Below are 50,569 nucleotides of genomic sequence, written 5' to 3'. Positions count from 1 at the left end.
GACCGCATACGGTAAGAACATCGCGCCGCGTATCGCTGCGCATCTCGATGTCGCGCAGATCAGCGACATCACCGCCGTCGATAGCGCCGATACGTTCGAACGCCCGATTTACGCAGGCAACGCGATCGCGACGGTTCAATCGACCGATCCGATCAAGGTCATCACCGTGCGCGCGACGGGCTTCGATCCGGTGGCGGCGGAAGGCGGCAGCGCATCGGTCGAAAAGATCGAAGCCGCAGCCGATGCAGGCATCTCGCAGTTCGTGAGCCGCGAAGTGACGAAGCTCGATCGTCCGGAGTTGACGAGCGCGCACATCATCGTGTCGGGCGGCCGTGGTCTCGGTAGCGGCGAGAACTACACGAAGACGCTCGAACCGCTGGCCGACAAGCTCGGCGCGGCGCTGGGTGCATCGCGTGCAGCGGTCGATGCGGGCTATGTCCCGAACGATTTTCAGGTCGGTCAAACAGGGAAGATCGTCGCGCCGCAGTTGTATGTCGCGGTCGGTATCTCGGGCGCGATTCAGCATCTGGCCGGCATGAAGGACAGCAAGGTCATCGTCGCGATCAACAAAGACCCCGAAGCGCCGATCTTCAGCGTGGCCGATTACGGTCTCGTCGGCGATCTGTTCACGCTCGTGCCCGAAGCGACTCGGGCACTCTGATTCCCGGCCCGATGGCACTGTTCGAGTTCGACGGCAAGGCGCCGCGCATCGATGCATCCGCATACGTCCATCCGAGCGCCGTCGTGATCGGCGACGTGACGATCGGCGCGCGCTGCTATATCGGCCCGCATGCGAGCCTGCGCGGCGATTTCGGCGCGATCGTCGTCGGCGAGGGCAGCAATGTGCAGGACGGCTGCGTGCTGCATGTCGGCATCGGCGAGACGTGCGTGCTCGGCGCGAACAGCCACGTCGGCCACGGTGCGATCGTGCACGGCGCGACGCTCGAACCCGACACGATGATCGGCATGAACGCAGTCGTGATGGATCGCGCGATCATCGGCGCGAGAACGATCGTCGCGGCCTGCGCATTCGTGAAGACTGGCTTCGGCGTGCCGCCCGGCGTGCTGCTGGCCGGCGTGCCGGGCCGTATCGTGCGCCGTCTGAGCGATGCGGAAATCGACGCAAAAGCCAACGGCACGCGCATTTATCAAAAGCTCGCGGAAGACTGCCTGCGCACGATGAAACCGCTCTCTGGCTGAGCGCAGAGAAGCATTCGAGTCATGCGGGCGACAACGCCCAACCTCGTGAGACGACATAACGAATGATTCAGATCCTCGACGAAATCACGCTTTCGCCCGAGCGCATCGAGCACGTGCTGACGATGCTGCGCGAGCGCTACCTTCCGACCCATGAGGCGCGCGGGCTGACGCTGGCCGGCCGCTGGGTGTCGCCGCCGGTCGCGATTCCCGGGCATATGAACACGCTCTGGCTCGCGTGGCACATCGACGACGCACCCGCCTACTACCGGATGCGCGCGAGCGCGAATGCCGACGTCGCGGGCTTCTGGGCCGCCGTCGACGCGATCTGCGAAGGGCGGCGGCGTCACGTGATGACCGATGCGGATGCGCCGCTGGCGTCGCCGGCATCGTCATCGTCATCGGAGGACAGCCATGCGGCATGAAACGGCTCAGGTGTTCGTCGCGCCGAACGCGGACGCGAGCGCGATCGAACCGGCGCTGCATGCACGGATGGCCGCGCTGCCCGGACTGCGGCGCGTGAGCGTCGGCCGCAATCTGGAAGGAAGCTGGGGCGCGGGCGCTTACACGCTCGACCTGCTCGCCGCCGATCACGCGCCCGATTTTGGCGCCGCTGTCGCCGGTCTCGCACATGTGCCGGGAGTGGCGCGGGTCGATCGCGTCGTCAGCGTCGGCATCGGCGGCGGCCTGCGAACGCCCGGGTTGCGCGAAGGCATCTGGCGCACGCTGATGCTGCGCGTCCGGGAGCACGCGAGCGACGCGAATGTCGCGGCGCTCGAGCAGGCGTTGCTTCGGATGCCTGATTATATGCCGGGCATCCGCAACTGGCGGCTTGCGCGCGTCACGTCGTCGTCCACATGGACGCACGTTTGGCAACAGGAATTCGCCCGCGTCGACGATCTGCTCGGCGAGTATCTGATGCACCCGTTCCACTGGGGCCGGGTCGACCGATGGTTCGACGTCGAATGCCCCGAATGGACGGTGGCGGCGATCTCGCACGCGTTCTGTCCGCTCGGCGCAAGTCTGCTCGCCGATACGACGAATTAACTCAAACAACGGAGACACCGCGATGAAAGCCATCGTCATCGACCGCGTCGGCGGTTCGGACGCAATGAAACTGGCCGACCTGCCGATGCCCGTGCCGGGGCCGGGCGAAGTATTGATCCGCGTCGCGTATGCCGGCGTGAACCCGGCCGACTGGAAATGCCGCGAAGGCTATCTGGGCGCGTTCATCGAGTACACGTTCCCGTTCGTGATCGGCTTCGATGCCGCGGGCGCCGTTCAGGCATCGGGCGACGGCGTCGACGGTCTGCCGCCCGGCACGCGCGTGTTCGCGCAGACCGATGTCGGCGCGGGAAAGTGGGGCGCGTATGCGGAATACGTCGTGGTGCGGCACGACTCCGTGGTCCCGATTCCCGATGGCCTGAGCTTCGCGGAAGCCGCCGCAGTGCCGACCCCGGCGCTTGCCGCATGGGCCGGCGTGTTCGACGACGGCGGGTTACGAGGCGGCCAGAAGCTGCTCGTCCACGGCGGCGCGGGCGCGGTCGGCATGTTCGCGATCCAGCTTGCGAAGCACGCGGGCGCCGATGTCGCCGCGACTTGCAGTGCGGCGAATCGTCAGTATGTCGAATCGATCGGATGCGATCGCAGCATCGATTACCGTTCGGACGATATCGGGCATGCGCTGCGTGCGTGGGCGCCACGCGGCGTCGATCTGGTGATCGACGCGGTCGGCGGCGGCACGCTGCCCGACCCGCTCGGCATGCTCGCGCCCGGCGGGATGCTCGTCAGCATCATGACGCTCGCCGCCGCCGACGCCGGGCGACTGGCCGCAACGGCCGACGAAGCGGCGCGACGCGGTCTGCGCGCGACGACGACGTTCAGTCGCATGCCGTCCGGCGAACGGCTCGGTCAGATCGCGGCGCGACTCGCGCGGCGGCAACTGCGGGTCCCGCGAATCGAAAGCGTGCCGTTCGGGCAGGCCGCCCGCGCGCTGGACCTCGTTCAGTCGGGGCAGGCGAAGGGGAAACTGGTGCTGCACATCGCGGACATCGGCGGGTGACTGACGGCGTTCCGACCGGGCGACGCATCGAGCCCCGCCAAGGGGCTCGCCGATGCCTCAACCGCCGACCGCCTTCACGACAAACTGGCTCGTCGGCAGCACGTCGATCCTGTCGAAATCGATGAAGCGCGCGCAGCTCTCCATCATCCGCTCCACGTTGCGCTGGAACTTCGCCTCGTCGCCGACGGCGTCGAAGAATGCATGCGGATCGGTCATCGCCGCGGCCGGGAAGCATTCCTCGACGATCGCGTCGTACCCGGGCGCCGCATGCGTGAGCGCGCGCACGACGACGTTCTGCACATAGGCGAAGTTATCCTGCGTTTCGATCGCGACCTTCGTGTGATGGTTCTGCCAGACGTCGAGCCACGTTTCGTGCGTGAGGCGTGGCGGCCTTTGCAGGAACGCGAGCTGCGCGAACCCGGCGGTGCGCTCGCCCGCCTTCGCCGGAAAGCGCGTATTGCAGACCGGCTGCGACTCGCTGACGAGGTACGCGGCCATGTGCGGCACGACGGCGCGCACGGCATCGTCGAAGGACTGGCGGAACATCGCGTTCGCGCTGTCGATCCAGACCGACGCCGTGCCCTCGATGCCCGGCCGCGTATTGACCTGCCGCAGCGCCGCGGCGGGCTCGACATCGGCATCGGCGACGTTGATCTGCACGCCGTGCGCGCCGAGCGACAGCAGCTTGTCGGCGAGCTGCGCGCGCACCGTGCGGCTCCATCGATCGGGCGGCGTCTGCGCATCGCGCCACAACACGTAAATCACTTTCTCCATTGCACCGGCTCCAGTTGGGTAAGACGGGACAGGCGGCATCGCCGCCGGGTTCAGGATGCGGCGGCCTCTGGCGCGACGGGCGCGAAGCGGTTCGCGGTCAGCGAGAACGACGGCGGAATCGGCGAGGTCACGCTTTCGAACAGACGCTCGTGGCGCGTCGCGTGAATGCGCCATACGCCGCCTTGCTTCACGTACTGATCGTCGTAGAACGCGGTGCCGTGCAGCAGAAAGTTCTCTTCCAGATTGATCGCGTGATCCTGCAGGAACCACACGCCGCACGCATGGTTCGCCGACACGAGCGTGAGCTCGGGGTGATGGCCGTGATGCATGGTCAGGAAGGTCGGCTTGCCGATCAGCTCGCGCAGGCTCGACACGAACGCGTCACGGCCGTCGTACGCGTAGCGGCCGCCATACAGGCGCGCTTCGCAATCCTCGGTCAGGCATTGCGCGAGCAAGGTCCAGTCGTGCGTGTCGATCGCGCGGAAGTAGCGATATTTCAGCTGGCGGATCTGCTCGAATTCGTGGAGCGTCCGGAGGGTCTCGTCCATTGCCGTGTCTCTCGATGGTATCGGCCGATGGTAGGAACGAACCCGCCCGTGCGGCATCGTCCGAACGGGTGATGGCCCGGCTTCGCCGCGCCGCTACCTTGACGTCGACGCATCGCATTCGCCTGCGTCCGGACCCTGGGAGACGGCATGACGTCGATGGAAGAACTGGAGGCGCGGCTGCGCAGGCTGGAGGACGCCGACGCGATCCGCCGCCTGAAAGCGCGCTATTTCACCTGCTGCGACCGCAAGGACCCGCAAGGCATGCGCGCATGTTTCGCGCCCGGCGCGGTGCATATCGACTACGGCCGCATCGGTGTGTTCGGAAACGCGGATCAGCTCGTCGACGTGTTCGAGCGGCTCGGCTGCCATGCACATGTCGTCGAGATGCATCACGGCGTGAACCCCGACATCGTGGTGCTCGACGCCATGCATGCGCGCGGCACCTGGGGCCTGCATTACCAGATGATCGACACGAACGCGCGCACGCTCACGCAGCTCGGCGCGTATTACGAGGACGAATACCGAAAGCTCGATGGCGCGTGGAAGATCGCCGCGACGCGCTGCGTCGTCACGTCCACGCTTTGCGCGCGCTACGACGGCGACGCGCCCGCCGTGCTGTTCGCGGGCGCGCAGCCGCCGGCGGCATGACAACGGAGACAACGAACATGACACAGCACAAGGAGCGCATCGTGGCGGTCGTCACGGGCGCGTCGCGCGGCGCGGGCAAGGGCATCGCGAGGGCGCTCGGCGCGGCGGGCGCGACGGTCTACGTGACCGGCCGCTCGCAGAAGGAAGGCGACGCGCCGCTGCCCGGCACGATCCACGAAACGGCGCGCGAGATCGACGCGCTCGGCGGGCGCGGCATCGCGGCGCCGTGCGATCACGCCGACGACGCGCAGGTGAAGGCGCTGTTCGAGCGTGTCGAGCGCGAGAGCGGCCGGCTCGACATCCTCGTCAACAATGCGACCAGTCTGCACGACCAGTTGATCCTGCCCGGCCCGTTTTGGGAGAAGCCGCTCGATCTCGTCGATATCCTCGACGTCGGCCTGCGCTCGGCATACGTCGCGAGCTGGTGCGCCGCGCCGCTGATGACGAAGCGCCGCGGCGGTCTGATCGCGTTCACCTCGTCGTTCGGGGCGAGCTGCTACATGCACGGCGCCGCGTACGGCGCGCAGAAGTCCGGCGTCGACAAGTTCGCGAAGGACATGGCCGTCGATCTGAAACCGTTCGATGTCGCGGCCGTGTCGATCTGGATGGGGCCGCTGCGCACCGAGCGCACGACGCGCGTCTGGGAAGAACACCCGGATCTGTACAAGGATTTCGCGCTCGTCGCGGAGAGCCCGGAGTTCACGGGGCGCGTGATCGAGGCGATTTATCGCGATCCGCGGCGCATGACGTTGTCGGGGCAGGTGCTCGTCGGTGCGGAAGCGGCGCTTGGCTACGGCATCGCCGATCTCGACGGCCGGCAGCCGCCGTCGTATCGGGAGCTGCTCGGCGGGCCGGTGCAGGCGCATCCGGCGATCGTCGCGTAGCACGCGCGTACGGACCGGGGCCCGGCTGCCAGGAAAGGCGGCGATCGTCACCGGCTGATCGCCGCGCAAGGCGTGTGCGTCGTGATCGCGGACGTGCGCGACGACGCGGCGGCCCGCCCGGGAAACTCGCCCGCGCTGCCCGCCGACCGATTCGCGTTTGTCCCTAGTCGAAACGGACGATGGCCTGCGCCCCGGCGGCCGCTACCGTGGAGTCATCCGCCGCGACGCCATCCGCGCCGGGCGCCGAAGCGCAAATGCGGCAGATCAGGAGGAGACGATCATGGGACAGAGGCTTCTCAAGCTGGGCGCGCTCGTGGCGGGCACGCTCGCCGCCATCGCGATGACGCGTTACATGGCGACTCCGGTGGCGCCGTCCTATGCGCCCGACACCGTGCAGTGCCACGCGATCGATGCGCAGGACGCGCCGTCCGGCTGCGTGGCGATCGACCCGGCGCGCTTCGGCTTCGCCGCGTTGCGCGGCATGTAGCCGGGCTCGCGCGCGAACTTTTTCATATCGAATCCCTATTCCATGTCATTCGAATACGCGTCGACCCGCCCCCTGCACAGCCGCGACGTCCGCGATTGGGACGCCGAGCATGACGTCGTGATCGTCGGCTTCGGCGCGGCCGGCGCGTGCGCGGCGATCGAAGCCGCGACCGCGGGCGCCGACACGCTGATCGTCGAGCGCGCGTCGGGGCCCGGCGGCACGAGCGCGCTGTCGGGCGGCGAAATCTATCTGGGCGGCAGCGGCGGCACGCCCGCACAGCGGCAGGCGGGCTTTCAGGACGGCACGGAGGACCTGTTCCGCTATCTGATGCTGGCGGGCGGCCGCGACGCCGACGAAGCGAAGGCGCGCCTCTACGCGGAGCAGAGCCTCGCGCATCACGACTGGCTGGTCGCGCAGGGTCTTCCGTACAAGAACACGTTTCTGCCGCAGCGGATGGTCGAGCCGGAAACCGACGACTGCCTGATCTGGTCCGGCAGCGAGGAAGCGTGGCCGTTCAGCGATGCGGCGAAGCCCTGCCCGCGCGGCCATACACCGCAATGGCCGGGCTGGGGCGGCGGGCAGTTGCTGATGAACGTGCTGGCCGCGCGCGTGCGGGCGCTGGGCGTCGCGGCGCGCTACGACGCGCGCGCGCTCGCCCTGATCGTCGACGACGCGGGCGCGGTATGCGGCGCGGTGCTGCGTACGTCGGGCCATACCGTCTGCGTGCGCGCCCGGCGTGCGGTGATCCTGTGTGCGGGCGGCTTCGCGATGAACCGCGACATGGTGCGCCGCCACGCGCCGATGCTGCTGCGCTCGGACGATCCGATCGGCAGCCCCGGCGACGACGGCTCGGGCATCCGGATGGGAACAAGCGTGGGCGGGACTGCGATCCACATGGACGAGGGCTTCGTCAGCCTGCCGTTCTACGCGCCCGAATCGTTGATCAAGGGGATTTTCGTCAACGCGCGCGGGCAGCGCTTCATCAACGAGGACTGCTACCACGGGCGCATCGGCCATCACGCGTTGCAGCAGGCGGGCGAGCGCATCTATCTGCTCGCCGATCAGGCGACCTATCAGGCGCCGCCCGCGTTCACGCGGATCGGCATCGCGGCGGCGGGCGAAAGCTGGGAAGAGGTGGAGCGCGACCTGCGGATGCCGCCGGGCACGCTGAGCGCGACGGTGGACGTCTACAATCGCCATGCGGCGGCGGGCGCCGATCCGCTGTTCCACAAGTCGGCGAAGTGGCTCAAGCCGCTCGACGAGCCGCCTTTCGTCGCGCTCGACTGCCGGATCGACTACGCGTTCTATCCGCATTTCACGCTCGGCGGGCTCGATACGCTTCCGACCGGACAGGTCGTCGACGCAACGCGCACGCCGGTGCGAGGGCTTTACGCGGCGGGGCGCACGGCCTGCGGGTTGCCGAGGTCGGGCGCGGGCTACAGCTCCGGGCTGTCGCTTGCCGACGCCACGTTCTTCGGCCGGCAAGCCGGGCGTCACGCGGCGGGCGGGACATGAGCCCGAACCCGAACCCGGCGAGCTGAAGCGCGCTCGCGCGGCCCGCCCGTTCCATTCGTTGGTATCGTAGGCATTTTTACGATGCCGGGACGGGCTGACAGCGATGCCCAGACACAATCCGACGCTCCAGCGCAGCCAGAAGGCGCCCATGACCCGCACGAGGCGGCGTCTTCTGATCATCGGCGTGATCGTTCTGCTGGCTCTCTTCGGCTGGGTGATGACGATCGTGGTCGAACCGGCGTTCCAGCGCACCATCGTCATGACGAGCGGTGCGGATCACGGCATCTATCGCGGCTTCGCGGATCGCTATGCGCCCATCCTGAAGCACGCGGGCATCAAGCTCGATATCCGCAGTTCGTCCGGCTCGGTGGAAAATTACGAGCGGCTGAGAGACCCTAAGAGCGTCTACGACGTCGGCTTCATCCAGTCTGGCACCACGCGCCCTAAAGACACCGACGATCTGCAGACGATTGCCGCCGTGTCGTACGAACCGATCTGGGTGTTCTATCGCGGCGACGCCACGATCGACCGGCTCTCGCAACTGCGCGGCAAGAAGATTTCGATGGGCGTGCCCGGCAGCGGCCTGCTCGACGTCGCGCAGTCGTTGCTCGGCTATGGCGGCGTCACGAGCCAGAATTCCACCCTGCTGCAAATGGATGCGCCCGCGGCTTATCAGGCGCTCGAAAGCGGGCAGATCGATGCGGCTTTCTTCATCGGCAGGCCCGACGCCGAGATGCAGAAGACGCTGCTGAACAGCGATCTCAAGTTGATGAGCTTCGCTCAGGCCGACGCGCTGGCTCAGAAGATCCCGTCGCTGTCGAAAATCGTCTTGCCGCGCGCCTCGGCGAACGTCGCTGAAGATCGGCCGCGCACCGACGTCACGTTACTCGCGGCAACGGCGCTGCTCGTATCGAAAGACACGATGCATCCGGCGCTGATCTATCTGCTGCTCGACGCGGCCCGCAGCGTCCACGGCCACGAAGATTACTTCACGCCGCTCGGCACGTTCCCGAACACGAACACGGAAGAATTCCCGATCTCCGACGAAAGCGTTCGCTACTTCAAATCCGGCCAGCCGTTCCTGTACCGCAATCTGCCGTTCTGGCTCGCGAGCCTGATCGAACGGCGGCTGTTGATCCTCGTGCCGTTCGCGGCGCTCCTGATCGGTCTGATTCAGGCGTTGCCGCGCATGCTCGAAGCGCGGATGAAAAAGCGGCTCGTGGTGTGGTACCGCGAGATCAAGTCACTGGAAGACGAAGTGTGGAGCAGCAGCGAGCCGACCCGCTCCCAGATCGCGCAATGGAGCGAAGAGATCGAAAACATCGACGCGAACGCGAGCCGGATACGGATTCCGTATCGCTATTTTCAGGACGTGTATGCGCTCAAGCAGGCGATCGGCGTCGTGCGGGACCGGATCGCGCATGTCGCGCAGAGAGCGACGGAATAGCGGCAGGTCCGCGCACACGCACCGAACGCCGCGCGTTCACCGACGCGCTCAGGGCGCATCCGCCACGACGTTCTGCCGCCGGGCGACCTTCTGCCTCTGTAGCGATGGAGGACGTTCGGTCAGGCTGGACGCCGCGTCCTCGTTCGCGATACCCGCGGCCCGGAACCGACGCCGATACTCGGCCGGCGTCGCGTGCTTCGAGGCTTTGAACTGCCGGTTGAAGTTGGCGACATTCGCGAAACCCGACCGGGCCGCGATGACGGAAACGGGCAGGGACGTGTCGCCGAGCATCCGGCACGCATGCCCGATGCGCACGCGGGCGATATACCGTCCGACGCTCTCGCCGATATGCTGCACGAAGTATCGCGTCAGCGTGCGTTCCGACAGGCTGGCCGCTGCACAAAGCTCCGCAAGCCGCAGCGGTTCGGCGAAGCGGGCATCGATCATCGACAGTACGCGGTTGATCCGCTCGGGCTCGTGGCCGGACGGGCCCGTGTTCGTCTGATTGAAGGCGCTCGGCGAAGCGAGCGGATGGCCGGGCGCGTCGCCCAGCGCGCACAGGATGTCGAGCGCCGCGCTCAGGCGTTCGCGCGGCGCGTTCGAGAGCAGGGGCGCGAGGCGGCCGCGCATCCATTCGCCGGCTGGCGGCTCGAAGGCCAGTCCGCACGCGGCGCGGCGCAGAAGCTTGCGCAGCGGCTCGTATTCGCGGCAGCAATCGGCCATGCGCCGCGCCCACGCGCCGTCGAACCAGATGACGATGGCGACCTGCGGCAGGGCGGGATCGATCGACCGGTTCGATGACCACGTATGCGGCAAATCCGGCGGCACGAGGACTAGATCCTCGGCCTGATAGTCGTTGACCGAGTCGCCGATGTAGCGCTTGCCGTGGCTGTTCATCGTCAGCGTCAACTCGTACTCCGGATGGTGGTGCCATTCGAACGGAATACGCGCGAGCCGCCGATGGTAAACCCGGACCGAACAATCCTCGCCGAATTCCACATGCTCGTAGGCTGGTTTCATGGCCGAAAGCGCAAATGAATTGCCTGAATAGTATCACTCGCGTTCGTGTGCGCGTCTTATGCTTTTCGCACGGAAATTTACACGGAGACGATCATGGCGCTGAACATCGATGACTTGCCCGGCGCGATCCGCCAGGCGAAAAAGGAGTTGCGCGCAGCGCTGCCGAACTATCGCGAGGTCTTCGCGGAAGTCGAAGCGGCGATCGGCGAAGAGGCGAAGCGAATCGCCGCGCAGCGCGATCGCGGGGAAGACGTCATTCCCGAGATTCAGTTCGCCGATATCCGGGAGCAACGCGTGACCGCCGAGCAGATCGCGCTCGTCAAATCGCGCGGCGCCTGCGTGATTCGCAATGTCTTCCCTCGCGAGCAGGTGCGGAACTGGGACGACGACATCGCTCAATATGTCGAGCGGAACCGTCTCGACAAGCGCCTCGAAAACCGCGCCGAAGATAAATACTTCGGGCAATTGGCATCGAGCAAGCCGCAGATCTACGGCGTGTACTGGTCGAAGCCGCAAGTGCTGGCCCGTCAGTCGGAGTCGCTGACCGCCGCGCGCGTCTTTCTCAACAAGCTCTGGCGCAACGAAAGCGAAGGACGCGTCCACTTCGATCCGGAGCGCGTGCCCGTCTATGCCGACCGGCTGCGTCGGCGGCCGCCCGGCTCGGCGTCGCTGGGCCTGTCGGCGCATTGCGACGGCGGCTCGGTCGAACGCTGGATCGAAAGCAATTTCCGCAAGGTGTATCGCCATGTGTTCTCCGGCCACTGGCGCGACTACGATGCGTTCGACGCCGCCTTCCGGCCGGATGTGGAAGAGATCGCATCGCCTGCCGTCTGCTCGATGTTCCGCACGTTCCAGGGCTGGACCGCATTGACGCCGCAAGGCCCGGGCGACGGCACGCTGCAACTCGTGCCCATTGCCGACTCGATGGTGTACATCCTGCTGCGCGCCCTTCAGGACGATGTCGCCGACGATGATCTGTGCGGCGCGATGCCGGGACGCGCGCTCTCGATCAAGCCGGAATTTCACGCGCCGCTGTTCGAGGCGCTTTCGTCGATCCCGAAGATGGAGGCGGGCGATACCGTGTTCTGGCACAGCGACGTCATCCACGCGGTCGAAGACGAGCACAAGGGCGCGGGTTACAGCAACGTGATGTACATCGCGTCCGCGCCCGCATGCGCGAAGAACGATGCGTATCTGAAGCGTCAGTTGCCGAGCTTCCTGAAAGGCGAAAGCCCGCCCGACTTTCCGGCGGATCACTTCGAAGTCGATTTCACCGGCCGGGCGACGCCCGACGACCTGACACCGCTCGGCCGGGCTCAACTTGGGTTCGACCTGTAACCCGCGAGGGCGCGCGTGAATGGGTCGCGCCATCCATAAATAAAAATTCGGAGACTGCAATGAAACACACACTGACGTCGGCCGCGGCGGCCGTCGCGCTGTTCATCGCCGGTACGCATGCGGCGCTGGCCGCGGAACAGATCTCGGTCCTGCACTGGTGGACGTCCGGCGGCGAATCGAAGGCCATCCGGGTGCTCAAGGACGACATGAGCAAGCAGGGCTATGAGTGGAAGGACTTCGCGGTCGCGGGCGGATCGGGCACGGCGGCCATGACGGCGCTCAAGACGCAGGTGATCTCGGGCAACGCGCCGTCTGCCGCGCAGATCAAGGGGCCATTGATTCGGGACTGGGCGGATCAGGGTGTGCTCGTGACGATCGACCCGGCGGCGACCGACTGGAAAAGTCACATCCCCGCGCCGATCGACAGCGCCATGAAGGCGGACGGTCATTACGTGGCGGTGCCGTTCTCGGTGCACCGGATCAACTGGCTGTGGATCAACAAGACCGATCTCGACAAGGTGGGCGGCGCGCCGCCGGCGACGTGGCCGGAATTCTTCGCGCTCGCCGACAAGTTTCGCGCAGCGGGCATCACGCCCGTCGCGCACGGCGGTCAGCCGTGGCAGGACATGACGATCTGGGAGACCGTCGTGCTGTCGCAGGGCACGGACTTTTATCGCAAGGCGCTCGTCGATCTCGATCAGAAAACGCTGACGTCGCCGCAGATGGTGCAGGTTTTCGAGACCGTGCAGAAGATTCGGTCCTACTTCGACAAGGCCTATCACGGCCGCGACTGGAATCTCGCGACCGCGATGGTGATTTCCGGCTCGGGCGGCATGCAGTTCATGGGCGACTGGGCGAAAGGCGAGTTCGCCAACGCGAACAAGAAGGCGGACGCCGACTTCATCTGCGCGCCCGCGCCCGGCACGTCGAATGCCTACACGTACACGGCGGATGCGTTCGTGTTCTTTCAGCAGAACGGCAAGAAGGATGCGACGCCGGGACAGCTCGCGATGGCGAGGACGATCATGTCCCCTGCGTTTCAGGAGCAGTTCAGTCTCAACAAGGGTTCGATACCCGTCCGGCTGGATGTGCCGATGGACAAGTTCGACAGTTGCGCGAAGAAATCGCGCGCGGACGAGCAGGCGACGATCAAGTCGGGCGGCTTCCTGCCTTCGCTGGCCTTCGGCGAACTTCAATCTCCGGTGACGGCCGGCGCAATCACCGATGTCGTGACGAATTTCATGAACTCGAACGAGGACGCGAAAGAGGGCGTGCGCAAGCTCGCCGCCGCGGCGAAGGTCCGCTGAGCGACCGGCAAAGCTCACTTACGAAAGGAGGCAGACATGGATCCCGTCGCCAAACGGAAATGGCCGCGTTCCGGGCTCGAAACAACCTTGATGGGCTTCGGCGCCGCGCCGATCGGCAACATCTTCAGACCAATTAGCGAGGAAGATTCGGCCGCCCTGATCAAGGCAGCGTGGGACGCGGGCGTGCGTTACTTCGATACCGCTCCGATGTACGGTCACGGACTGAGCGAAGCGCGCTGCGGGCAGGGCCTTCGATGGTATCCGCGCGATCAGTTCGTGCTGTCCACCAAGGTCGGGAGGTTGCTCAGACCGCGCAAGCGCGCCGAGATCGACTTCGCGCCGTGGGTCGACGGGCTGCCGTTCGAGACGGTCTTCGACTACAGCTACGACGGCACGATGCGCTCGATCGAGGACAGTCTGCAGCGCCTGGCTGTAGAGCGTATCGATATCGCGTTGATCCATGACATCGATGTCTTCACTCACGGACAGCGTCAGCCCGAGATGTTCGAGGCCGCGATGGCGGGCGCATCGAAAGCGCTGCTCAAACTTCGCGACGAAGGCGTCGTGAAGGCGGTCGGGCTCGGTGTCAACGAATGGCAGGTCGCGCACGAGGCCATTCGCCGGCAGGACTTCGATTGCCTGCTGCTGGCTGGCCGTTACACGCTGCTCGAACAGGACGCGCTGGACGGTTTTCTGCCGCTGTGCGAGACGCAACAGGTGTCGGTCATTCTCGGCGGCGGCTATAACAGCGGCATTCTCGCGACGGGAGCCGTGCCCGGCGCGAAATACAACTACGCGAGCGCGCCGGAGGACATTCTCTCGCGTGTGCGCAAGATGGAGCAGGTATGCGAGGAATTCGCGGTCCCGCTCAAAGCCGCGGCATTGCAATTCGTCCTCGGACATCCCGCCATCCCGACGAATATTCCGGGTGTGCGCACGGTGGCGCAACTCGACGACAACCTTCAGACCTTCAGGACGACGATACCGGCGGAGTTCTGGGCCGAACTGAAGCGCCGCCGGTTGATTCGTGAGGACGCGCCGACGCCTCGATAGCGCGGCCGTCGTTCGCTCGTTCGCTCGTTCGTGATTCTGATTCAGTTCACCTGTGCGGGCGCGTTTTTCGAGCGAGCCTTGCGCGGCCGGTCGCGCAGCAGCAGGGGCATCAGACGGCGGTTGGCGGTCTGCGCGGCCCATTCGCAATACGCGGCGCTGCCGAGCACCCAGCCTTCGAGCGTGGACTGCATCAGCTTGTCGACCTCGCGTTCGTCGAGAGGCTGTGCGACCCGCTCGCGGTAGGCATGGTGACGTTCGAGCGCCGTATTGCCGAGCGCCCGGTACAGCGGATGGTCCTTGATGAAGCGATCGACACGCAACCCGATGTGGTGCGTGTAGCTCGACCATCGATAGTGTCCCGGCTCGGCTACGAGGCGCCTGCGCACCGGTGCGTGATCGATGACCTGGCTCGCGAGCAGAAAGTAACGCTCGGGCTCGATCACGGTCGCCCGGTACTCGCCGCGCCACATCGTGCCGCGGCGTCCGTGGCGGCGGTTGAAGGTCTCGACATAGCGACGGCCCACCGCCTGCAGCGCCATGGCCACGCTCGACTCGTATGAAGGCGTGACGAGGAACTGGATCGCGTCGGGCATGAGCACCCACGCGTGGATTGCCAGATCGGCGACGCGCGCCGCGTCCGCGAGACAGGCGAGGAAGTACAGGTAGTCTCCTTCGTCCAGGAAGGCGGGCCCGGTGAGCCCTTGCAAGATAACGTGCTGCGGTTGCTCTGGGACGTAATGCCGTGCAAGCCGTGTCATGCTGAATGAACTGGAAGTCCGAGGGGAAAAGCGATCCGACGAGTATCGGATGCGTGACGTGGATTCAGGACGAAATTCTATCGGCCGTGGGTGTGCGTTTGCATAGCGAACAGAGCTTTGTTCTGGCCTCTGTTCGTCGATTTGACGAACGCGCGCCGCTTCTCTCTTATGACACCGCCTGGAGGGATCGATGAGACGCGCTCTTCTGCTCTGTGCGCTCACGCTTCTGAGCGGCGGCCTTCATGCGGACGATTCGCTGCAAAACCGCGGGCACGATCCGTTCTTTCAGATTTCGTCGGCGCTCGCGCATTGCCCCGAACCGCTCGGACCGCGCGTGAGCGAGGCGGAGTGGAAGGGCGAGTCGCATCATCGCGTGGAGCATGGCGGCGATTGCTGGCTGGAAGGCCGATGCCGCTTGCCCAGTGCGTTCGAATACGACGACGAAATTGCGGAGTCGACGCGCCGGCGTCTGCAATGGCTGTCATCGAGCCTGCCGGCGTGGCGACACAGCACGTTGTGGATCACGGTCTACGAGCGGTGGATCGTCGTGCAAGGCTGTGTGGCCGATGATTTCCCGACGGGCGCTTTCTTTTCGGCGCTGCGCGAGGTGCCCGACGTACTCGACGTTTCCGACGAAACGACTGCGCATCCGCAACGCAAACTGCCTTACCCGCCGTTCAGGAAGCAATGACGCCGCATTCGCCGGCTGCGTACCTTCGTGCTGCATACTCTGGAATCGCACCGACCGCCGAGAACATCGACATGGCTACCGACCTTGCACGATCCTGGCTGACCCGCAGCGCACCCGTGGCGGCCGCGCAGGCCGCGGGCCGTCCCGTCGTGGCGCTGGAATCGACCATCATCGCCCACGGCATGCCTTATCCCGAGAACATTCGCACCGCGCGCGAAGTGGAAGCGCTGATTCGCGATGCCGGGGCCGAGCCCGCGACGATTGCCCTGATCGGCGGGCGCATCCGCATCGGCGTGACGGACGACGAGCTCGAACTGCTCGGCCGTTCGGACCGGGTCCACAAGGTCAGTCGCCGCGATCTGCCTGCCGTGCTGGCGAGCGGCGAGCCCGGCGCCACGACGGTGGCGGGCACGATGATATGCGCCGCGCTGGCGGGCATCGAGGTATTCGTCACCGGCGGCATCGGCGGCGTGCACCGGGGCGCGCAGGAAACCTTCGATATCTCGGCCGATCTGCAGGAACTCGCGACGACCTCGGTGACGGTGGTCTGCGCCGGCGCGAAGTCGATCCTGGACATCGGGCTCACGCTGGAATATCTGGAGACGCACGGCGTGCCGGTGCTGAGCTGCGGGCAAGACAACTTTGCCGCGTTCTATACGCGCGACAGCGGCTTTCGCGCGGACTTCAGGCTGGACGATGCGGCGCAGCAGGCCCGCTTCATCCGCACCAAGTGGGACTTGGGCCTCGCGGGCGGCGTCGTGTTGAGCACGCCGGTGCCGGAAGCATCGGCGATGGCGGTCGAAGAGATCGATGCGCTGACACGCCAGGCGCTCGTCGAGGCGACGGCGCAAGGCATCACCGGCAAGGCGCTGACGCCCTTCGTGCTGGCCCGCATCCACGCGCTGTCGAACGGGAGCAGTCTGTCGACCAACATCGCGATCGTGAAACACAATGCCGAAGTGGGGGCGAGACTGGCCTTGGCGCTGGCACACGCAAAGCGCGGGCCGGGCGAAGCCTAGCGGCCTTTACTGTCACGGGCGTGACGATATCGCATGCTGTTTCAGCAAAGGAGAGGCGTACATGGCAGCACTGTCCGGGCAGCGCATGAACTCGCAGATTCCGGCAATCGTTCCCGCGCGAACCGCGCTCGTCGTCATGCATTACCAGACCGATATTCTCGGGCTCTTTCCCTCAGTCGCGCCGTCCTTGCTCGCCAATACGCGCACGCTGTGCGACGCAGCGCGGGCCAGGGGCGTCGGCGTTTATTTCGCCAATCTCCGGTTCGGCCCGGGCTACCCGGAAGTCAGCCCGTTGAACAAGAACGGGCAGGGAATCAAGCGGCTCGGTCTCTTCACCGACGACCGGACCGCGCCGGAATTGGCCCAGCAGCCCGACGAGCCGCTCATCGTCGCGCACCGGGCCAGCGTGTTCTTCGGCACCGGTCTGGAGGCACGGCTTCGCGCACGAGGTGTGGACTCGCTGATCATGGTCGGCATTGCGTCGACCGGGGTCGTGCTGTCGTCGGTCGCGTATGCGAGCGACGCCGACTTCCGCCTGTACACGGTCAAGGACTGCTGCTACGACCCGGATCAGGTGGTGCACGAACATCTGTTCTCCACCGCGTTCGATTCGCGCACGACGGTGCTGTCGCTCGCGGATGCGTTGCCGCTGCTCGCCTAGCCGCTGGAGCGAACCGTGTCCGTCCGGCTAACCGATATCCGCGGCGTCGCGCAGATCGTCGAGATCGCGTCCGCGCGTCTCGGGCGTGTAGTACGTCGTCACGACGCCGATCAGACTCAGAATCGCGACGTAGCTGGCAAGCGGAATCCACGCGAGAATGCGGCCTTCGCTGCCGCCCCAGTGCGCGGTCGCCCAGGCGATGATCGATGCGCCCAGCAGCGGCGCGACGCCGCCCGCGATGACCGCCGACACTTCGCGTCCCACCGCGACGCCCGCGTAGCGATGCTGCGCGCCGAATAGCTCGGGCAGCAGCGCCCCTTGCGTGGCGAACATGCCCCATACGCCCGCGAGCGCGACACACAGCATCGCGATGCTCGCCGACGCGTTGCCCTGGCTCAGCACCCACCATGTCGGATAGGCCAGCAGCAATTGATACAGCGCGAAGGCGCGATAGACGGGCACGCGTCCGAAGCGGTCGCTGAGCTTGCCGGTGAGCGGAATGATCACCGCGCCCGACACGCCCGCGAGCAGCAGCGCGATCGGTCCGATCGGCCCCTTGAGGCCCGTCGCGGTCGCCATGTAGCTGATCGCGAGCGACTGATAGATCGACGAGCCGCCGTTCTCGGCCATGCGCATGCCGATGACCTTGAGCAGCGTCGGCTTCGAATGTTTGATCAGATGCTTGAGCGGGCTGTCATTGATCTGATGCCGCGCTTCGAGCTTCGCGAATGACGGCGATTCCTTCAGCTTGAGCCGGATCCAGATCGCCACCGCGATGATGAGCACGCTCAGCAGGAACGGCACGCGCCACAGCCAGCTCTGCGAGACGTCCTCGACGCGCACCAGCGCGAAGTAGATCGCGGCCGCCATCACCGTGCCGAGCAGCACGCCCATGAACGGGAGCGCCGCGAAGTAGCCGCGTCGTTTCGCGGGTGCGTATTCGGCCATCAGCACGGCGGCGCCCGCCTGTTCCGCGCCCGCGCCGAGCCCTTGCAGCAGGCGGCAGCCGACCAGCAGGACCGGCGCCCAAATGCCCGCGCTCGCGTAGGTCGGCAACAGGCCGATCAGCGTGCTGGCGACGCCCATCAACAGGATCGTCGCCATCAGCACGAACTTGCGCCCGTAGCGGTCGCCGAGCGCACCGAAGATGATGCCGCCCACCGGCCGGATCGCGAAGCCGAGGAAATACGCGCCGAAGCTCGCGATCAGACCGATGGCGGGATCGCTCGACGGGAAGAACAGCGGCCCGAAGATCAGCGCCGACGCGAGGTTGTAGAGCGCGAAATCGTAGTATTCGAGCGCGCTGCCGAGCGATGCGGCCCACGCGGCGCGATACAGATCGCGCGTCGTGACCGGGTCGCGGCTGGTGCTCGTGTCGTGCGGGATGCCGCTGGCGGCGGCGATGCCTTGCTGTTTCATGATGTCTCTCTCCGTGCTTGCAACTTCTGGCGACGGCCCCGTTCTCGTCTTCGCGCGAGATGCGGGACCGCTGACTTTTCCCGATAGGCGACGCGGCTCAGCCCACCCGCGCGATTTCGTCGAGCAGGGCGGCGCTCATCGCGTCGAGCGGCGCTGCCTTGCCCGTGTAAAGCTCCACCTGACCGCAGAACTGATGCAACAGCATGCGCGTGCCGGCGATCACGCGGCAGCCGCGTTCGGCGGCATCGCGGATCAGCTTCGTGCGGACCGGGATGAACGCCGCGTCCATCACGACGAGATGCGGCGCAAGCTGCGCGGCGCGCAACGGATTCACCTCCGGCGCGCGAAATCCGGCGGCGGTCGCGTTCACGACGACATCGAACGCGTGCGGATCGAAGTCGCCGAGATCGCCGCCGAACGCGAGGCCGAAGTCGTTGGCGAGCGACTGGCCGCGCGATGCGGTGCGGTTGAACACGGTGATCCGGGCGCCGGCGCGCCGCACGCCCCACGCGATCGCGCGGGCCGCGCCGCCCGCGCCCAGCAGCGCGACACGCCGGCCTTCGAGCGGCGTCGCTTCTTCGAGCGCGCGCACGGCGCCGACGCAATCCGTGTTGTAGCCGGTGAGATGGCCGTCGCGGTTGTCGATGGTATTCACCGCGCCGATCTCGCGGGCGGTTTCGTCGAGCGCATCGAGATGCGGTATCACCGCCTGCTTGTGCGGCATCGTCACGTTCAGTCCACGGATGCCGAGCGTGCGCATCGCGTCGACCGCGCCGGCCGCGTCCTGCACGCCGAAGCTGACGAACGTGTAGTCGACGCCGAGCGCCCGGTACGCCGCGTTGTGCACCTTCACGTTGAAGGTGAAGGGCTGTCCGGCGAGCGAGCCGCACAGGGAAGGAATCGAATGAGGCATGGTCGGGATCGTGGGTCAGTGCTTCGAGAGATCGAACGCGGCGACGGGCGTTTCGCCATCGAGCGCGCGCAGCAGATTGTCGGTCGCGAGCTCGGCCATCGCACGCCGCGTTTCGTGGGTCGCCGACCCGATGTGCGGAAGCGGCGTGACTTTCGGATGCGTGCGCAGCGGCGAATCCTGCGCGAGCGGCTCGATGGCGAACACGTCGAGTCCGGCGGCGCGCAGATGGCCTCGATCGAGCGCGGCGAGCAGCGCATCCTCCCGCACGATCGCCCCGCGCGAGCCGTTCACGAAGATCGCGTCGGGCTTCATCGCGGCGAACGCCTGCGCATCCATCAGCCCGCGCGTGTCGTCCGAGAGCGGCAGCGTCAGCGCGACGATGTCCGCCTGCGCGAGCACATCGCTGAACGATGCGCGCCGCGCGTGGCCGGCGAGCATCGCGGGGACCGGCACGTCGAACGGATCGTGGAACAGGACCGGCATGCCGAAGCCGAGCGCCGCGCGCCGGGCCACCGCCTGGCCGATGCGCCCGAAACCCAGCACGCCGAGGGTCTTGCCGTGCACGTCCCAGCCGAACAGGTCTTCGCCGATATTGCGCGTCCAGCGGCCTTCGCGCACGTGATTCGACAGTTCGACGAGGCGGCGCGACGTCGCGACGATCAGCGCGAACACCGTGTCCGCGGTCGTCTCGGTCAGCACGCCGGGCGTGTGACAGAGCGTGATGTCGCGCTGTTTGAGATGCGCGAGATCGTAATTGTCGACGCCGACCGAAATGCTCGAAATCACCTTCAGCCGCGGGGCGCGCGCGAGTTCGTCGGCGCTGAGCCTGTAGCTGGAGCCGATCAGGCCGTCGGCCGAGCCGAGCGCTTCGCGGAAGCGCGGCAGTTCATCGGCGCGGCGCGGGTCGGCGACGGTCACCTCGTGCCTCGTCCGGATGCGGTCGAGCAGATCGTCCGGCAGCTTTCTGAAGACGATCACGTTCCTGCGTTCGGCGCTGGGCGTACGCATGCTTCTCTCCTGTTGCTCGTTGAGTGAACGATGGGCGCGTCAGCGCGGCGTCGTGCGCAGCGAAGACGGTCCGCCCGTCAGTGAAATCCGTTGTCCGGTGTCGCGCAGATGCCCGCCGTTCACGGCGTAGAACGCGAGCTGCTTCTCGACGTTGAACTGCACGATCAGATACTTGCTGTCCGCGGTGAAGACGATGCCCTGCGCCGCCTCGCCGCCCGGCGCTTCGGCGGCCTTCACGGCCTGACCGTCGCGGATCGCGAACAGCAGCACCTTGCCGCGCGCGTGGCGTCCGGGGTTGTCGGGCGTGAGGTTGGAGCCGTCCATCGCCTGTACGCCGATCCATTTGCCGTCGGGCGAGATCGCCACGCCTTCGGGCAGCGACGGCACCGTCACATGCTGAACCGTGCGAAACGGCGTGCGCGAAACGTCGATGAGCGTGATCACGTCCGCATCGCCCGCGAGCTTGCCTGCGTAGGAGGGCAGGCCGGCCAGCCCGACATCGCTGACGACGGCCCACTTGCCGTCGCCCGATACGTCGATCGTGTAGGGCGCGACGCCGCTCGAAAGACGCACGCCGCTGTCGGTCACGCGGCCGTCGGCGATGTCGAGCACGGCGACGCCCTGTTCATCGCGCAACGCGACGAGCGCATGCGCGCCGTCGTGCGTGAAGCTCACGCCGGCGAGCCGCTTCTGCGCGATCTTCATCGTGTCGACGAGCGTCACGCGATTCCCGTCGATGCCGAGCACCGCGACGCTGCCGTCGACGCAGGCGACGAGCGCGAGCCGCCCGCTCCGGTCGATGGCGATGCCCTGCGGATGGCTGGCGATATCGAGCCGCGTCACGGCGGGCGGCGTCGCCCGCAGGTCGATCACCTGGACGAACGTATCCATCAGCAACTTCTTCGCCTCACGGTCGTAGCGCGTGGGCGCGCCGACCAGCGCGACGCTCGCGTCGGGCGTGATGGCGACCGCCTGCGGCGGGCCCTGGATGCCGTTCTCGACTTCCACCTGCGCCTTGACCTGCGGGGGAAAGCGGCTCGCGTCGAGAAGCGTCAACGTGTCCGGCACGGGATTGTCCGGATACGTGTCGCGGCCCTCGACCCGCTGATATTTGCCGTCGTTGCCCGACACGATCCAGTCGGCCGCGTGCGACGCATACGCCGCGACGGCCAGTGTCAGGCCGGCGAGCGCACGGATGCGGCGGCTTCGGCTTGCGCGTGAGTCATGCATGTTCTTGTCTCCTCGTTGGGCTCGGTCCGGCTCAGACCACGCTGGTCAATCCGCCATCGACGAAAAGCGTCTGGCCGTTCACGAAATCCGACGCCGCCGACGCGAGAAACACCGCCGCGCCGCACAGTTCGTCGACGCGGCCCCAGCGGCCCGCCGGCGTGCGTCTGCAGAGCCATTCCGAGAACGCCGCATCGTCGATGAGCGCGCGATTGAGATCGGTCTCGAAATAGCCGGGCGCGATCGCGTTGGCCTGGATGCCGCGCGACGCCCATTCCGCGCACATGCCCTTGGTGAGCATGCGAACGGCGCCCTTGGTCGCCGCGTAGGGTGCGATGCCCGGCCGCGCCAGCTCGCTCTGCACCGATCCGATGTTGACGATCTTGCCGCGCCCGCGCGCCAGCATGTGCCGCGCCACGGCCTGCGAGACCTGGAACACGCCGTCGAGATTCACGCGCAGCAGGTCGTTCCAGTCGCGTGCGTCGAAGCTTTCGAGCGACGCCCGGCGCTGGATGCCCGCGTTGTTGATCAGAATGTCGATCGCGCCGATGTCGTTCTCGACGCGATCGATCGCCGCGCCGACCTGCTCGCGGTCGGTGACGTCGAACACGGCGAAATCGGCGTCGATGCCTTCGTCGCGCAGCCGCGCGGCGATCTCGGCGGCCTTCGGCTCATTGCGATCGTTGATCACGATCGAAGCACCCGCGCCCGCGAGGCCGCGCGCGAGCGCCAGGCCGATGCCGCGCCCGGAGCCGGTGATCAGGGCGCGCCTGCCATGCAGGCTGAACAGTTTGAGTGTCTCTTTCATTGTTTTGGCGGCGAATCTCGTTGCAGATGCGTTTTGTCTCCGAATGCGTGTAGTTCACCCGAAGAACGGAAGTCGCGCCAATAGTCTTTCATGACGCTGTTATCATGAATCGTGATAACGGGCGTTTGGTGCCGTAGACGGGGATTCCATGGAACTGAAGCATCTGCGGGCGTTCGTCGCGCTGGCCGAGGAACTGCATTTCGGGCGGGCTGCGCAGCGCCTGTGCATCGTGCAGCCGGCGCTCAGCATGCAGATCAAGGCGCTCGAAGAGGAACTGGACGTGCGGCTTTTCGAACGCGACCGTCACAAGGTCGTGCTGAGCGCCACCGGCCAGCTCTTTTTGCCCGAGGCGCGCGCGACGCTGCATCAGGCCGGGCGCGCGGAGCAAACCGCGCGGCTGTCGGCGCGAGGCGAAATCGGCACGTTGCGTATCGCGTTCGTGTCGTCGGTGCTGCCGAGGCTGCTGCCGGCGCTGATTCGCACGATGCACGCGCGCTATCCGCTCATCACGCTCGAATTGAAGGACATGGCGACGCCGGATCAGATCGCCGCACTGCAAAACGATCAGCTCGATTTCGGACTGATTCGTCTGCCGGTGAGCGGCAGCGGCCTGGAAATCCGCGTCGTGCTGCAGGAGCCGTTCGTCGTCGCGCTGCCCGACGATCACACGCTCGCCGCGCAGGGCGTGATCCGGCCGCCCGATCTGCGGGGCTTTCCCGCGTTCGTGCTCGCGCGGCGTTACGCGCCGGGCTTTCACGACGACATGCTGGTGGCGCTGAAGCGCGAGGGCGCGGATCTGGACATCGCGCAGGAACTGGGCGAATTCTCGACGATGCTCGCGCTGGTGTCGGCCGGGCTCGGCATCGGGGTGATTCCGTCGGCCGCGGCGATGGCGTTGCCGCCGAAGGTCGTGGCCCGGCCGCTCGAACTGCGCGGCCACACGGCGGACATCGGGCTTGCCTATGTGCGTTCGGACAACGCCCTCAAGCGCGCATTGCTCGACGTGATCGAGCTTTGCACCGGCGGCGACTGACGGCGCATGGGTTCTCCATGCGCGACGCATCGCAGAAGCATGGAGGCGTCGCCACGACGCACATCATCGTTTGCTGGCTTCATCGGGGCACGGACCGGTCGACCCGCGCACTTTCAACGCGGCCGGCACCGCAAACCCTTGTCCCGTCGCGCGGCCATCCAGCGCGTCGAGCAGATGCCGCGCGGCGACCGTGCCGATCTCGCGCGTATCGACATGCATCGTCGTGAGGGGCGGGCGCGCTTCGCGTGCGATCGCGAGATCGTCGAAGCCGGTCACCGAAAGCTGCTCGGGAATCGCGATGCCCAACTCTTCCGCTTCCCGCAAGACGCCGAGCGCGATATGGTCGTTGCCGCAGATCACCGCCGTCGGACGCGGCCCCGGCTGTTGCCAAAGCGAGCGCAACGCACGACGGCCGAAAGCGAGCGTGGATTCGCCTTCGACCAGATGCTCCGGGCGCACCGCGAGTCCATGACGCTCCAACGCGCGGCGAATGCCTTCGAGCCGCGCCTGCACGCGGTCGTTGTCGCGCGTGGGCTGAATGCAGACGGCGAACGACCGGTGTCCGAGCCCGACGAGATGCTCGGTGATCTCTTCATACGCGCCGCGGTTGTCGAAGCCGATGCAGTCATGCGGACTGCCCTCGCGCCATGCATACAGCACGACATAGGGCACGCGCCAGACGCGCAGCGCGTCGAAGAGCGCGGGCGGATGCGCCTCGCCCACGACCGCGATCGCCTCCACGCCACGCGCGAGCATCGCGTGAACCTGGGAGAGCGCTTCCTTCGGATCGTAATTCGAGCAGCCGAGAAAAAGCGTGATGCCGCGCGCCGCGAACGCGGCCTGCATGCCGCTCACCTGCGAGGCGAACACCTGATCGTCGAGCGTCGGAATGACGATGCCCGCGATATGGCTGCGTGTGGACGCGAGCGCGCGCCCGGCCGCATTCGGAAACCAGTTCAGCTCCAGCGCAGCCCGCTCGACGCGCTCGCGCACGCTGTCGGACACCTTGCCGGGCTCGTTGTAGACGCGCGATACCGTCGCCGTGGAGACGCCCGCGCGCTTCGCCACATCGGACAGCACCGTGCGCCCGGTGCCGCGGCGCGTGCGCACGCCGGCAGGCCGCCCGGCCGGCGACGATTCTTCTTCGAGAGCAGAGGCGGATTCGGAGGAGCGAGGCATCGACGCTTTGGCTTCGTAGGATGAGCCCGTCATCTTACCCGCGGCGGGGCAGCGCAATGCATGCGTCAGGCTCCGGCCGCGATGCGCGCGCGGAAATGCTCCGTGCCCTCGACGATCTTGTCGAGCACCGCGTCGAGCGCCCAGAAACGCTCGCGCACGTCGTAGTCGATCGCGCGGCAGCGGATCGACCCGAACGTGCCGATGCGCTGGTGATACAGCTTCGCGAGCGCCGGATAACCGAGCGCCTCGGATACCGCCGCGAGCACGAGAAACGTCGAAAGCTCGCCGGCGAGCGCCGGGTTTTCGCCGGCGCGATTGCGCAGCCAGTTGTACAGGTCGGGATGGAAGTTCGTGAACACGCCGTTGAATCCCGCCGATCCGGCCTTCATCGCATCCCAGGCGATCGCGGCATTCGCGTTCAGGATTTTCATCGGCGATCCCTTCGCCAGCGCGACGCGGCGCTTCACCGTTTCGAGATCGCAACTCACATCCTTCAGCATCACGAAACGGCCGGTGTCGATGCACATTCTGAGCTCGTCGTCGGACAGCAGGCGCCGGTACGGAGCAGGACATTCGTACAGCCCGAGCGGAATGTCCGAAGGCAGGCGGCTCATCAGCCGGCGCAGGTTCGCCGAGAACGCTTGCGCGCCTTCGCGGCGCGGGTCGAGCCGGTTCGTCACCAGCACGATGCCGTCCGCGCCCGTCGCTGCCGCGGCGGCGAGCTCCTCGGCTTGCGCATCGGGATCGTCGCTGATATGGCCCGACACCACCACCGGCACGCGACCGGCCACGCGCTCGACCACGAAGCGGCCGAGCGCCGCGCGCTCCGCGAGACTCAGGAACTGCATCTCGCTCGACTGCGCCACGGCGAAGAGCGCGTCCGAGCCATGGGCGAGATACCACTCGATCAGCCGTTCGAGCCCGGCATAGTCGATGGCGCCGGCGTCGTCGAAGGGCGTCAGCATCACGGGCACGATGCCTTCGATCGATTGCGACGCGCGCGCCGGGGAAGTGGGGAGGGTCATGTCGGTATTGTCCTTGTCAGGGTTGAACGGGCCGCTCGTCGGCGGCTGCGCGTACGGGGCTGCCCGGTTGCGCGTCGTTTTCGATCGGCTTGCGCACGAGGAACAGATAGCTCATCGCGCCGACGAAGGCGATCACGGCAGCCGTCAGCAGCGCCGGCACGAAGGACCACGTCTGGGCGATATAGCCGGTGAGAATCGGTGCGAGCGCGCCGCCGAGAAAGCCGCCGAAGTTCTGGATCGCGCCGAGCGAGCCGACGCGATTGGCCGGCGCCGCCGCCGTCGCGAGCGCCCATGAGCAGGCGGATGCCGCGTTGGCGAGAAAGATCACCACGGAGATGCAGACGATGGCGATCGTATTGCTTTCGACGAGCGCGGCCGGCACGGTGAACGCCACCATGCCGAGCATCGCGATGACGACCGCGTTGCGCCTGCTGGCCACCGGCTGCGCGCTCCTTTTCGTGATGAGGTCGGAAAACCATCCCGCGCACAGCGCGCCGAGAAAGCCGCAGAAGAACGGCACGGAGGCGGCGATGCCCGTGTGAATCAGCGTCATGTGGCGCTGCATCGTCAGATAGCCGGGCAGCCAGGTCAGATAGACCCAGTTCAGATACACCGAGCCGAAGAAGCCGATCAGCATTCCCCACGTCGTGAGGTTCGAGAAGAGCGCGCGCCAGTCCGCGAAGCTCAGGCTCTCGGCGGGTTTCGACGCGGCGACGTCGCCTTTCAGGTACTGCAATTCCTCCGGCGTCAGCGTCGACGGCTTCGGGTCGCGATAGACCGCGAGCCAGATTGCGGCGACCGCGAGGCCGAGCGCGCCGGTGATGATGAACGCCCAGCGCCAGTGGAACTCGACGACGAGCACCGACAGGCACAACGGTGCGAGCGCCGTGCCGAGCGGCGACGCGGAATTGAAAATGCCGGTCGGCTTGCCTCGCGCACGCAGCGGAAACCAGTTGCTCACGACGCGCGCCGCCGAGGGAAACTGCGGCGACTCGCCGATGCCGAGCACGATGCGCGCGATGACGAACCAGCCGAACGTGGACACGATGCCGCCCGCGGCCTGAGCGAGCGACCAGACGATGAGGCCGAATCCCAGCAGCCTGCGCGGGCCGATGCGATCGACGAGGCCGCCGACCGGCAATTGAAAGAGCGCGTAGCTCCAGGAGAACGCCGACAACAGCAGTCCCATTTCGCCGAGCGAGAGACCGAGATCCTTGCGGATCAACGGATTGGCGACCGCGAGCGTGCCCCGGTCGAGATAGTTGACGATGCCGCTCACCATCAGCAATGTGAGCGCCACGATCTGGGCGCGGCGCACGCGTGGCGGTGCCTGCTCGGGTGCGGGGGTCAGGTTCATGATGTCGTCTCCGTATCGTTTTGTGATGGGCTGCGATGTCGCGCAGCCGGGGCTATCGAAGCGCGGCCGCGAGCGTGGCTTGCACCCGCACTTCGGCCTGCGTCGGGATGGATGCCTGCGCGCCCTCACGCGTGACGCTGAGCGCCGCGGCGCGCTGTCCGAAGTCGATTGCGTCGCGGATGCTCGCGCCGCGCACGCACTCGGCCGCGAAGCCGCCGACGAAGGTGTCGCCGGCGGCGGTCGTGTCGATCGCATCGACGCGCGGCGCGGGCAGATGGCCTTCCTCCGAATCGGTCGAATACCAGACGCCCGCCGCGCCGAGCGTGACGATCACCGTCTCCACGCCTTTCGCGCGCAGGCGTGCTGCGGCTTCGCGCGCGGACTCCGGGCTGTCGACGGTCACGTCGGTCAGCAAGCGGGCTTCGGTTTCGTTGACAACGAGAACACTCACCTGCCGGTAAAGCGCGTCCGGAAGCGGCTGTGCCGGAGCCGGGTTCAGCAGCACCGGCGTGCCGCGCCGCGCCGCGACCGAGATTGCGTGCCGAACCGTGTCGAGCGGCACTTCGAGTTGGCAAATCAGCATGGCCGCGCCGTCGATGGCGTCTTGCGCCGCATCGACATGACCGGCCGTGAACGCGGCATTGGCGCCGGGCGAAACGACGATGGTATTCGCGCCGTCCGCGGCGACCGTGATGACGGCGATGCCGCTCGACGTTTGATTGGCCGTGTGCAGGTGCGCGGTGTCGATGTGCTCGCTGCGCAGGCCTTCGCGAAGTTGCGTGCCGAAGGCGTCGTCGCCGATGCAGCCGAGCATCGCCACCGATGCGCCGAGACGCGCCGCCGCGACTGCCTGATTCGCGCCCTTCCCGCCGGCGAATGTGGCGAACGCGCTCCCCAGCAAGGTTTCGCCACGTGCGGGAAGACGCTCCCCGTGCACGACGAGATCCATGTTCGCGCTGCCGGCGACGACGATTCGAGCGGCTGGAATCCCGTCGGACCGTGAAGAGTTAGCGCTTACATTTTTTGGCGTTTTAAGCGGTAGCATGCAAAAATTTGTCGGGGAGGGGTGGAACAGACGAGGTGTTAGCGCTTACATTAACGCGCAAGCGCGCGGCAAGGCAACGGAAAAGATGGGGTTTCAGGGAAATTCCCTAACGCTAAGCGGCGCAAGCGCATGAGCCGAGGCTTCTTTTCGACTCATGCCTTCAATTCAGTTCTTCACGCACCGGAATCCCGCATACGCATACTGATAGTGCCCCTGGAACCAGTTGCGGAAACTCGGCCGCAACATGCAAGCCGCGGTGCGCGGCGAACCGCCCTTGATCACGAAGTGCTTGCCGTCGAAGAAATTCGCCGAGTAGCCAAGATAGAACGGAAACGGCTCGAAGCCGTTCAGCGGGCCGAACTCGGTCGATGTCCATTCCCAGCCATTGCCGAATTGTCCTTCGACGCCGAACTCGCTGCGATTTTCCGGATGCGCCTGCACCGGCGACGGGTCCCATCGGCGGAAATCGAAATTGCCTTCCGCGACATGCGGCGCGCCCGACGCCGCGCGCTGCCACTGCGCCTCGGTCGGCAACGATTTGCCCGCCCAGCGCGCATACGCCTTCGCTTCGGCGTGGCTCACGTACACGGGCCAGTCGGGCGGCAGCGGAATTTCATCGAACATCGTGCGCAGCGTCCACGCGTTCTGCGGATCGCTGTCGCCGCCGGGAATCCAGAAGGCCGGATGCGCGATGCGCTGCTCTTCCTTCCACGCCCAGTCGGCATCGTCCCAGAAATCGCGAGTCCAGTAGCCGCCGGCGTCGATGAAACGCAAATAGTCGCCGTTCGTTACCATATGACGGTCGATCTCGAACGCGGGCACGTCGATGCGTTCCTCGCCGAATTCGTTGTCCCAGCCGAACCGGCCGCTTTCGCGCGCGAGTCCGAGTGTCGCGGTTCCGGCCGGCACGCGAACGGTCTGTTGCATGAGTTGCCGCTCGGAGCTGCGATCCGAGCGCGCATCCGATGGCGCGTTTTTTCTATCGACCGGCAATTGATGCAACATGTACGCGAGCGTTTCCGCATGCATCAACCGGTGCTCGATCGCGACTTCGAGCAGTTTCGCGGGCGGTTCGTGGGCGGAAAGGGGCTTCGCGGTGAGCCTGATCGGATCGAAATGCGCGTCGATTTCGGCGCGGACCGTGTCCCGGTACGCGCGAATTTCGTCGAGCGAGGGCCAGTCGGCGGGCTGATCGGCAGGCAAGCCGCCGTCCACCGGATCGATGCCGAAGGCGAAAAGCTGGTCGTAGGCGGGATTCGGACTCGGCAGGTCGAATAGCCGCTGGTCGAACAGATTGCGGTCGAAGGCTTCGAGATGCCCGATATAGAAGACGATGCGATGCCGCTCGGCGATCGGCCTGTCGTAAAGGTGCTCGGGCCGGACGACGTCGAAAAGCTCGTCGGTGACGCGGCGCGCCTCAGCGAGGCGCTCGAGCAGCGGATGACGCAGGGAAGGTTCGCGGTTCATGTCGCCCAATCTCCGTGGCTGGCCAGTTGGCTTCGCATTCGACCGAAACGGGCGCCAGACCGCGCGTTTTGGCCGAACCAAAGAGACTAAACTGTAGCGAAGCGCGTGCCAACCGGAATATGGGCGTCGATTATTCCTGCAGAAGCAATAATGGTGGGTGATGCGCCGTCAGACGGCGCGCAGCGCTTCGAAATCGCGAATGCGAATGAACTTGCCCTGCGTTTCAATAAGGCCCGCCTTGTCGAAGCGCGACAGCGTGCGACTTACGGTCTCGAGCGTCATGCCGAGATAGCTGCCCATGTCGTCGCGCGTCATGCGCAACGTGAATTCCGAGGACGCATAGCCACGCTTCGCGAGTCGCGACGAGAGATCGAGCAACAGGCGCGCGACGCGCTCGTCCGCCCGCAACATGCCGAGCCTCACGACGTGATTCGCCTCGCGGTTCACCGCATGGCTCATCATGCGATGCAAGCGCTTTTGCAGCGCGTCGGTTTCGCGGCACATGCGCTCGAAGAGCGAATAGGGCACCACGCAGACGGAACTGTCTTCCAGCGCGATCGCGTCGCACGTATGCTCGCCTTCCTCGATGCCTTCGAAGCCGAGCGCATCGCCCGCGAGCAGCAGTCCCGTGACCTGTTCGCGGCCGCCGTCATGCGTGACGACCGTCTTGATCGATCCGGAGCGCACGGCGAAGAGGGAATCGAAGCGGTCGCCGGTGCGAAAGAGCGTGTCGCCGCGCTTGACCTTGCGCGTCACCGAGATGATGTTTTCCAGTTTGGCGATGTCGTTCGCGCTCAGCCCCTCTGGCATGCAGAGATGGCGCATGGCACAGGTCGAGCAGTGCGCCGAGTTGCGGCGCGCGCGGGTGAGGTCGGACATGGCGGTCATGGAACGTCGATTTATTGATGAATGACAAATCGATTCTCCCATAGGCCTTCACCCCGGCGACGCGAAAAATTGACGCGGCCAGGGCATTGGTCAAACTTTTAATACTTTACGTAGTTGCTTTTTCAGCCGGTTCGCCCGCTGCCGATGGAATAAGCAGCACGGGGAGCGTTGCCTGACGGAGACAGCGCTCGGCCACGCTGCCGAGAATGAGCCGCTGAAAACCCTTGCGGCCGTGCGTGCCCATGATCAGCAGATCGGCATTGAAGGCGTGCGCCGCCTCGATGATCAGCGACGCGACGTCGTCGCTCGCGGTGGCTTCGACCGTCACGACTTCGCCGGTGACGCCGCGCGCCTTCATCTGCCCGGCGGCTTCGCGCGCGAGCGAAGCGCCTTGCTCCATCAGGCTCGAATGGAGCGCGGAGGGATCGTAGCCGGGCACATCGAGATACATCGGCCCGGCTTCGACCACGTAATACGGCTGCACGACCGCCTGATGCGTGACGGCGAGATCGAGCGCTGCCGCGAAGGCGCGCTCGGAAGTCCGGCTGCCGTCGATGGCGACGAGAATGCGTTTGAACATGACGGTTTTCCCCATGTAACGATCGAGTGGCGTACGGCATGCGCCGCCTTTCGTGACTTCGCATCATAGAGCGCACGCCACGCTTTGCAGCGCGGCTTTTTTACGATAAGTCGATCTGGCGCAAAGCAGGCCGTACAATTCGTGATTCTTCGGCATCAGCGCCTGCTTAAAAATGCCAGGCGCGACCTCTTTTTAGCATTTCTCCAGACCGCCCGCCCGACCGTGACTCAAACGCCGCACGCCCTGCCATTCAGAACCGCTCTCTACGCGATGCTCGGCATCGGTCTCGTCAACATGCTCGTTGCGCTCGATCAGACGGTGGTCAGCACCGCGTTGCCGTCGATCGTCGCGGAACTGCACGGCTTCGAGTTCTACGCGTGGATCGCGAGCGCTTACTTGCTTGCGTCGGTCGTCACGGTGCCCGTGTTCGGGCGGCTCGGCGATTATTTCGGGCGCAAGCGCTTCGTGATCGCGGCGGTGATCACGTTCACGGTCGCGTCGGTGCTGTGCGGGCTCGCGCCCAGCATGTTGTTTCTCGTGCTCGCGCGCGGGTTGCAGGGCGTCGGCGGCGGGATGATGGTCGGCACCGCGTTCGCGTCCATTCCCGACCTGTTTCCCGATCCGCGCACCCGCGTGCGCTGGCAGGTGGTGCTCGCGGCGGCCTACGGCATCGGCACGGCGGCGGGGCCGTCGCTCGGCGGCTGGATGAGCCAGCACTGGGGCTGGCGCTCGACCTTTCTCGTCAATCTGCCGGTCGGCGCGGCGGCGCTCTACTTCATCTGGTCGCATCTGCCTAACCTGCATCGCCCGCGCGAGGGCGGCGTGAAGATCGACTGGACGGGCGCCGCGCTCGTCGCGCTGGTGCTCGGCGGCTTCCAGGCGCTGATCGAGGCGTTGCCCAAGGACGGCGTCACGACCGCGAATATCGCGCTGGCGATCGGCGTGGCGGTGTGCGCGGTGGCGCTCCTGATCTGCGAGCGGCGCGCGACGCATCCGATCATCCCGCTCGACATTTTCCGCGATTCGCAGCTCAACACGCTCTTCACGCTGTCGTTTCTGGCGGGCTTCGTGATGTTCTCGCTGATCTTCTTCGCGCCGCTTCTGCTGCAAGGCGGATTCGGCCTCTCGCCGCAGTCCGCGGGGCTGCTCGCGACGCCGATCGCCGCGTGCATCGCGCTCGGCAGCTTCATCAACACGCGCATCGTGATCCACATGAAGAAGCCGGTGAACATCCTGTCGATCGGCTTCACGCTGCTGCTGCTCGCGTCGGCCGGGCTTGCGTTCGCGCGCGAGTCGACGCCGCATCTGTGGATCGAGCTGCCGATGGCCGCGACCGGCATCGGCCTCGGTTTCATTCTGAACAACATGAACATCTTCGGGCAGGAGATCGCGGGCCGCGAGCGCTTCGGCATCACGACGGCGCTTCTGCAGTCGACCCGCATGGTCGGCGGGATGATGGGCACGAGCATCGTCGGCACGATCGTCGCGCATCACTATGCAAGCGTCGTGGCGCGCACGGTGAGCGTGCTCGGCCCGCCGGTGTCGGCGCAATGGCTGCCGCGCCTGTCGGACCCGCGCATTCTCGTCGACGAAGCGTTGCGCGAGCGTCTGTTCGCCGGGCTGAACGCCGCCGGCCTCGATGCGTCCGCGCTCATCGACGCCGCCCGCGACGCGCTCGTGCAGTCGATCCACATCGGCGTGATGCTGACGGCCGTCGCCGCGCTGGTGGCAGCGCTTCTGGTGCGGCGCATCGCGCACATCACGTTCAGGAAGCACGCGACGCCCGCCGCGAAGTCCTGAAGGCGCGCTTTGACAAGCGGTCCGTCGCGCCTATAGTTTTTGCGTCGCGGGAGGACGGGGCAGCCGCTTCGCCTCGACCGCGCATCGCGTTTGCTTCACCGCCCTCGACGGCGGCTCGCATGGCTCGCGCGGAACACTTGCGCGGGCCGCGGGTCACTCGCTTTAGCGGGCGGCCGCGCCACGCGCCTGCCGCTCACCGCCAACAGAGATGAGGAGCTGACATGAAGATCACCGGAGACATGCTGATCGGCGCATCGGCCGTGCGGGGCACCGACGCCACACTCCGCGCGTTCGACCCCGCGCGCAACGCCGATCTGGAGCCCCCGTTCGGCGGCGGCGGCGCGGCGGAAGTCGCGCGCGCCTGCGAACTCGCCGAAGCGGCCTTCGACGACTATCGCCACGCGCCTTTCGAAACGCGCGCGCAGTTTCTCGAGGCGATCGCCGACAACATCATCGCGCTGGGCGACACGCTGATCGAGCGCGCGATGGCCGAATCGGCGCTGCCGAAAGCGCGTCTGGAAGGCGAGCGCGCCCGCACTGTCGGGCAGTTGCGGCTGTTCGCATCGCTCGTGCGGGAGGGCCGCTGGCTCTCTGCCACGCTCGATTCCGCGCAGCCGGACAGAAAACCGCTGCCGCGCTCGGATCTGCGTTTGCAAAAGATACCGGTGGGCCCGGTGGCCGTGTTCGGCGCGAGCAATTTTCCTCTGGCGTTTTCGGTGGCGGGCGGCGATACCGCTTCCGCGTTCGCGGCGGGCTGTCCGGTCGTCGTGAAATCGCATCCGGCGCATCTGGGCACGTCCGAGCTCGTCGGACGCGCGGTGCAGAAGGCGGTGGCCGACCACGGTTTGCCCGAAGGCACGTTCTCGCTCGTCGTCGGCGCCGGCAATGCGATCGGCGAGGCGCTCGTCGCGCATCCTGCGATCCAGGCGGTGGGTTTCACCGGCTCGCGGCGCGGCGGGCTGGCGCTCGTCGATATCGCGGCGAAACGTCCGGCGCCGATTCCCGTTTTCGCTGAGATGAGCAGCGTGAATCCGGTATTCGCGTTGCCGGGCGCGCTGGCGGCGCGCGGCGACACGCTGGCGGCCGCGTATATCGATTCGGTCACGCTGGGCGTGGGCCAGTTCTGCACGAATCCGGGTCTCGTGATCGGGCTCGCGGATCCGGATCTCGACGATTTCACCGACCACGCCGCGGTCGCGCTCGAAAAGAAGGGCACGCAGACGATGCTCACGGCGGGCATCGCGGCGGCTTATGCGGACGGCGTCAGGCATCGCGATGCGGCCGCGAAGCGCATCGCGACGGGCGAGAACGGCGCCGCGTCGAGCGGCGCGCTGCCGGCGCTGTATCGCGTGAGCGCGGAGGCCTTCCTCGCGCAGCCTCAACTTGCGGAGGAGATTTTCGGGCCGACCTCGGTCATCGTCGTGTGTCGCGACGAGGACGAAATGATCGCGGTCGCGCGCCGTCTGGAAGGTCAACTGACCGCGACGCTGCTCATGGAGAAGGACGACGTCGATCTCGCGCGCCGGCTTCTGCCGGTTCTCGAGCGCAAGGCGGGGCGGATTCTCGCGAACGGCTTCCCGACGGGCGTCGAAGTGTCCTACGCGATGGTGCACGGCGGCCCTTTCCCGGCGACGTCCGACAGCCGCTCGACATCGGTCGGCGCAATGGCGATCGAGCGCTTTCTGCGTCCGGTGTGCTATCAGGATCTGCCGGCGGCGTTGTTGCCGGCGGCGCTAGCTGACGACAATCCGTTGAGCCTGTGGCGATTGAGGGACGGAGAGCTCGGGCCGAATTGAGCAATAGGCGAAATATCCCTGAGGCGAATAAACGCCGTTTATTCGTTTGAGAGATAATCGTCTGACCTCGTTCGATTGACTGTCTATCTGCGTGGCGAATAAAATGCATTTATTCGCCACGCAGATAGGGACCTCCATGCAGCAAGCCATCGTAACCGTCGCGCAGATGGGCCATGTCCTCGCGGCCGGCCGGAAGCGGGCCGGGCTGACTCAAACGCAGGCGGCGGCGCGCCTCGGCATCAGCCAAAGCCGGATTTCGACGCTGGAGCGCGATTCCGGCGCGCTGACCCTCGACCAGCTTCTCGCGATGTTCGGCGCCTACGGGCTTCAGTTGCTGGTACAGGACCGGCCGGACACGTCCCTGATCGAAGCCAATGAGGTCGACTGGTAATGGCCGGGCGCCGTCCGCATTCCCGGGCGTTGTCCGTGTGGGCCAACGGCCAGCGCGTGGCAACGTGGAGTCTGCCCGCGCGCGGAGCGGCGGAACTCGTCTATGACGCCGCCTGGATCCGCTCGGACGAGGCACGCCCGCTTTCCCTGTCGCTGCCGATTCGTCTCGACGGCGCGCCGCTGAGAGGCGACGCCGTGCTCAATTACTTCGACAATCTTCTGCCGGACAGCGAACCGATCCGGCGCCGCATCGCGCAGCGCTTTCAGACCGATAGCGTCGAGGCCTTCGATCTGCTGAGGGCCATCGGCCGTGATTGCGTCGGCGCGGTGCAACTGCTGGCGGAAGACGAAGCGCCGACAGGCGTCGAAAGCATCGAAGGCACGCCGCTCACCGACGATGACGTCGGGAACCTGCTGAAACAAGTCTCCGACGGCACGCCTTTCGGCACCGACGATGACGACGACTTCCGCATTTCGCTCGCCGGCGCGCAGGAGAAGACCGCGCTGCTGCGGCACGATGGCCGGTGGCTCAAGCCTCACGGCGCGACGCCGACGACGCACATCGTCAAGTTGCCGCTGGGACTCGTTGGCAATCGCCGCGCGGATCTCACGACATCGGTGGAAAACGAATGGCTCTGCATGCGTCTGTTGCAGGCGTTCGGCTTGCCGGCCGCCAATGTCGAGATGGCGACGTTCGACGAACGGCGCGTGCTCGTCGTCGAGCGTTTCGACCGGCGGCTGCATCCCGGCGGCAAGTGGATTCTCCGTTTGCCGCAAGAGGATTTTTGTCAGGCCAACGGGTTGCCTCCGCACAGAAAGTACGAGCAGGACGGCGGTCCGGGCGTGCTCGATCTCGCGCGCATCCTGCAGCAATCGACCGAGGCGCGTCGCGATGTGGAGACGCTCGTGACCGCGCAGATCCTGTTCTGGCTGCTCGCCGCCCCCGACGGTCATGCGAAGAACTTCAGCATCCACCTGTCGAGAGGCGGACAATACCGCCTCACGCCGCTCTATGACGTCATGTCGATCTGGCCGGTCGAAGGCGACGGCGCGAGCCAATGGTCGTGGTACAAGGCGAAGCTCGCGATGGCCATTCCCGGCCGGAGCCGGCACTATGCGTTTCGCGAGGTCAAGCGCCGGCACTTCAACGCCATGGCTCAACGATGCGGCTTCGGAAACAGCGCGGAGCCGATCATTCAGCGAATCATCGAACGCGCGCCGGCGGCGATCGGCGAAGTCACCGCGCAATTGCCGAAAGATTTTCCACCGCGGGTCGCCGAGCGTATTTTCGACGGCCTGAACCGATCGATCGCCGAGCTGGAAGCGATGCCGGCCGACTCACCCTGACTCACCCTGATACAACGACCAACCCGGAGACAAACCAACATGACAAGCGACTCGCGCCGCTACCCCGATCCCGCCGTGCGCGTCCTCGACCCGCGCTTCAACGCGCTGCGCATCGCATCGGCGTCGGTGGAATGTCTGTATCAAGGCGCGCGCTGGTCCGAAGGCCCGGTCTGGTTCGGCGACGGCCGCTATCTGCTCTGGAGCGATATCCCGAACAACCGCATCCTGCGCTGGGATGAGGAGAGCGGTGAGGTCGGCGTGTTCCGAAAGCCGTCGAACAACGCGAACGGCAACACGCGCGACCGCGAAGGGCGGCTCGTGACCTGCGAGCATCTGACGCGGCGCGTGACGCGCACCGAATACGACGGCTCGATCACCGTCATCGCCGACAGCTACGATGGCAAGCCGCTCAATTCGCCGAACGATGTCGTCGTGAAGTCGGACGGCTCGATCTGGTTCACGGATCCCACGTTCGGCATCGACGGCTTCTACGAAGGCGAGCAGCACGAAGCGCGGCTCAAGCCGTGCGTGTATCGCGTCGATGGCCAGAGCGGCGAGATCACGATGATGATCGACGCGTTCGTCGGCCCGAACGGTCTCGCGTTCTCGCCGGACGAATCGGTGCTGTACGTGGTCGAATCGCGCTCGACGCCGCGCAAGATCTACGCGTTCGACGTGCTCGACGGCGGCCGCCGCCTCCGCGAGCCGCGTCCGCTGATCGATGCGGGCCCGGGCACGCCCGACGGCTTTCGCGTCGACATACACGGCAACCTGTGGTGCGGCTGGGGCATGGGCGACGCCGAGCTCGACGGCGTGCGCGTGTTCACGCCGCAAGGCGAGGCGATCGGCCATATCGACTTGCCGGAGCGTTGCGCGAACGTATGCTTCGGCGGACGGCATCGCAATCGCCTGTTCATGGCGGCGAGTCACGGGCTCTATGCGCTGTACGTCAACACGCAGGGCGTGAAGGGCGGTTAAGCCCTGCCGATTCTCTCCATGATGCGCTCGGGATGCTTGCTCGCCGCGAAGCCGTGGCGCGCGTAAAGCCCGTGCGCGTCGGACGTGACGAGCATCATGCGGCGCAGTCCCTGAAGGTCGGGATGCGCCATCACGCATTGCATCATCCATTTGCCGAGGCCCGCGCCCTGATGCTCGGGCAGCACGAATACGTCCGCGAGATACGCGAAGGTCGCGGTGTCGGTGATCATGCGGGCATAGCCGATCTGTGCGCTGCCGCGAAAAAGCCCGAACGCGAGCGAATGGCGCGCGGCGCGCTCGACCTTCTCGCGCGCGATGCCCGGCGACCAGTACGCCACTTCGCTCAGGTAGCGATGGACGACATCGAAGTCGAATTCATCGATGTCCGTGCTCAGTCGATACTCGTCCCGGGTCCACTGCATCGCGCCGCTCCATGGCTGTCATGAAGCGCTGAGCATAAGCGATCGGCGCCCCATGCTCCATGCACACTTCGCGCGGGCAAGTGTCAGTGCACGTTGTAGATGCGCCCGGTTTCCGCGCCCTCGACGCTGCGGCTGTACGCGAGCGCCACGCGCGCGCCGCTTGCCGCCTCGAAGCCGCGGAAGTACGGGCCGAAGCTTTCGCGCGCTTCTTCGAGCATCGTCGGGCTCACGACATTGATGCGCAGGCCGCGCGGCAGTTCGATTGCCGCGCCGCGCACGAAACCTTCGATCGCGCCGTTGACCGCCGCCGCGCTCGCGCCTTCACGGATCGGCGCCGCACCGACGATGCCGCTCGTCAGCGTGAACGAGCCGCCGTCGTTCAGATAGTCGCGCGCGGTGAGCACGAGATTGACCTGGCCCATCAGTTTGTCGTTCAGACCGAGGCGGAATTGCTCCGGTGTCATTTTCACGAGCGGGCCGAAGTGGACGTGACCGGCTGTCGCGACAATCGCATCGACTTTGCCGATCGACTCGAAGAGCCGTTTGATGCTGTCCGGATCGAGCAGGTCGACGCGATGCGCCCCGCGCGTCGCGCCGATTTCGAAGACTTCATGACGGGCTTTCAGTTCGGCGGCGACGGCCCGGCCGACGGTGCCGGTCGCACCGATGACAGCGATTTTCATGATCGAACTCGCAGGGATGACGTTGAAGGATGGTCATGCATTGTGCGAGCGGGCGGACGCGCGAACAAGGCGCGTCCGCTTCAAGGATTGCAAACCGAGGGTTTCGAATGACTATCGCGCTGCGAGTCGCGGGGGCATCGGCGAAAGCAGATAGAGCGACGCCGCGAACTTGCAGACGAGTCCCGCGCCGCACACGAGCGCGCCCGCCGGGAACACATGCCATTGCAGCGCGAGCGTCGGCGCCGCGAGCGCCACCGATGCGAAACCGAGCGCGACGGTGAGCCAGCGCGCCCATTGCAGCCGCGATGCGACGCACACGTAAAGCAGGCCGACGAGCATGCGCGAAGCGATCGACGCCGCCAGCGGATGACTCGACGCATCGCCGGGAAGGCCGATCGCGAGGGTCAACGCGAACTCGGCCCAGGACAACGCCCACGCGGCGCCGAGACATGCCATCGCGGACGTGAAGCGCTGCTCGGGTGTGACTACGTGGCGTGCCGTCGTCTGAAGCTGCGCCGCTTCGTCGGACGCTGGCGTGCAGTCATCGTATGCGTGGATCGTCGTCATCTGGTCTTTCCCCTTTATCGATTTTAGGCGTTGCTCCGTGGTTTTGTCGGCCGCGATCGTGTTTTGCTGCGATGCGGCGCTTCATTGGCCGTGTCCTTGCGCATACGCCGTGCCAGCCCTGGGGAACGCATGTTGCTGCTGACCGAATGCGCCGAGCAACGTACACGGGAGCAGATCATGAGCGACATCAAAGAGCAGCATCCTCATTCGGAACGCGACGATGAGGATGTCGATAAAGCGGTGGAAGACACCTTTCCCGCAAGCGATCCGCCCGCGACGGGCGGCGTGACGCGTATAGAAACCGATGAGGAGAAAAAAGAAGAAAAGAAGTAACGCCAGGCATGCGTCGAAGCTGAAAGAGCCGCATCCGATGCGGCTCTTCGCTTATGCATGATCAGTGCTCATCCCCGTTCGAGTTCGAACAGCCGCGACGGCCTCAGGTGATTGAGCGCATAGTGCTTGCGTCCGCGCAAGGTATGACCGTGCGTATCGCGCCCCTCGAAGCGCACCTTGTCTTCGACTTCGGGCACCGTCGGCGCAACCATGCCTCGATCGATCAACCGATAGCCGCGTTCGAGTGCGAGCAATACGCCGTTGCGGCCGGGACGGCTGTCGAAGCCGCCGAGACCGTCGCCCGGTTCGGGCACAAAGTTCACCGGCGTGGCATTCGAATTGATGACGGAGTCGGGCTCACGCGCGCGCATCTCGGCTTCACGCCGCGCATGAATGCTTTTCGCGTCGGCGTCGACCGTGTCGTCGAGTCCGTCGTCGTTGGCGACATCGACGCCGCGCGGCGGCTTCTCATAGAAGCCCTGCGGACCGACATGCAGACCTTCCTTCGTCGTTTCGGCTTTTGCGCCCACGCCCGCCTGCGCTTCGCTACTCGAAGCGGTCTTCATCGCATCGCTCATCTTCACTTGAGCGGGTTGCTTGTCCTGCGGCTGGTTAGCTTCAGCGTTGTTCATCGCGTTGCTCCGTTGAACCTGAATTGACCGGCCTCTCTTGCAAGACTCGTTCCGGCTATTTGGCGACGGAACCGTGAGCCTTGCCGGAGGACGTCCTGACAGACGACTAAAATTTCAGGATTTTTTTTCGACCCCAAGCCGATTTCCTGCAAGTATTATTTGGAACCTGTCGGCGGCAAAGTGCAACAGGCGGACGCGAGCAATCAGGAGGGCGCGTCACGTTGCCGTCGAAAAAAGAGCAATGCGATTCGAACGAGCAGGGCACTTTCACACAGGTGACTCATGCAACACGATGCAGCCTTTTCACATCGAGGCTATCTTCTAAACTGCGCGCCCGCACGGGCCGGCGATGGCAGCTATCAGCCGTATGTGGTGATCTCGCGATCGAGCGATGGCGAACTCGTCGCGAACCGTTTCTTTCCATCGGACCTGCGATTTCGCAACGAGAGCGAAGCCATCGCGCACGCGCGCGACTGGGCCGTGCGCTGGATCGACGCAAGCAACGTAACGGCTTGAGCGATCTCCGCATGAAACATCGGGAACAGGGACGCGAGCCGGCGGGCGGCAGGCTTCTGCAAAACCGGTTACCCTTGATGTTTCATCCGTTGCGCGTGAGCGCGACGGCCGCTTCCTTTGCTTCATGGCCGACATGCAGAACACGCCCAAGTTTGGCGCCGTACCGCCGCTCGAAACATCCCGCGACACCGCGCACGACTCGCCTCAGGAATGGGGTCTCGCTCGCATCGTCGCAGACTTGCGCCAGTCGCGCGAAGAGTTGCACCGCACGCGGCATCCGCTCGGCATACGCGAATTGCCATCGCGCGAGGCGATCGTCAGGATCGTCAACGGCCTGCGCTCGGCGCTCTTTCCGACGCATTACGGCGCGCCCGATTTGACCGACGAAAGCGTCGACTATTACGTCGGTCAGACGCTCGAAACCAACTTGCGTCTGCTGCAAGAGCAGATTCGCCGCGCGCTGCGCTTCCTGCCCGAGCATCGCGATACGAGCGACGCCGATCTCTCCGCGCAGGCTTTCGCGATCGCGCGTGAACTCGGCGCGCAGTTGCCGCATATTCGCGCGCTGCTCGTGAGCGATATTCAGGCTGCGTTCACCGGCGATCCGGCCGCGCAGCACATCACCGAAATTCTGCTGTGTTATCCCGGCGTATGGGCGATGACTCATCATCGTCTCGCGCATGCGCTGCACAAGCTCGGCGTGCCCTTGCTCGCGCGCTTCATCAACGAAATCGCGCATTCGCTGACCGGCATCGATATTCACCCGGGCGCGACCATCGGGCCGAGCTTCTTTATCGATCACGGCACGGGCGTCGTGATCGGCGAGACAGCGGTGATCGGCCAGCATGTGCGCGTCTATCAGGCCGTGACGCTCGGCGCGAAGAGCTTTCCTTCGACGAGCGATGGCGCTCTCGTCAAAGGCAACGCGCGCCATCCGATCGTCGAGGACGATGTCGTCATCTACGCGGGCGCGACGATTCTCGGCCGCGTGACCATCGGCAAGGGCTCGGTCATCGGCGGCAACGTGTGGCTCACGCATAGCGTGCCGCCCGGCAGCAACGTATCGCAGGGAAAGATCCGCGAAGGCTGCGGCCCCGACGCGCCAAGCAACGGGTTCGGCGCGTGAAAGACGAAAGGGCCGCGAGGCCCTTTCTTTTTGCTTTGCGCGCAGCGGCCGCGACTTCAGGTATTCGACACGCTGAACGCAGTCTGATTGCCGACGATGGACAGAAACTCGCGGCGCGTCGATGGATCGTCGCGGAATGAGCCGAGCATGCGCGACGTGACCATCGAAACCCCTGCCTTGTGCACGCCGCGTGTCGACATGCATTGATGCGCCGCTTCGAGAATGACGCCGACACCGAGCGGTTGCAGCACTTCGTTGAGCGTATCGGCAATTTGCGCGGTCATCTTCTCTTGAATCTGCAGTCGCTTCGCGAAGGCGTCGACGAGGCGCGCGAGCTTCGAAATACCGACAACGCGCTTGTTCGGCAGATACGCGACATGCGCGCGGCCGATGATCGGCACCATGTGATGCTCGCAATAGCTTTCGAAACGAATGTCCTTGAGGACGATCATTTCGTCATAACCCTGCACTTCGGAAAATGTGCGGGCGAGGATGTCGTGCGGATTCTGCGCATAACCCGAGAAGAACTCTTCATAGGCGCGCACGACGCGGCCGGGTGTATCGAGGAGGCCCTCGCGGCTCGGATCCTCGCCGGCCCAGCGTAGCAAAACACGCACGGCGGCTTCGGCTTCCTCGCGGGTCGGACGATCTGTGTCAGCAGGCATGTCCGAGCCTGTAAGATGGTTTTTGCGCGGGGCGCTCATCGAAAGCTCCTGTGAGTCGAAGTGCATATATACGTTCAGTGCATTGGGGCACCCCGCCATTGTTCCACGTTTCGGAATGTCGATATAAGTGTCAGGTCTTTCCGCCTCCATCGATGCCCGACCCCGTGCGCCACACCTTCTTGCCTTCCTCGCTCAGCACGCCGCTGCTGTGGTCCTTGTCGGGCTCCGTGCCCGGCTCGGCCATCGGCCCGCCCGGCTGTTCCTGCGACGGTTGCTTGCTGCCCTTGCGCTGCGCGATGCGGTCTTCCTGAGAACGTCCGGCGTAATTGCTCATGTCGCGACTCCTTTCGAATTGATGCGATGAAAGGCGCGCAAGCCGCGTTCCAGCCGGACGTGTCAGTGTGCCCGATTCAATGCTCGATCACGCGGGATGGCCCTCCATGCCGCCGAGCACCATCCAGGACACGCCGAACTTGTCGGCGACCATGCCGAAGCGCTTGGCGAAGAAGGTCTGCGTCATCGGCATTTGCACCTGGCCGCCATTGGACAGCGCGCTGAAGTATTTTTCCGCCTGCTGCTCGTCGTTCGCGGTGAGCGAGAGCGATACGCCCTTGAAATCCGTCTTGCCGCTGCACATGCCGTCGGAGGCCATCAGCATGGAATCGCCGATGGTGAAGGCCGAATGCATGATCTTGTTTTCCGATCCCGGCGGAATGCCGCAGCCGCTGGCTGTTTCAGCCTTGCCCGCTTCCGGGTTTTCGCTGTAGCGCATCATCATGACGACTTGCGCGCCCAGATTCTCGCGATAGAACGTGATCGCTTCTTCGCAGCGGCCTTCGAAAAACAGATAGGGTTGCACTTGCATGTTTGCTCCTTGAGTTATGACTTCTCGTCAGGGTCCATATCCATCATGAGCGGCACCGATGCGTGCTCGTGCACGACACGCCAGTCGCCGTCGATCTTTTTGAAGCACACGGTGGCGCGCACGATGTCTTCCTGCTCGCCCACGGCGACACGGTTGACGGAGTGCGCGTACGCCAGATCGCCGCTGGCGGCGACTTCCACTTCCCGCATCTCGAACGTGAGCGGGCCTTTCATGCTGTCGAACCAGCGCTGCCAGTTCTCGCGATAGTGCCCGACGCCCTTGATCGACGCCGGCGGCACGACATCGAACACGACGACATCCGGCGCGTAGTGGCTGACGAGCGCGTCGACGTCTTTCGCGAGCACGGCTTGCCGCCACGCTTCGATCAATTCGTGGATGCGCGCAACTTCGCCGTGCGCATCCGTACGATCATTTGCTTTCGTCATGCTGCCTCCTTGCGTATGACGGCTCCATCGCACACGGTGCCGCCGCGTCGTGACAAAGCAACGGCAGGCACCCGGCGCGGAATTATTTTTTGCCTTGTGTACACCGTCCACAAAAAGTAGCAGAGATAATGGACACTGTCCACATAAGGAAAGCCCGACGAATCAAAATGACAAATGGCAAGCCGCGCAGCACCTATCGACACGGCGATCTGCGACGCGCGCTGATCGATGCGGCCATCGAGCTCGCGCGTGAGGGCGGCCCGGATGCGATCGTCTTGCGCGAGGCTACGCGTCGCGCGGGCGTCGTGCCGAATGCGGCCTATCGGCATTTCGAGAGTCGTCAGGAATTGCTATCGGCGGTGCGTTCGGCGGCGCTGTCGTACGTTGCGCGGGCGATGGAAGAGGAACTGGCGTCGCGCCCCAAAAAGCGCCGCCGTGCCGATGCGGCGCGCGCGGGATTGCGCGCTATCGGCACGGGCTATCTGCGGTTTGCACAGATGGAAACCGGCTTGTTTCGCACGGCATTCGCCGCGCCGCAGGCCGAATGGGCCGAGCATGAAGGGACGTATGGCGCGGGGCCGGGCGGGCTCGATCCGTTCCAGTTGCTGAGCCGCGCGCTGGACGAGATGGTCGAGGCGGGCGCGCTCGAAGCGAAACGCAGGCCCGAGGCGGAGTACCTTGCATGGAGCGCGGTGCATGGCTTCGCGCTACTGTTGATCGAAGGCCCTCTGCAGGGATTGGAGCATACGCAGATCGAGCCGCTCGCCGGGCGCTTGCTCGACATGGTCGAGAACGGTCTTTGACACTCGGTTGCGCGAAAGAATCGCGCCGCATCGAGCGGCGCGATTCGTCATCGATCCGGCTTCACTTCGCCGGGCGCGCTTCGTCGGCTATCGGCTCGACTACGCTGAGGAGCAACAGCAGGCAAAGCGTCGCCGTGCCGACCATATACAGGAAAACCGCGGTCCAGCTATAGCTGTCGAGCAGAAGGCCTACCGCGAGCGGTGCGCATGCGCCGCCGATCTGGCCCACCGAGTTCACGATGCCGAACGCTGTCGGATAGGTGGCTTTGGTCGCGAGGCCCATCGGATACGCGGAGTAGCCCGCGAAGCCGATGCCGAGCATCAGGCCCGCCAGCATCAGCGCGGCGCCGAGGTAAGCGACGCTGTCGGGTGCGTCGATCAGCAGGAACGTCATGATCATCGTGCCGAGTGCGCCGAGCATCATCATCGGCTTGCGACGGCCGCCGAGCAGGCGATCCGAGATGATGCCGCCGAGCATGTTGCCCGTCACCGCGCCGATGAAGGGCGCCGATGCCAGAAAGCCCATCTTCACCGATGCGAAGCCCTTCACCGTGACGAGATAAGTCGGAATCCACGAGATGAAGATATTGCTGATGCCGATCATGCAGCCATAGCCGAGCGCGATGCCGAAGATGTTCCATGAGCCGAAGACCTGGCGAATTGTTTCGAGCTGGGGCACGCGCTTCGTGCGATTGATCGCATCGAGCCGGGGCATCGGGGTCATTCGTGCGCGGTCGAGCGACTTGCCGCCGTTGCCGCCGACGGTCGTTTCATCGGCGATGTAACGGCGCTCGGCCGGCGAGCAGAAGCGGTTCTCGCCCGGCGAGTTCGTCACGAAGAACAGCCATACGACGGCGAGCAGAATGCCCGGCACCGCGAACACATAGAAGATCTCGCGCCAACCCCACAACTGGATCACGATGATGCACACGGAAGGCACGATCAACGGCCCGAGCTTCGATGCGGCGATCCACAGGCCAGTCGCCGTGCCTTTTTCCTTCGCGGGAAACCATCGATTGATCACGTTCGTGCAGCCGATGCCGAGCGGCCCTTCCGACAAGCCGAGTCCCACGCGATACGTCATCAGCAGAAACACCGACGATGTCGTGCCCATCAATCCCGTGAACACCGAGGTCAGGATCATGAAAACCGAGAACAGCAAGCCGGTGGTCTTTTCGCTGAGCCGCTTGTAAAGCAGGCCGACAGGAATCTGCACGAAGCCATAGGCGAACGAGAACAGGCTGACGATCAGACCGGCCTCGGTATTGGTGATGTGATATTCCTTCTTCAGATACGGCAGCGCGATACCGAAGTTGGCGCGATCCGCACAGGCGATCGCCCAGATGCAGAAAATGAGGCCCATCACGACCCAGCGGTGTTTCGTGCGTTTCTCGGCGATGGGTTCTGCTTTCGACGAAGCAATGATGCCGTCAGCGTTGTTCATTGCGCTGTTGTCTCCGATGTCATTATCAAGGCTTTGTTGTTATATGCCTTTCGATGCTTCCAATTGTGGGGACGCTACCCAAGAGCGTCCAATCTTTTATTGCTATTACTTGATTCCCGGATTGAATCGATCACGAAGCCGCGTGGCCATGCATCCATTCTTGGATCAATTGATAGCCTTTTGGGATTGGACGTCCTCGGCGAAAGCAGACATCATCCGCTCCACATCGGAAACGAACACCATGGAGCACGCGAATTGAAGCCGAGCATTCTGCAACTGAATCCCATCCTCGTACCGGCCATCAACGAAAAGCTGGATGCGCGCTATACGATGCATCGACTGTTCGAGCAGGATGACAGGGAGGCGTATATCCGCGAGCACGGCGCATCGATTCGCGGCGTGATCACCGGCGGGCATACGGGCATCTCGAACGATCTCATCGAGCGCTTGCCTGCGTTGCAGGTGATCGCCGTGAACGGCGTCGGAACCGATGCGGTCGATCTCGAATTCGCGCGTTCGCGCGGACTACCGGTGACGGGCACGTTCGGCGCATTGACCGAAGATGTGGCCGATCTCGCGATCGGGTTGATCCTGACCACGTTGCGCGAGATCTGCCCCGGCAACGATTTCGTGAAGACCGGCAAATGGGTGAAGAACCCGAGCCCGAGCGCGATTCCATTGTCGCGGCGCTTCAGCGGCAAGCGCGTCGGTATCGTGGGCCTCGGCAAAGTGGGCCGCGCGATTGCGCAGCGTGCCGCCGCGTTCGCTTGCCCGATCGCGTATACGGACGTGCGAAAGATGGACGATATCGACTATCGCTTCGTGCCGGATCTGCTTTCGCTCGCGCGTGAGAGCGACATTCTCGTGCTCGCCGCCGCAGCCGATAAAGCGAAGGGCATCGTCGACGCGGCCGTGCTCGATGCGTTGGGCAAGGACGGTTATCTCATCAACATCGCGCGCGGCAAGCTCGTGGTGGAAAGCGATCTCGTGCAGGCGCTGTCGCGCGGCACGATCGCGGGCGCGGGCCTCGACGTGTTCGTCGACGAGCCCAACGTGCCCGCGGAATTGCTGGGCATGGACCGTGTGGTGCTGCAGGCACATCGCGCGAGCGCGACGGTCGAATCGCGCACGGCGATGGGCGAGATGGTGCTCGCGAGCCTTGCTCAAGGGCTCGCAGGCGAACGTCCCGAAGGCAGTCTCACGACCTGACGCATGCGCATGAACTTGTCCGGCGCGAACATATAATGATCGGCTATCACTTCATCGTCGATTACGAATGCTCGATCTCGGACAAGTGCGCTGCTTCGTCGCCGCCGCGACGGAGCTGAACTTCAGACGCGCGGCCGCGCTGCTCAACATGACGCAGCCGCCGCTTTCCCGGCAGATTCATCTGCTCGAAGAAAACCTCGGCGTGAAGCTGTTCGAGCGCGTCGGCCGCACGGTCAAGCTGACGCCGGAAGGGCGCGTGTTTCTCGCCGATGCGACGCGCCTGCTCAACCTTTCCGAGCAGGCGGAAAGCACCGTGAGACGCGCGAGCAAGGGCAAGACGGGCCGCGTGCGCGTCGGCTTCACGGGCGCGGCGGGATATGAACTGATACCGGAATTGCTCGTCGCGGCGAAGCGCGATTTGCCCGATATCGATGTCGTGCTGCTCGAAATGATTTCCGTCGCGCAGATCGAAGGCTTCGAGGCCAATGCCATCGATCTCGGTTTCATGCGGCCGTTACCATCGCGGCAGAAAGTGGAGTTTCTCCTCGTCGACCGCGAGCCGATGATCGTCGCGCTGCCTGCGGGACACGCGCTGTGCCGCTTCGATCGACTCGCGCTCGCGCAGTTGCACGAGCAGGCGTTCATCATGCATTCGCCCACGCACGGCAAATACTTCTACGACCGAATCATGAGCATGCTCGTCGCCGACGAAGTGAAGCCGCACTTCACGCAATACATGGATCAGACGCCAACCATTCTGTCGCTCGTGCGCGCGGGATTGGGCATATCGATTCTTCCGGCATCGTCGCGACGTTTTCATTTCGACAATGTCGAGTTCAGGGAGATCGCCGGCAATACCGTTCAGGCCGAGATGAGCATGGCGTGGCGCTCCGATCAGGACAATCCCGCCGTCACGGCTTTCAGGCACATGGCGGCGGAATACTTCGCTACGCGGCGTTCCTGATGGCGCGCGCGGTCGCGTCGATCGCGGCTTCGGCCTTGTCGACGATCTCGTCGATCTCCTCGTGCGTGACGACGAGCGGAGGCGAGAGCAACATGCGATCGTGGCTCGCGCGCATCACGAGATCGCTCGCGAAGCAGAAGTCGCGACATATCGTGCCGATCTCGTCGCCATTGGAAAAGCGCTTCCTCGTCGCGCGATCTTCGGCCAGTTGAATGCCCGCGACCAGTCCGGCACCCGCAATTTCGCCGACGATCGCGTGATCGGCCAGCGCGTCTCTCAAGCGCTTCTGAAAGTACGGCCCTACATCGTCTTTCACCCGCGCAACGATGCCTTCGTCTCTCAACAGCTTGAGATTGGCGACCGCCACCGCGGCCGCCACCGGATGACCCGAATACGTGAAGCCGTGATTGAATTCGCCGCCATTCACGATTGCGTCCGCGATGCGATCCGATAGCGCGACTGCGCCCATCGGCACATAGCCGCTCGTCAGGCCTTTTGCCATCGTGATGACATCCGGCTCGAAGCCGAAGTGCCGATGCGCGAACCATTCGCCCGTGCGTCCGAATCCGCCGATCACTTCATCGGCGATCAACAGCACATCATGTTTGCGGCAGATGCGTTCGATCTCAGGCCAGTAAGTCGGCGGCGGAAAGATCACGCCGCCAGCGCCCTGAAAAGGCTCACCAATAAATGCGGCGACATTTTCGGGCCCGAGTTCGAGGATCTTGTCTTCGAGCTGGCGCGCGCGAGCGAGACCGAAGGCATCGGCATCCAACGCGCCGCCTTCGCCGAACCAGTAAGGCTGGTCGATATGCGCGACATGCTCCATCTTCGATGGCATCTGCTCGTGCATATAGCTCATGCCGCCGAGCGTGGCGCCCGCGATGGTCGAGCCGTGATACGCATTCGTGCGCGCGATGACATAACGCTTGTTCGGCCGGCCTTGCACGGCCCAGTAACGATGCACCGCGCGCAGCGCCGTGTCGTTGGCTTCGGAACCGCTGTTGCAATACAGAAAGCGGTTGAACTGCGCAGGCGCCAACTCCGCGAGCATGGCCGACAATTCGATCACCGGTGGATGCGTCGTCTTGAAGAACGTGTTGTAGTAGGGCAATGCCTCCATCTGCTTCAACGCGGCATCGGCGAGCTCGCGGCGTCCATAGCCGACGTTCACGCACCACAATCCCGCCATGCCGTCGATGATGCGATTGCCCTCGGAGTCCCACAGATACACGCCGTCGGCCCTGACGATCACGCGGCTGCCCGCGCGATTGAGCGCGCCCATGTCGGAGAAAGGATGCAGATGATGCGCGGCGTCGAGCGCGCGGTAATGCGCCGTCGAATCGATTCGATCGTTCATGTCGTCGTCTCCGTTTCAAACATGCAGCAGCAGATGCTTGCGTTCCCACGAACTGATTACGCGGAAGAACGCTTCGTATTCGGTTTCCTTCAACGCGAGATAGGCCCGCACGAACTTCTCGCCGAACATCTCGGCAAGCGGCTCGCACGCGCCCATCAGCGTGAGGCCCTCGTCGAGATTGCGCGGCAATTGATAGGGCTGGCGATAACCGTCGCTCGCGAGCGGCTCGGTCGGTTCGAGATGCTGCGTCATGCCGAGATAGCCCGCGGCCAGCGTGGCGGCGATCGCGAGATACGGATTGCAGTCGACGCCCGGAATGCGGTTCTCGATGCGCCGCGCCTGCGGCGACGAATGCGGCACGCGGAACCCGACGGTGCGGTTGTCATAGCCCCATTGCACGTTGATCGGCGCGGCCATGAAGCGCGATAGCCTGCGATAGGAATTGATATAAGGCGCGAAGATCGGCATGAGCGCGGGCGTGTATTTCTGCAAGCCGGCGATATAGCTATGGAACAGTCCGCTCGGTTCACCTTCGCGACTCGTGAAGAGGTTGCGGCCCGTCTCTTCGTCGATCACGCTCTGATGCACGTGCATCGCCGATCCCGGCTCGCATTCCATCGGCTTCGCCATGAAGGTCGCATACATCTTGTGGCGCAAGGCCGCTTCGCGCACGGTGCGCTTGAAGAGAAACACGCGATCCGCGAGATTGAGCGGATCGCCGTGCATGAAGTTGATTTCCATCTGCGCGGCGCCGACTTCGTGAATCAGCGTATCCACTTCGAGTTCCTGCACCTCGCAGTACTCGTAGATATCTTCGAAGAGCGGATCGAACTCGTTGACGGCATCGATCGAATACGCCTGACGT

The 50,569-nt window shown here is 65.1% G+C and carries 55 protein-coding genes (1 of these 55 running past the window's edge); 28 read left to right on the top strand and 27 right to left on the bottom strand.

Annotated elements, in window-relative coordinates:
* The 5 genes from U4Y90_RS27060 to U4Y90_RS27040 form a co-directional block, all read left to right on the top strand.
* On the top strand, nucleotides 1-661 hold a 661-nt coding region (locus tag U4Y90_RS27060; protein WP_321799219.1), incomplete at its 5' end, for an electron transfer flavoprotein subunit alpha/FixB family protein.
* A gap of 11 nt (nucleotides 662-672) precedes the next feature.
* Nucleotides 673-1,200, top strand: a complete 528-nt coding sequence (locus U4Y90_RS27055; RefSeq protein WP_321799218.1) for a transferase hexapeptide repeat family protein — start codon at nucleotides 673-675, stop codon at nucleotides 1,198-1,200.
* A 62-nt stretch (nucleotides 1,201-1,262) separates the two neighbouring features.
* On the top strand, nucleotides 1,263-1,622 hold the full coding sequence (locus tag U4Y90_RS27050; protein ID WP_321799217.1) for a hypothetical protein: 360 nt from the start codon (nucleotides 1,263-1,265) through the stop codon (nucleotides 1,620-1,622).
* The gene (locus U4Y90_RS27045; RefSeq protein ID WP_321799216.1) at nucleotides 1,612-2,244 is read left to right on the top strand and encodes a Dabb family protein; all 633 of its coding nucleotides are present in this window, start codon (nucleotides 1,612-1,614) and stop codon (nucleotides 2,242-2,244) included. Before U4Y90_RS27050 ends, U4Y90_RS27045 begins: the two co-directional genes overlap by 11 nt.
* A gap of 22 nt (nucleotides 2,245-2,266) precedes the next feature.
* Nucleotides 2,267-3,259, top strand: coding sequence for an NADP-dependent oxidoreductase (locus U4Y90_RS27040; protein ID WP_321799215.1), 993 nt, complete (start codon nucleotides 2,267-2,269; stop codon nucleotides 3,257-3,259).
* Between the two features lie 57 nt (nucleotides 3,260-3,316).
* Here U4Y90_RS27040 and U4Y90_RS27035 read toward each other — a convergent pair whose 3' ends face one another.
* Complete coding sequence (locus tag U4Y90_RS27035; RefSeq protein ID WP_321799214.1) at nucleotides 3,317-4,033, bottom strand: EthD domain-containing protein; 717 nt, start codon at nucleotides 4,031-4,033, stop codon at nucleotides 3,317-3,319.
* 50 nt (nucleotides 4,034-4,083) lie between these two features.
* Nucleotides 4,084-4,581 carry a nuclear transport factor 2 family protein gene (locus U4Y90_RS27030; protein ID WP_321799212.1) on the bottom strand — a complete coding sequence of 166 codons (498 nt, stop codon included), beginning with the start codon at nucleotides 4,579-4,581 and terminating at the stop codon, nucleotides 4,084-4,086.
* 147 nt (nucleotides 4,582-4,728) lie between these two features.
* Between U4Y90_RS27030 and U4Y90_RS27025 the strand changes: the two genes are divergently transcribed.
* The 5 genes from U4Y90_RS27025 to U4Y90_RS27005 all read left to right on the top strand — a co-directional run bounded on the left by U4Y90_RS27025 (nucleotide 4,729) and on the right by U4Y90_RS27005 (nucleotide 9,562).
* On the top strand, nucleotides 4,729-5,229 hold the full coding sequence (locus tag U4Y90_RS27025) for a nuclear transport factor 2 family protein (protein ID WP_321799211.1): 501 nt from the start codon (nucleotides 4,729-4,731) through the stop codon (nucleotides 5,227-5,229).
* 17 nt (nucleotides 5,230-5,246) lie between these two features.
* Complete coding sequence (locus tag U4Y90_RS27020; protein WP_321799210.1) at nucleotides 5,247-6,113, top strand: SDR family NAD(P)-dependent oxidoreductase; 867 nt, start codon at nucleotides 5,247-5,249, stop codon at nucleotides 6,111-6,113.
* A 280-nt stretch (nucleotides 6,114-6,393) separates the two neighbouring features.
* The gene (locus U4Y90_RS27015; protein WP_321799208.1) at nucleotides 6,394-6,600 is read left to right on the top strand and encodes a hypothetical protein; all 207 of its coding nucleotides are present in this window, start codon (nucleotides 6,394-6,396) and stop codon (nucleotides 6,598-6,600) included.
* Nucleotides 6,601-6,642: 42 nt separating this feature from the next.
* Nucleotides 6,643-8,115, top strand: coding sequence for an FAD-dependent oxidoreductase (locus tag U4Y90_RS27010; RefSeq protein WP_321799206.1), 1,473 nt, complete (start codon nucleotides 6,643-6,645; stop codon nucleotides 8,113-8,115).
* Between the two features lie 148 nt (nucleotides 8,116-8,263).
* Nucleotides 8,264-9,562 (top strand): TAXI family TRAP transporter solute-binding subunit, encoded by a 1,299-nt coding sequence (locus U4Y90_RS27005; protein ID WP_321799204.1) that lies wholly within the window; start codon nucleotides 8,264-8,266, stop codon nucleotides 9,560-9,562.
* Nucleotides 9,563-9,610: 48 nt separating this feature from the next.
* Here U4Y90_RS27005 and U4Y90_RS27000 read toward each other — a convergent pair whose 3' ends face one another.
* Entirely contained in the window at nucleotides 9,611-10,582 is a 972-nt protein-coding gene (locus U4Y90_RS27000; protein ID WP_321799203.1) for a helix-turn-helix domain-containing protein, read from the bottom strand.
* Between the two features lie 93 nt (nucleotides 10,583-10,675).
* On the opposite strand from U4Y90_RS27000, the gene U4Y90_RS26995 reads away from it, so the two are divergent.
* The 3 genes from U4Y90_RS26995 to U4Y90_RS26985 are packed head-to-tail and all read left to right on the top strand — an operon-like array spanning nucleotide 10,676 to nucleotide 14,280.
* Entirely contained in the window at nucleotides 10,676-11,920 is a 1,245-nt protein-coding gene (locus U4Y90_RS26995) for a DUF1479 domain-containing protein (protein ID WP_321799202.1), read from the top strand.
* 59 nt (nucleotides 11,921-11,979) lie between these two features.
* Nucleotides 11,980-13,227: an ABC transporter substrate-binding protein gene (locus tag U4Y90_RS26990; protein ID WP_321799200.1), complete on the top strand. Its 1,248-nt coding sequence runs from the start codon at nucleotides 11,980-11,982 to the stop codon at nucleotides 13,225-13,227.
* Nucleotides 13,228-13,263: 36 nt separating this feature from the next.
* On the top strand, nucleotides 13,264-14,280 hold the full coding sequence (locus tag U4Y90_RS26985; protein ID WP_321799198.1) for an aldo/keto reductase: 1,017 nt from the start codon (nucleotides 13,264-13,266) through the stop codon (nucleotides 14,278-14,280).
* A 41-nt stretch (nucleotides 14,281-14,321) separates the two neighbouring features.
* Here the strand turns inward: U4Y90_RS26985 and U4Y90_RS26980 are convergent, their stop codons facing one another.
* Nucleotides 14,322-15,038, bottom strand: coding sequence for a transposase (locus U4Y90_RS26980; RefSeq protein ID WP_321799196.1), 717 nt, complete (start codon nucleotides 15,036-15,038; stop codon nucleotides 14,322-14,324).
* 190 nt (nucleotides 15,039-15,228) lie between these two features.
* On the opposite strand from U4Y90_RS26980, the gene U4Y90_RS26975 reads away from it, so the two are divergent.
* The 3 genes from U4Y90_RS26975 (at nucleotide 15,229) to U4Y90_RS26965 (ending at nucleotide 17,409) form a co-directional block, all read left to right on the top strand.
* Nucleotides 15,229-15,729 carry a BON domain-containing protein gene (locus U4Y90_RS26975; RefSeq protein ID WP_321799195.1) on the top strand — a complete coding sequence of 167 codons (501 nt, stop codon included), beginning with the start codon at nucleotides 15,229-15,231 and terminating at the stop codon, nucleotides 15,727-15,729.
* A 71-nt stretch (nucleotides 15,730-15,800) separates the two neighbouring features.
* The gene (locus U4Y90_RS26970) at nucleotides 15,801-16,748 is read left to right on the top strand and encodes a pseudouridine-5'-phosphate glycosidase (RefSeq protein ID WP_321799194.1); all 948 of its coding nucleotides are present in this window, start codon (nucleotides 15,801-15,803) and stop codon (nucleotides 16,746-16,748) included.
* A 61-nt stretch (nucleotides 16,749-16,809) separates the two neighbouring features.
* Nucleotides 16,810-17,409: an isochorismatase family cysteine hydrolase gene (locus U4Y90_RS26965; protein ID WP_321799193.1), complete on the top strand. Its 600-nt coding sequence runs from the start codon at nucleotides 16,810-16,812 to the stop codon at nucleotides 17,407-17,409.
* A 27-nt stretch (nucleotides 17,410-17,436) separates the two neighbouring features.
* Here the strand turns inward: U4Y90_RS26965 and U4Y90_RS26960 are convergent, their stop codons facing one another.
* The 5 genes from U4Y90_RS26960 to U4Y90_RS26940 all read right to left on the bottom strand — a co-directional run bounded on the left by U4Y90_RS26960 (nucleotide 17,437) and on the right by U4Y90_RS26940 (nucleotide 22,784).
* A complete protein-coding gene (locus U4Y90_RS26960; protein ID WP_321799192.1) occupies nucleotides 17,437-18,828 on the bottom strand; it encodes an MFS transporter in 1,392 nt (463 codons plus the stop codon).
* A gap of 97 nt (nucleotides 18,829-18,925) precedes the next feature.
* The gene (gene aroE, locus U4Y90_RS26955; RefSeq protein WP_321799191.1) at nucleotides 18,926-19,741 is read right to left on the bottom strand and encodes a shikimate dehydrogenase; all 816 of its coding nucleotides are present in this window, start codon (nucleotides 19,739-19,741) and stop codon (nucleotides 18,926-18,928) included.
* Between the two features lie 15 nt (nucleotides 19,742-19,756).
* A complete protein-coding gene (locus U4Y90_RS26950) occupies nucleotides 19,757-20,749 on the bottom strand; it encodes a D-glycerate dehydrogenase (protein ID WP_321799190.1) in 993 nt (330 codons plus the stop codon).
* A gap of 39 nt (nucleotides 20,750-20,788) precedes the next feature.
* The gene (locus tag U4Y90_RS26945) at nucleotides 20,789-21,979 is read right to left on the bottom strand and encodes a YncE family protein (RefSeq protein WP_321799189.1); all 1,191 of its coding nucleotides are present in this window, start codon (nucleotides 21,977-21,979) and stop codon (nucleotides 20,789-20,791) included.
* A gap of 31 nt (nucleotides 21,980-22,010) precedes the next feature.
* Entirely contained in the window at nucleotides 22,011-22,784 is a 774-nt protein-coding gene (locus U4Y90_RS26940; RefSeq protein ID WP_321799187.1) for an SDR family oxidoreductase, read from the bottom strand.
* Nucleotides 22,785-22,932: 148 nt separating this feature from the next.
* Here U4Y90_RS26940 and U4Y90_RS26935 point away from each other — a divergent pair, with 148 nt between their 5' ends.
* Nucleotides 22,933-23,817, top strand: a complete 885-nt coding sequence (locus tag U4Y90_RS26935) for a LysR family transcriptional regulator (protein ID WP_321799185.1) — start codon at nucleotides 22,933-22,935, stop codon at nucleotides 23,815-23,817.
* A gap of 63 nt (nucleotides 23,818-23,880) precedes the next feature.
* On the opposite strand, the gene U4Y90_RS26930 is transcribed toward U4Y90_RS26935, so the two are convergent.
* From U4Y90_RS26930 to U4Y90_RS26900, 7 genes are all read right to left on the bottom strand, one after another.
* Nucleotides 23,881-24,996, bottom strand: coding sequence for a LacI family DNA-binding transcriptional regulator (locus U4Y90_RS26930; RefSeq protein WP_321799184.1), 1,116 nt, complete (start codon nucleotides 24,994-24,996; stop codon nucleotides 23,881-23,883).
* A gap of 65 nt (nucleotides 24,997-25,061) precedes the next feature.
* Nucleotides 25,062-26,021 (bottom strand): dihydrodipicolinate synthase family protein, encoded by a 960-nt coding sequence (locus U4Y90_RS26925; RefSeq protein WP_321799182.1) that lies wholly within the window; start codon nucleotides 26,019-26,021, stop codon nucleotides 25,062-25,064.
* Between the two features lie 16 nt (nucleotides 26,022-26,037).
* A complete protein-coding gene (locus U4Y90_RS26920) occupies nucleotides 26,038-27,378 on the bottom strand; it encodes an MFS transporter (RefSeq protein WP_321799180.1) in 1,341 nt (446 codons plus the stop codon).
* Between the two features lie 52 nt (nucleotides 27,379-27,430).
* On the bottom strand, nucleotides 27,431-28,351 hold the full coding sequence (rbsK, locus tag U4Y90_RS26915; protein ID WP_321799228.1) for a ribokinase: 921 nt from the start codon (nucleotides 28,349-28,351) through the stop codon (nucleotides 27,431-27,433).
* 237 nt (nucleotides 28,352-28,588) lie between these two features.
* A complete protein-coding gene (locus U4Y90_RS26910) occupies nucleotides 28,589-29,890 on the bottom strand; it encodes an SUMF1/EgtB/PvdO family nonheme iron enzyme (protein WP_321799178.1) in 1,302 nt (433 codons plus the stop codon).
* A 168-nt stretch (nucleotides 29,891-30,058) separates the two neighbouring features.
* Nucleotides 30,059-30,778: a helix-turn-helix domain-containing protein gene (locus tag U4Y90_RS26905; RefSeq protein WP_321799177.1), complete on the bottom strand. Its 720-nt coding sequence runs from the start codon at nucleotides 30,776-30,778 to the stop codon at nucleotides 30,059-30,061.
* Nucleotides 30,779-30,884: 106 nt separating this feature from the next.
* Nucleotides 30,885-31,358, bottom strand: a complete 474-nt coding sequence (locus tag U4Y90_RS26900) for a universal stress protein (RefSeq protein ID WP_321799176.1) — start codon at nucleotides 31,356-31,358, stop codon at nucleotides 30,885-30,887.
* Nucleotides 31,359-31,628: 270 nt separating this feature from the next.
* On the opposite strand from U4Y90_RS26900, the gene U4Y90_RS26895 reads away from it, so the two are divergent.
* The 5 genes from U4Y90_RS26895 (at nucleotide 31,629) to U4Y90_RS26875 (ending at nucleotide 37,669) form a co-directional block, all read left to right on the top strand.
* Nucleotides 31,629-33,158, top strand: a complete 1,530-nt coding sequence (locus U4Y90_RS26895; protein WP_321799226.1) for an MFS transporter — start codon at nucleotides 31,629-31,631, stop codon at nucleotides 33,156-33,158.
* A gap of 221 nt (nucleotides 33,159-33,379) precedes the next feature.
* Nucleotides 33,380-34,954: an aldehyde dehydrogenase (NADP(+)) gene (locus U4Y90_RS26890; protein ID WP_321799175.1), complete on the top strand. Its 1,575-nt coding sequence runs from the start codon at nucleotides 33,380-33,382 to the stop codon at nucleotides 34,952-34,954.
* A 136-nt stretch (nucleotides 34,955-35,090) separates the two neighbouring features.
* On the top strand, nucleotides 35,091-35,345 hold the full coding sequence (locus tag U4Y90_RS26885) for a helix-turn-helix transcriptional regulator (protein ID WP_321799174.1): 255 nt from the start codon (nucleotides 35,091-35,093) through the stop codon (nucleotides 35,343-35,345).
* Nucleotides 35,345-36,691 (top strand): type II toxin-antitoxin system HipA family toxin, encoded by a 1,347-nt coding sequence (locus tag U4Y90_RS26880; protein WP_321799172.1) that lies wholly within the window; start codon nucleotides 35,345-35,347, stop codon nucleotides 36,689-36,691. Before U4Y90_RS26885 ends, U4Y90_RS26880 begins: the two co-directional genes overlap by 1 nt.
* Before the next feature lie 39 nt (nucleotides 36,692-36,730).
* Nucleotides 36,731-37,669, top strand: a complete 939-nt coding sequence (locus U4Y90_RS26875) for an SMP-30/gluconolactonase/LRE family protein (protein WP_321799170.1) — start codon at nucleotides 36,731-36,733, stop codon at nucleotides 37,667-37,669.
* Here U4Y90_RS26875 and U4Y90_RS26870 read toward each other — a convergent pair.
* From U4Y90_RS26870 to U4Y90_RS26860, 3 genes are all read right to left on the bottom strand, one after another.
* The gene (locus U4Y90_RS26870; RefSeq protein ID WP_321799168.1) at nucleotides 37,666-38,091 is read right to left on the bottom strand and encodes a GNAT family N-acetyltransferase; all 426 of its coding nucleotides are present in this window, start codon (nucleotides 38,089-38,091) and stop codon (nucleotides 37,666-37,668) included. The two genes, U4Y90_RS26875 and U4Y90_RS26870, sit on opposite strands and share 4 nt — an antisense overlap.
* Before the next feature lie 83 nt (nucleotides 38,092-38,174).
* Nucleotides 38,175-38,777, bottom strand: coding sequence for a short chain dehydrogenase (locus U4Y90_RS26865; RefSeq protein WP_321799225.1), 603 nt, complete (start codon nucleotides 38,775-38,777; stop codon nucleotides 38,175-38,177).
* 108 nt (nucleotides 38,778-38,885) lie between these two features.
* On the bottom strand, nucleotides 38,886-39,341 hold the full coding sequence (locus U4Y90_RS26860) for a hypothetical protein (protein ID WP_321799166.1): 456 nt from the start codon (nucleotides 39,339-39,341) through the stop codon (nucleotides 38,886-38,888).
* A gap of 129 nt (nucleotides 39,342-39,470) precedes the next feature.
* Here U4Y90_RS26860 and U4Y90_RS26855 point away from each other — a divergent pair, with 129 nt between their 5' ends.
* On the top strand, nucleotides 39,471-39,674 hold the full coding sequence (locus U4Y90_RS26855; protein ID WP_321799230.1) for a hypothetical protein: 204 nt from the start codon (nucleotides 39,471-39,473) through the stop codon (nucleotides 39,672-39,674).
* 68 nt (nucleotides 39,675-39,742) lie between these two features.
* Here the strand turns inward: U4Y90_RS26855 and U4Y90_RS26850 are convergent, their stop codons facing one another.
* Nucleotides 39,743-40,306, bottom strand: a complete 564-nt coding sequence (locus U4Y90_RS26850) for a DUF3005 domain-containing protein (protein WP_321799165.1) — start codon at nucleotides 40,304-40,306, stop codon at nucleotides 39,743-39,745.
* A 282-nt stretch (nucleotides 40,307-40,588) separates the two neighbouring features.
* Between U4Y90_RS26850 and U4Y90_RS26845 the strand changes: the two genes are divergently transcribed.
* Together U4Y90_RS26845 and epsC are read left to right on the top strand one after the other, a co-directional pair.
* On the top strand, nucleotides 40,589-40,822 hold the full coding sequence (locus U4Y90_RS26845) for a hypothetical protein (RefSeq protein ID WP_321799164.1): 234 nt from the start codon (nucleotides 40,589-40,591) through the stop codon (nucleotides 40,820-40,822).
* Between the two features lie 124 nt (nucleotides 40,823-40,946).
* Entirely contained in the window at nucleotides 40,947-41,948 is a 1,002-nt protein-coding gene (gene epsC, locus U4Y90_RS26840) for a serine O-acetyltransferase EpsC (protein ID WP_415749417.1), read from the top strand.
* A 56-nt stretch (nucleotides 41,949-42,004) separates the two neighbouring features.
* Here the strand turns inward: epsC and folE are convergent, their stop codons facing one another.
* The 4 genes from folE to U4Y90_RS26820 all read right to left on the bottom strand — a co-directional run bounded on the left by folE (nucleotide 42,005) and on the right by U4Y90_RS26820 (nucleotide 43,924).
* Nucleotides 42,005-42,652: a GTP cyclohydrolase I FolE gene (gene folE, locus U4Y90_RS26835; protein WP_321799163.1), complete on the bottom strand. Its 648-nt coding sequence runs from the start codon at nucleotides 42,650-42,652 to the stop codon at nucleotides 42,005-42,007.
* Nucleotides 42,653-42,743: 91 nt separating this feature from the next.
* A complete protein-coding gene (locus U4Y90_RS26830; RefSeq protein ID WP_321799161.1) occupies nucleotides 42,744-42,947 on the bottom strand; it encodes a hypothetical protein in 204 nt (67 codons plus the stop codon).
* An 87-nt stretch (nucleotides 42,948-43,034) separates the two neighbouring features.
* A complete protein-coding gene (locus U4Y90_RS26825) occupies nucleotides 43,035-43,478 on the bottom strand; it encodes a VOC family protein (protein ID WP_321799159.1) in 444 nt (147 codons plus the stop codon).
* 14 nt (nucleotides 43,479-43,492) lie between these two features.
* Nucleotides 43,493-43,924: a YybH family protein gene (locus tag U4Y90_RS26820; RefSeq protein ID WP_321799157.1), complete on the bottom strand. Its 432-nt coding sequence runs from the start codon at nucleotides 43,922-43,924 to the stop codon at nucleotides 43,493-43,495.
* A gap of 167 nt (nucleotides 43,925-44,091) precedes the next feature.
* Between U4Y90_RS26820 and U4Y90_RS26815 the strand changes: the two genes are divergently transcribed.
* Nucleotides 44,092-44,727, top strand: a complete 636-nt coding sequence (locus U4Y90_RS26815) for a TetR/AcrR family transcriptional regulator (RefSeq protein WP_321799156.1) — start codon at nucleotides 44,092-44,094, stop codon at nucleotides 44,725-44,727.
* A 61-nt stretch (nucleotides 44,728-44,788) separates the two neighbouring features.
* On the opposite strand, the gene U4Y90_RS26810 is transcribed toward U4Y90_RS26815, so the two are convergent.
* Complete coding sequence (locus U4Y90_RS26810) at nucleotides 44,789-46,171, bottom strand: MFS transporter (RefSeq protein ID WP_321799154.1); 1,383 nt, start codon at nucleotides 46,169-46,171, stop codon at nucleotides 44,789-44,791.
* Nucleotides 46,172-46,426: 255 nt separating this feature from the next.
* Here U4Y90_RS26810 and U4Y90_RS26805 point away from each other — a divergent pair, with 255 nt between their 5' ends.
* Together U4Y90_RS26805 and U4Y90_RS26800 are read left to right on the top strand one after the other, a co-directional pair.
* Entirely contained in the window at nucleotides 46,427-47,380 is a 954-nt protein-coding gene (locus U4Y90_RS26805; RefSeq protein WP_321799152.1) for a 2-hydroxyacid dehydrogenase, read from the top strand.
* A 67-nt stretch (nucleotides 47,381-47,447) separates the two neighbouring features.
* Nucleotides 47,448-48,344, top strand: a complete 897-nt coding sequence (locus tag U4Y90_RS26800) for a LysR substrate-binding domain-containing protein (RefSeq protein WP_321799150.1) — start codon at nucleotides 47,448-47,450, stop codon at nucleotides 48,342-48,344.
* On the opposite strand, the gene U4Y90_RS26795 is transcribed toward U4Y90_RS26800, so the two are convergent.
* Both U4Y90_RS26795 and U4Y90_RS26790 read right to left on the bottom strand, forming a co-directional pair.
* The gene (locus tag U4Y90_RS26795; RefSeq protein ID WP_321799149.1) at nucleotides 48,328-49,704 is read right to left on the bottom strand and encodes an aspartate aminotransferase family protein; all 1,377 of its coding nucleotides are present in this window, start codon (nucleotides 49,702-49,704) and stop codon (nucleotides 48,328-48,330) included. The genes U4Y90_RS26800 and U4Y90_RS26795 overlap by 17 nt on opposite strands.
* Before the next feature lie 15 nt (nucleotides 49,705-49,719).
* A protein-coding gene (locus tag U4Y90_RS26790; protein WP_321799147.1) for a glutamine synthetase family protein crosses the window boundary here: on the bottom strand, nucleotides 49,720-50,569 show its 3' portion. The gene runs 485 nt beyond the window's last position; only the last 850 of its 1,335 coding nucleotides appear in the window; the start codon falls outside the window, past its right edge; its stop codon occupies nucleotides 49,720-49,722.

Source organism: Caballeronia sp. J97 (assembly GCF_905220305.1).
In the GTDB taxonomy this organism is placed as follows: domain Bacteria; phylum Pseudomonadota; class Gammaproteobacteria; order Burkholderiales; family Burkholderiaceae; genus Caballeronia.
This window is presented reverse-complemented; position numbering and strand designations above follow the sequence as displayed.

What these genes read in the sequence shown, in the direction of transcription:
- U4Y90_RS27055 (WP_321799218.1), top strand. Translation starts at nt 673, where the DNA reads ATGGCACTGTTCGAGTTCGACGGCAAGGCGCCGCGCATCGATGCATCC.
- U4Y90_RS27050 (WP_321799217.1), top strand. Translation starts at nt 1,263, where the DNA reads ATGATTCAGATCCTCGACGAAATCACGCTTTCGCCCGAGCGCATCGAG.
- U4Y90_RS27045 (WP_321799216.1), top strand. Translation starts at nt 1,612, where the DNA reads ATGCGGCATGAAACGGCTCAGGTGTTCGTCGCGCCGAACGCGGACGCG.
- U4Y90_RS27040 (WP_321799215.1), top strand. Translation starts at nt 2,267, where the DNA reads ATGAAAGCCATCGTCATCGACCGCGTCGGCGGTTCGGACGCAATGAAA.
- U4Y90_RS27035 (WP_321799214.1), bottom strand. Translation starts at nt 4,033, where the DNA reads ATGGAGAAAGTGATTTACGTGTTGTGGCGCGATGCGCAGACGCCGCCC.
- U4Y90_RS27030 (WP_321799212.1), bottom strand. Translation starts at nt 4,581, where the DNA reads ATGGACGAGACCCTCCGGACGCTCCACGAATTCGAGCAGATCCGCCAG.
- U4Y90_RS27025 (WP_321799211.1), top strand. Translation starts at nt 4,729, where the DNA reads ATGACGTCGATGGAAGAACTGGAGGCGCGGCTGCGCAGGCTGGAGGAC.
- U4Y90_RS27020 (WP_321799210.1), top strand. Translation starts at nt 5,247, where the DNA reads ATGACACAGCACAAGGAGCGCATCGTGGCGGTCGTCACGGGCGCGTCG.
- U4Y90_RS27015 (WP_321799208.1), top strand. Translation starts at nt 6,394, where the DNA reads ATGGGACAGAGGCTTCTCAAGCTGGGCGCGCTCGTGGCGGGCACGCTC.
- U4Y90_RS27010 (WP_321799206.1), top strand. Translation starts at nt 6,643, where the DNA reads ATGTCATTCGAATACGCGTCGACCCGCCCCCTGCACAGCCGCGACGTC.
- U4Y90_RS27005 (WP_321799204.1), top strand. Translation starts at nt 8,264, where the DNA reads ATGACCCGCACGAGGCGGCGTCTTCTGATCATCGGCGTGATCGTTCTG.
- U4Y90_RS27000 (WP_321799203.1), bottom strand. Translation starts at nt 10,582, where the DNA reads ATGAAACCAGCCTACGAGCATGTGGAATTCGGCGAGGATTGTTCGGTC.
- U4Y90_RS26995 (WP_321799202.1), top strand. Translation starts at nt 10,676, where the DNA reads ATGGCGCTGAACATCGATGACTTGCCCGGCGCGATCCGCCAGGCGAAA.
- U4Y90_RS26990 (WP_321799200.1), top strand. Translation starts at nt 11,980, where the DNA reads ATGAAACACACACTGACGTCGGCCGCGGCGGCCGTCGCGCTGTTCATC.
- U4Y90_RS26985 (WP_321799198.1), top strand. Translation starts at nt 13,264, where the DNA reads ATGGATCCCGTCGCCAAACGGAAATGGCCGCGTTCCGGGCTCGAAACA.
- U4Y90_RS26980 (WP_321799196.1), bottom strand. Translation starts at nt 15,038, where the DNA reads ATGACACGGCTTGCACGGCATTACGTCCCAGAGCAACCGCAGCACGTT.
- U4Y90_RS26975 (WP_321799195.1), top strand. Translation starts at nt 15,229, where the DNA reads ATGAGACGCGCTCTTCTGCTCTGTGCGCTCACGCTTCTGAGCGGCGGC.
- U4Y90_RS26970 (WP_321799194.1), top strand. Translation starts at nt 15,801, where the DNA reads ATGGCTACCGACCTTGCACGATCCTGGCTGACCCGCAGCGCACCCGTG.
- U4Y90_RS26965 (WP_321799193.1), top strand. Translation starts at nt 16,810, where the DNA reads ATGGCAGCACTGTCCGGGCAGCGCATGAACTCGCAGATTCCGGCAATC.
- U4Y90_RS26960 (WP_321799192.1), bottom strand. Translation starts at nt 18,828, where the DNA reads ATGAAACAGCAAGGCATCGCCGCCGCCAGCGGCATCCCGCACGACACG.
- aroE (WP_321799191.1), bottom strand. Translation starts at nt 19,741, where the DNA reads ATGCCTCATTCGATTCCTTCCCTGTGCGGCTCGCTCGCCGGACAGCCC.
- U4Y90_RS26950 (WP_321799190.1), bottom strand. Translation starts at nt 20,749, where the DNA reads ATGCGTACGCCCAGCGCCGAACGCAGGAACGTGATCGTCTTCAGAAAG.
- U4Y90_RS26945 (WP_321799189.1), bottom strand. Translation starts at nt 21,979, where the DNA reads ATGCATGACTCACGCGCAAGCCGAAGCCGCCGCATCCGTGCGCTCGCC.
- U4Y90_RS26940 (WP_321799187.1), bottom strand. Translation starts at nt 22,784, where the DNA reads ATGAAAGAGACACTCAAACTGTTCAGCCTGCATGGCAGGCGCGCCCTG.
- U4Y90_RS26935 (WP_321799185.1), top strand. Translation starts at nt 22,933, where the DNA reads ATGGAACTGAAGCATCTGCGGGCGTTCGTCGCGCTGGCCGAGGAACTG.
- U4Y90_RS26930 (WP_321799184.1), bottom strand. Translation starts at nt 24,996, where the DNA reads ATGCCTCGCTCCTCCGAATCCGCCTCTGCTCTCGAAGAAGAATCGTCG.
- U4Y90_RS26925 (WP_321799182.1), bottom strand. Translation starts at nt 26,021, where the DNA reads ATGACCCTCCCCACTTCCCCGGCGCGCGCGTCGCAATCGATCGAAGGC.
- U4Y90_RS26920 (WP_321799180.1), bottom strand. Translation starts at nt 27,378, where the DNA reads ATGAACCTGACCCCCGCACCCGAGCAGGCACCGCCACGCGTGCGCCGC.
- U4Y90_RS26910 (WP_321799178.1), bottom strand. Translation starts at nt 29,890, where the DNA reads ATGAACCGCGAACCTTCCCTGCGTCATCCGCTGCTCGAGCGCCTCGCT.
- U4Y90_RS26905 (WP_321799177.1), bottom strand. Translation starts at nt 30,778, where the DNA reads ATGACCGCCATGTCCGACCTCACCCGCGCGCGCCGCAACTCGGCGCAC.
- U4Y90_RS26900 (WP_321799176.1), bottom strand. Translation starts at nt 31,358, where the DNA reads ATGTTCAAACGCATTCTCGTCGCCATCGACGGCAGCCGGACTTCCGAG.
- U4Y90_RS26895 (WP_321799226.1), top strand. Translation starts at nt 31,629, where the DNA reads ATGCTCGGCATCGGTCTCGTCAACATGCTCGTTGCGCTCGATCAGACG.
- U4Y90_RS26890 (WP_321799175.1), top strand. Translation starts at nt 33,380, where the DNA reads ATGAAGATCACCGGAGACATGCTGATCGGCGCATCGGCCGTGCGGGGC.
- U4Y90_RS26885 (WP_321799174.1), top strand. Translation starts at nt 35,091, where the DNA reads ATGCAGCAAGCCATCGTAACCGTCGCGCAGATGGGCCATGTCCTCGCG.
- U4Y90_RS26880 (WP_321799172.1), top strand. Translation starts at nt 35,345, where the DNA reads ATGGCCGGGCGCCGTCCGCATTCCCGGGCGTTGTCCGTGTGGGCCAAC.
- U4Y90_RS26875 (WP_321799170.1), top strand. Translation starts at nt 36,731, where the DNA reads ATGACAAGCGACTCGCGCCGCTACCCCGATCCCGCCGTGCGCGTCCTC.
- U4Y90_RS26870 (WP_321799168.1), bottom strand. Translation starts at nt 38,091, where the DNA reads ATGCAGTGGACCCGGGACGAGTATCGACTGAGCACGGACATCGATGAA.
- U4Y90_RS26860 (WP_321799166.1), bottom strand. Translation starts at nt 39,341, where the DNA reads ATGACGACGATCCACGCATACGATGACTGCACGCCAGCGTCCGACGAA.
- U4Y90_RS26855 (WP_321799230.1), top strand. Translation starts at nt 39,471, where the DNA reads ATGTTGCTGCTGACCGAATGCGCCGAGCAACGTACACGGGAGCAGATC.
- U4Y90_RS26850 (WP_321799165.1), bottom strand. Translation starts at nt 40,306, where the DNA reads ATGAACAACGCTGAAGCTAACCAGCCGCAGGACAAGCAACCCGCTCAA.
- U4Y90_RS26845 (WP_321799164.1), top strand. Translation starts at nt 40,589, where the DNA reads ATGCAACACGATGCAGCCTTTTCACATCGAGGCTATCTTCTAAACTGC.
- epsC (WP_415749417.1), top strand. Translation starts at nt 40,947, where the DNA reads ATGGCCGACATGCAGAACACGCCCAAGTTTGGCGCCGTACCGCCGCTC.
- folE (WP_321799163.1), bottom strand. Translation starts at nt 42,652, where the DNA reads ATGAGCGCCCCGCGCAAAAACCATCTTACAGGCTCGGACATGCCTGCT.
- U4Y90_RS26830 (WP_321799161.1), bottom strand. Translation starts at nt 42,947, where the DNA reads ATGAGCAATTACGCCGGACGTTCTCAGGAAGACCGCATCGCGCAGCGC.
- U4Y90_RS26825 (WP_321799159.1), bottom strand. Translation starts at nt 43,478, where the DNA reads ATGCAAGTGCAACCCTATCTGTTTTTCGAAGGCCGCTGCGAAGAAGCG.
- U4Y90_RS26820 (WP_321799157.1), bottom strand. Translation starts at nt 43,924, where the DNA reads ATGACGAAAGCAAATGATCGTACGGATGCGCACGGCGAAGTTGCGCGC.
- U4Y90_RS26815 (WP_321799156.1), top strand. Translation starts at nt 44,092, where the DNA reads ATGACAAATGGCAAGCCGCGCAGCACCTATCGACACGGCGATCTGCGA.
- U4Y90_RS26810 (WP_321799154.1), bottom strand. Translation starts at nt 46,171, where the DNA reads ATGAACAACGCTGACGGCATCATTGCTTCGTCGAAAGCAGAACCCATC.
- U4Y90_RS26800 (WP_321799150.1), top strand. Translation starts at nt 47,448, where the DNA reads ATGCTCGATCTCGGACAAGTGCGCTGCTTCGTCGCCGCCGCGACGGAG.
- U4Y90_RS26795 (WP_321799149.1), bottom strand. Translation starts at nt 49,704, where the DNA reads ATGAACGATCGAATCGATTCGACGGCGCATTACCGCGCGCTCGACGCC.